General features: G+C 69.5%; 52 protein-coding genes, 1 tRNA gene and 1 riboswitch (2 of these 54 running past the window's edge). Of the genes, 32 read left to right on the top strand and 21 right to left on the bottom strand.

From position 1 onward, the window contains the following. Together sucC and sucD are read left to right on the top strand one after the other, a co-directional pair. Positions 1-13 carry the 3' end of an ADP-forming succinate--CoA ligase subunit beta gene (sucC, locus tag RF646_RS08345; RefSeq protein ID WP_085107038.1) on the top strand. Its footprint begins 1,157 nt before the window's first position, so the window shows 13 of its 1,170 coding nt (coding positions 1,158-1,170); the start codon falls outside the window, past its left edge; its stop codon occupies positions 11-13. A gap of 32 nt (positions 14-45) precedes the next feature. Then, on the top strand, positions 46-963 hold the full coding sequence (sucD, locus tag RF646_RS08350) for a succinate--CoA ligase subunit alpha (RefSeq protein WP_368835707.1): 918 nt from the start codon (positions 46-48) through the stop codon (positions 961-963). Positions 964-1,155: 192 nt separating this feature from the next. Here sucD and purU read toward each other — a convergent pair whose 3' ends face one another. The 5 genes from purU to RF646_RS08375 form a co-directional block, all read right to left on the bottom strand. Then, the gene (gene purU, locus RF646_RS08355) at positions 1,156-2,028 is read right to left on the bottom strand and encodes a formyltetrahydrofolate deformylase (protein WP_368835708.1); all 873 of its coding nucleotides are present in this window, start codon (positions 2,026-2,028) and stop codon (positions 1,156-1,158) included. Positions 2,029-2,715: 687 nt separating this feature from the next. After that, positions 2,716-3,876, bottom strand: a complete 1,161-nt coding sequence (locus RF646_RS08360; RefSeq protein WP_368835709.1) for a VIT1/CCC1 transporter family protein — start codon at positions 3,874-3,876, stop codon at positions 2,716-2,718. Between the two features lie 213 nt (positions 3,877-4,089). Further along, positions 4,090-4,248 carry a benzoate/H(+) symporter BenE family transporter gene (locus tag RF646_RS08365; RefSeq protein ID WP_368835710.1) on the bottom strand — a complete coding sequence of 53 codons (159 nt, stop codon included), beginning with the start codon at positions 4,246-4,248 and terminating at the stop codon, positions 4,090-4,092. Continuing rightward, positions 4,218-4,826, bottom strand: coding sequence for a hypothetical protein (locus RF646_RS08370; RefSeq protein WP_241247206.1), 609 nt, complete (start codon positions 4,824-4,826; stop codon positions 4,218-4,220). The genes RF646_RS08365 and RF646_RS08370 overlap by 31 nt, the downstream gene beginning before the upstream one ends. A gap of 252 nt (positions 4,827-5,078) precedes the next feature. Then, entirely contained in the window at positions 5,079-8,072 is a 2,994-nt protein-coding gene (locus RF646_RS08375) for a DEAD/DEAH box helicase (RefSeq protein WP_368835711.1), read from the bottom strand. Between the two features lie 224 nt (positions 8,073-8,296). Here RF646_RS08375 and RF646_RS08380 point away from each other — a divergent pair, with 224 nt between their 5' ends. From RF646_RS08380 to RF646_RS08390, 3 genes are all read left to right on the top strand, one after another. After that, a complete protein-coding gene (locus tag RF646_RS08380) occupies positions 8,297-11,377 on the top strand; it encodes a hypothetical protein (protein ID WP_368835712.1) in 3,081 nt (1,026 codons plus the stop codon). Positions 11,378-11,667: 290 nt separating this feature from the next. Beyond that, positions 11,668-11,982, top strand: coding sequence for a BCCT family transporter (locus tag RF646_RS08385; protein ID WP_167543738.1), 315 nt, complete (start codon positions 11,668-11,670; stop codon positions 11,980-11,982). A gap of 35 nt (positions 11,983-12,017) precedes the next feature. Beyond that, a complete protein-coding gene (locus RF646_RS08390) occupies positions 12,018-12,446 on the top strand; it encodes a BCCT family transporter (RefSeq protein WP_240918941.1) in 429 nt (142 codons plus the stop codon). A gap of 114 nt (positions 12,447-12,560) precedes the next feature. Here the strand turns inward: RF646_RS08390 and RF646_RS08395 are convergent, their stop codons facing one another. Together RF646_RS08395 and RF646_RS08400 are read right to left on the bottom strand one after the other, a co-directional pair. Then, entirely contained in the window at positions 12,561-12,839 is a 279-nt protein-coding gene (locus RF646_RS08395; RefSeq protein ID WP_035963768.1) for a hypothetical protein, read from the bottom strand. A gap of 20 nt (positions 12,840-12,859) precedes the next feature. Next, positions 12,860-13,002, bottom strand: a riboswitch (SAM riboswitch). Between the two features lie 111 nt (positions 13,003-13,113). Next, the gene (locus RF646_RS08400) at positions 13,114-14,277 is read right to left on the bottom strand and encodes a glycosyltransferase family 4 protein (RefSeq protein ID WP_368835713.1); all 1,164 of its coding nucleotides are present in this window, start codon (positions 14,275-14,277) and stop codon (positions 13,114-13,116) included. Between the two features lie 118 nt (positions 14,278-14,395). Between RF646_RS08400 and RF646_RS08405 the strand changes: the two genes are divergently transcribed. Then, positions 14,396-16,192: a DUF6350 family protein gene (locus RF646_RS08405; RefSeq protein ID WP_368835714.1), complete on the top strand. Its 1,797-nt coding sequence runs from the start codon at positions 14,396-14,398 to the stop codon at positions 16,190-16,192. A gap of 110 nt (positions 16,193-16,302) precedes the next feature. On the opposite strand, the gene RF646_RS08410 is transcribed toward RF646_RS08405, so the two are convergent. Continuing rightward, positions 16,303-17,022 (bottom strand): DUF308 domain-containing protein, encoded by a 720-nt coding sequence (locus tag RF646_RS08410; RefSeq protein WP_368835715.1) that lies wholly within the window; start codon positions 17,020-17,022, stop codon positions 16,303-16,305. A gap of 96 nt (positions 17,023-17,118) precedes the next feature. On the opposite strand from RF646_RS08410, the gene purN reads away from it, so the two are divergent. Next, positions 17,119-17,712, top strand: coding sequence for a phosphoribosylglycinamide formyltransferase (gene purN, locus RF646_RS08415; protein WP_085107030.1), 594 nt, complete (start codon positions 17,119-17,121; stop codon positions 17,710-17,712). A 57-nt stretch (positions 17,713-17,769) separates the two neighbouring features. After that, entirely contained in the window at positions 17,770-19,380 is a 1,611-nt protein-coding gene (gene purH, locus RF646_RS08420; protein WP_144931204.1) for a bifunctional phosphoribosylaminoimidazolecarboxamide formyltransferase/IMP cyclohydrolase, read from the top strand. 146 nt (positions 19,381-19,526) lie between these two features. Here purH and RF646_RS08425 read toward each other — a convergent pair whose 3' ends face one another. Together RF646_RS08425 and RF646_RS08430 are read right to left on the bottom strand one after the other, a co-directional pair. Then, positions 19,527-20,087, bottom strand: a complete 561-nt coding sequence (locus RF646_RS08425) for a gamma carbonic anhydrase family protein (RefSeq protein ID WP_052160784.1) — start codon at positions 20,085-20,087, stop codon at positions 19,527-19,529. A 155-nt stretch (positions 20,088-20,242) separates the two neighbouring features. Further along, positions 20,243-23,599 carry a beta-phosphoglucomutase family hydrolase gene (locus tag RF646_RS08430; RefSeq protein WP_144998687.1) on the bottom strand — a complete coding sequence of 1,119 codons (3,357 nt, stop codon included), beginning with the start codon at positions 23,597-23,599 and terminating at the stop codon, positions 20,243-20,245. Between the two features lie 306 nt (positions 23,600-23,905). Between RF646_RS08430 and glyA the strand changes: the two genes are divergently transcribed. Continuing rightward, positions 23,906-25,192 (top strand): serine hydroxymethyltransferase, encoded by a 1,287-nt coding sequence (gene glyA, locus RF646_RS08435; RefSeq protein WP_064847189.1) that lies wholly within the window; start codon positions 23,906-23,908, stop codon positions 25,190-25,192. A 1-nt stretch (position 25,193) separates the two neighbouring features. After that, entirely contained in the window at positions 25,194-26,081 is an 888-nt protein-coding gene (locus RF646_RS08440; RefSeq protein WP_368835716.1) for a bifunctional methylenetetrahydrofolate dehydrogenase/methenyltetrahydrofolate cyclohydrolase, read from the top strand. A gap of 156 nt (positions 26,082-26,237) precedes the next feature. Here RF646_RS08440 and RF646_RS08445 read toward each other — a convergent pair whose 3' ends face one another. Further along, positions 26,238-26,420 (bottom strand): hypothetical protein, encoded by a 183-nt coding sequence (locus RF646_RS08445; RefSeq protein ID WP_206069147.1) that lies wholly within the window; start codon positions 26,418-26,420, stop codon positions 26,238-26,240. Beyond that, positions 26,393-26,779: an MFS transporter gene (locus RF646_RS08450; RefSeq protein WP_368835717.1), complete on the bottom strand. Its 387-nt coding sequence runs from the start codon at positions 26,777-26,779 to the stop codon at positions 26,393-26,395. The genes RF646_RS08445 and RF646_RS08450 overlap by 28 nt, the downstream gene beginning before the upstream one ends. 227 nt (positions 26,780-27,006) lie before the next feature. On the opposite strand from RF646_RS08450, the gene RF646_RS08455 reads away from it, so the two are divergent. The 5 genes from RF646_RS08455 to RF646_RS08475 all read left to right on the top strand — a co-directional run bounded on the left by RF646_RS08455 (position 27,007) and on the right by RF646_RS08475 (position 31,371). Continuing rightward, entirely contained in the window at positions 27,007-27,540 is a 534-nt protein-coding gene (locus tag RF646_RS08455; protein WP_064847185.1) for a hypothetical protein, read from the top strand. A gap of 35 nt (positions 27,541-27,575) precedes the next feature. Then, positions 27,576-28,415 carry an exodeoxyribonuclease III gene (locus tag RF646_RS08460; RefSeq protein ID WP_064847184.1) on the top strand — a complete coding sequence of 280 codons (840 nt, stop codon included), beginning with the start codon at positions 27,576-27,578 and terminating at the stop codon, positions 28,413-28,415. A gap of 58 nt (positions 28,416-28,473) precedes the next feature. Next, positions 28,474-29,532, top strand: coding sequence for a tryptophan--tRNA ligase (trpS, locus tag RF646_RS08465; RefSeq protein WP_144931209.1), 1,059 nt, complete (start codon positions 28,474-28,476; stop codon positions 29,530-29,532). Between the two features lie 86 nt (positions 29,533-29,618). After that, positions 29,619-30,191 (top strand): 2'-5' RNA ligase family protein, encoded by a 573-nt coding sequence (locus RF646_RS08470; protein WP_240918937.1) that lies wholly within the window; start codon positions 29,619-29,621, stop codon positions 30,189-30,191. Continuing rightward, positions 30,178-31,371 carry a YihY/virulence factor BrkB family protein gene (locus tag RF646_RS08475; RefSeq protein WP_144931211.1) on the top strand — a complete coding sequence of 398 codons (1,194 nt, stop codon included), beginning with the start codon at positions 30,178-30,180 and terminating at the stop codon, positions 31,369-31,371. Before RF646_RS08470 ends, RF646_RS08475 begins: the two co-directional genes overlap by 14 nt. 68 nt (positions 31,372-31,439) lie before the next feature. On the opposite strand, the gene RF646_RS08480 is transcribed toward RF646_RS08475, so the two are convergent. The 4 genes from RF646_RS08480 to sdhC all read right to left on the bottom strand — a co-directional run bounded on the left by RF646_RS08480 (position 31,440) and on the right by sdhC (position 34,947). Next, the gene (locus tag RF646_RS08480) at positions 31,440-32,222 is read right to left on the bottom strand and encodes a succinate dehydrogenase iron-sulfur subunit (RefSeq protein ID WP_064847181.1); all 783 of its coding nucleotides are present in this window, start codon (positions 32,220-32,222) and stop codon (positions 31,440-31,442) included. After that, entirely contained in the window at positions 32,222-33,973 is a 1,752-nt protein-coding gene (sdhA, locus tag RF646_RS08485; protein ID WP_064847180.1) for a succinate dehydrogenase flavoprotein subunit, read from the bottom strand. The genes RF646_RS08480 and sdhA overlap by 1 nt, the downstream gene beginning before the upstream one ends. 106 nt (positions 33,974-34,079) lie before the next feature. After that, the gene (locus RF646_RS08490) at positions 34,080-34,565 is read right to left on the bottom strand and encodes a succinate dehydrogenase hydrophobic membrane anchor subunit (protein ID WP_368835718.1); all 486 of its coding nucleotides are present in this window, start codon (positions 34,563-34,565) and stop codon (positions 34,080-34,082) included. A gap of 4 nt (positions 34,566-34,569) precedes the next feature. Beyond that, positions 34,570-34,947, bottom strand: a complete 378-nt coding sequence (gene sdhC, locus RF646_RS08495; RefSeq protein ID WP_082943437.1) for a succinate dehydrogenase, cytochrome b556 subunit — start codon at positions 34,945-34,947, stop codon at positions 34,570-34,572. A gap of 540 nt (positions 34,948-35,487) precedes the next feature. On the opposite strand from sdhC, the gene RF646_RS08500 reads away from it, so the two are divergent. The 13 genes from RF646_RS08500 to RF646_RS08560 all read left to right on the top strand — a co-directional run bounded on the left by RF646_RS08500 (position 35,488) and on the right by RF646_RS08560 (position 50,628). Beyond that, positions 35,488-36,603, top strand: coding sequence for a mannose-1-phosphate guanylyltransferase (locus RF646_RS08500; RefSeq protein WP_085107023.1), 1,116 nt, complete (start codon positions 35,488-35,490; stop codon positions 36,601-36,603). Positions 36,604-36,661: 58 nt separating this feature from the next. Next, complete coding sequence (locus tag RF646_RS08505; RefSeq protein ID WP_052160783.1) at positions 36,662-37,921, top strand: amidohydrolase; 1,260 nt, start codon at positions 36,662-36,664, stop codon at positions 37,919-37,921. A 165-nt stretch (positions 37,922-38,086) separates the two neighbouring features. Then, positions 38,087-39,178 carry a BMP family protein gene (locus RF646_RS08510; RefSeq protein ID WP_035963736.1) on the top strand — a complete coding sequence of 364 codons (1,092 nt, stop codon included), beginning with the start codon at positions 38,087-38,089 and terminating at the stop codon, positions 39,176-39,178. A gap of 27 nt (positions 39,179-39,205) precedes the next feature. Continuing rightward, a complete protein-coding gene (locus RF646_RS08515) occupies positions 39,206-40,915 on the top strand; it encodes an ABC transporter ATP-binding protein (RefSeq protein ID WP_368835719.1) in 1,710 nt (569 codons plus the stop codon). Then, positions 40,912-42,123 (top strand): ABC transporter permease, encoded by a 1,212-nt coding sequence (locus RF646_RS08520; protein ID WP_035963734.1) that lies wholly within the window; start codon positions 40,912-40,914, stop codon positions 42,121-42,123. The genes RF646_RS08515 and RF646_RS08520 overlap by 4 nt, the downstream gene beginning before the upstream one ends. A gap of 68 nt (positions 42,124-42,191) precedes the next feature. Then, a complete protein-coding gene (locus RF646_RS08525) occupies positions 42,192-43,451 on the top strand; it encodes an ABC transporter permease (RefSeq protein WP_052160803.1) in 1,260 nt (419 codons plus the stop codon). A 142-nt stretch (positions 43,452-43,593) separates the two neighbouring features. After that, entirely contained in the window at positions 43,594-44,001 is a 408-nt protein-coding gene (locus RF646_RS08530) for a cytidine deaminase (RefSeq protein WP_368835720.1), read from the top strand. Between the two features lie 125 nt (positions 44,002-44,126). Further along, a complete protein-coding gene (locus tag RF646_RS08535) occupies positions 44,127-45,812 on the top strand; it encodes a hypothetical protein (protein ID WP_368835721.1) in 1,686 nt (561 codons plus the stop codon). 3 nt (positions 45,813-45,815) lie between these two features. Beyond that, positions 45,816-46,991 (top strand): adenosine deaminase, encoded by a 1,176-nt coding sequence (locus tag RF646_RS08540; protein WP_368835722.1) that lies wholly within the window; start codon positions 45,816-45,818, stop codon positions 46,989-46,991. An 86-nt stretch (positions 46,992-47,077) separates the two neighbouring features. Further along, positions 47,078-47,977: a MazG nucleotide pyrophosphohydrolase domain-containing protein gene (locus RF646_RS08545; protein ID WP_035963726.1), complete on the top strand. Its 900-nt coding sequence runs from the start codon at positions 47,078-47,080 to the stop codon at positions 47,975-47,977. A gap of 52 nt (positions 47,978-48,029) precedes the next feature. Next, on the top strand, positions 48,030-49,313 hold the full coding sequence (eno, locus tag RF646_RS08550; RefSeq protein WP_368835723.1) for a phosphopyruvate hydratase: 1,284 nt from the start codon (positions 48,030-48,032) through the stop codon (positions 49,311-49,313). Positions 49,314-49,447: 134 nt separating this feature from the next. Continuing rightward, positions 49,448-50,077, top strand: a complete 630-nt coding sequence (locus RF646_RS08555) for a septum formation initiator family protein (protein ID WP_064847171.1) — start codon at positions 49,448-49,450, stop codon at positions 50,075-50,077. Next, positions 50,074-50,628 (top strand): DUF501 domain-containing protein, encoded by a 555-nt coding sequence (locus RF646_RS08560; RefSeq protein WP_085107017.1) that lies wholly within the window; start codon positions 50,074-50,076, stop codon positions 50,626-50,628. The genes RF646_RS08555 and RF646_RS08560 overlap by 4 nt, the downstream gene beginning before the upstream one ends. Before the next feature lie 67 nt (positions 50,629-50,695). On the opposite strand, the gene RF646_RS08565 is transcribed toward RF646_RS08560, so the two are convergent. The 5 genes from RF646_RS08565 to RF646_RS08585 are packed head-to-tail and all read right to left on the bottom strand — an operon-like array spanning position 50,696 to position 53,461. Then, the gene (locus RF646_RS08565) at positions 50,696-51,205 is read right to left on the bottom strand and encodes a hypothetical protein (RefSeq protein WP_368835724.1); all 510 of its coding nucleotides are present in this window, start codon (positions 51,203-51,205) and stop codon (positions 50,696-50,698) included. 48 nt (positions 51,206-51,253) lie between these two features. Then, positions 51,254-51,538 carry a hypothetical protein gene (locus tag RF646_RS08570; protein WP_144998707.1) on the bottom strand — a complete coding sequence of 95 codons (285 nt, stop codon included), beginning with the start codon at positions 51,536-51,538 and terminating at the stop codon, positions 51,254-51,256. Further along, positions 51,538-52,722, bottom strand: a complete 1,185-nt coding sequence (locus tag RF646_RS08575) for a proton-conducting transporter membrane subunit (protein ID WP_368835725.1) — start codon at positions 52,720-52,722, stop codon at positions 51,538-51,540. Before RF646_RS08575 ends, RF646_RS08570 begins: the two co-directional genes overlap by 1 nt. Then, positions 52,719-53,141, bottom strand: a complete 423-nt coding sequence (locus tag RF646_RS08580) for a cation:proton antiporter (RefSeq protein WP_368835726.1) — start codon at positions 53,139-53,141, stop codon at positions 52,719-52,721. The genes RF646_RS08575 and RF646_RS08580 overlap by 4 nt, the downstream gene beginning before the upstream one ends. Beyond that, positions 53,138-53,461 (bottom strand): hypothetical protein, encoded by a 324-nt coding sequence (locus RF646_RS08585; protein ID WP_368835727.1) that lies wholly within the window; start codon positions 53,459-53,461, stop codon positions 53,138-53,140. Before RF646_RS08585 ends, RF646_RS08580 begins: the two co-directional genes overlap by 4 nt. Before the next feature lie 137 nt (positions 53,462-53,598). Between RF646_RS08585 and RF646_RS08590 the strand changes: the two genes are divergently transcribed. The 4 genes from RF646_RS08590 to RF646_RS08605 form a co-directional block, all read left to right on the top strand. Further along, a complete protein-coding gene (locus RF646_RS08590; RefSeq protein ID WP_368835728.1) occupies positions 53,599-54,549 on the top strand; it encodes an exopolyphosphatase in 951 nt (316 codons plus the stop codon). A gap of 220 nt (positions 54,550-54,769) precedes the next feature. Continuing rightward, complete coding sequence (locus RF646_RS08595) at positions 54,770-56,113, top strand: S8 family serine peptidase (protein ID WP_144998713.1); 1,344 nt, start codon at positions 54,770-54,772, stop codon at positions 56,111-56,113. A 72-nt stretch (positions 56,114-56,185) separates the two neighbouring features. Beyond that, positions 56,186-57,571, top strand: coding sequence for an NAD(P)/FAD-dependent oxidoreductase (locus tag RF646_RS08600; RefSeq protein WP_368835729.1), 1,386 nt, complete (start codon positions 56,186-56,188; stop codon positions 57,569-57,571). 60 nt (positions 57,572-57,631) lie between these two features. Beyond that, positions 57,632-57,671: transfer RNA gene (locus tag RF646_RS08605), tRNA-Leu, on the top strand (it continues 34 nt past the right edge of the window).

A 57,671-nucleotide genomic window follows, 5' to 3' on the forward strand; every position in this document is an offset into this window, starting at 1 on the left:
CTCCGCCAAGTAATCGCCCACGCGAACAGCTATCAGGAAGAAGACATGTCGATCTTTTTGAACAAGGACTCCAAGGTCATCGTTCAGGGCATCACCGGCGGCGAGGGCACCAAGCACACCGCGCGCATGCTCGCTGCCGGCACGAACGTGCTCGGCGGTGTCAACGCCCGTAAGGCGGGCACCACGGTGAACCACCAGGACAAGGACGGCAACGCCGTCGAACTGCCCGTGTTCGCCAGCGTGAGCGAGGCCGTGCAGGAGACCGGGGCGAACGCGTCGATCGTGTTCGTACCGCCGGCCTTCTGTAAGGACGCCGTGATCGAGGCCATCGACGCCGAGATCCCGCTCGTGGTGGTCATCACAGAGGGTATCCCCGTGCAGGACTCCGCCGAGTTCTGGGCGCACGCCAAGGCGAACACCGGCGCGGACGGCAAGCCAAAGACCCGGATCATCGGCCCTAATTGCCCGGGCATCATCTCCCCCGAGGAGTCGCTGCTGGGGATCACCCCCGCGAACATCACGGGCAAGGGCAAGCTGGGCCTGGTCTCCAAGTCCGGCACGCTGACCTACCAGATGATGTACGAACTGCGGGACCTGGGCTTCACCACGGCCATCGGCATCGGCGGTGACCCGGTCATCGGCACCACGCACATCGACGCCCTCGAGGCCTTCGAGGCGGACCCCGAGACCGAGGCCATCGTGATGATCGGTGAGATCGGCGGCGACGCCGAGGAGCGCGCCGCGGAGTTCATCAAGGCGAACGTAACCAAGCCCGTGGTGGGCTACGTCGCGGGCTTCACCGCTCCCGAGGGCAAGACCATGGGCCACGCCGGCGCCATCGTCTCTGGTTCCTCGGGCACGGCCCAAGCCAAGAAGGAGGCCCTCGAGGCCGCCGGTGTGAAGGTGGGCAAGACCCCGTCGGAGACCGCGCAGCTCATGCGGGAGATCTTCGAGGGCAAGTAAGCCCCTCCCGGCGCTTCGCCGCCGGTGCATCCACGACGACGCCGCTCGCCCACCTCGGTGGAGGAGCGGCGTCGTTCGTCGTGGCGCCGTTCGGACGCGAGTGTCAGCCGGTGAGGGACAGCGGCGCGGTTCGTCGTGGTGCGAGTCGAGCGCCGGCCGGACGGGATGCGGGCGCGCGATGCGGACCGTGACTCAGGCCAGGACGATGGTCCGATTGCCGGAGATCACCACGCGACCCTCCGCGTGCCACTTCACGGCGCGGGACAGGGCCTGGGTCTCCGCCTCGGAACCCACCGCCACGAGGTCCTCCGGGGTGTGCGCGTGATCCACCGGGATCACGCGCTGCGCGATGATCGGACCCTCGTCCAGGTCCGGGGTGACATAGTGGGCGGTGGCCCCGACCATCTTGACCCCGCGCTCGTAGGCCTGGTGGTACGGCTTGGCGCCCTTGAAGGAGGGCAGGAACGAGTGGTGGATGTTGATGCACCGACCCGCGAGCTGTTGCGTGAGCTCGTCCGAGAGGATCTGCATGTAGCGGGCCAGCACCACGAGTTCGGTGTCGTAGGACGCGGCGATCTCGAGCAGTTGCGCCTCGGCCTGCGGCTTGGTGTGCCGGGTGACGGGCACGTGGTGGAACGGCACACCGTAGAAATCCACGAGGGGTTGCAGGTCCGTGTGATTGGACACCACACCCACGATCTCGATGGGCAGCGAGCCCACGCGCGCTCGGTGGAGCAGGTTCACGAGGCAGTGCGAGATCTTGGAGACCATGACGAGCACACGGGTTTTGTGCCGGGCGTCCACCAGACGGAAACGTATGTCGTGCTTCTCGGCCACCGGGCGGAACCCCTCGATCAGGGACTCAGTGGTCACGGTGCCCGGTTCGCTCATGGTGTGGCAGCGGATGAAGAATTCGTCGTTGTGCCGGTCCGAGAAATGCTTGACGTCGAAGATGTCGCAACCCTGCTCCGTGAGGTTCGACGCCACGGCGCTGACGAGACCGTAGGCCTCGGGGCAGTGGACGGTCAGGACGTGTTCATCGGACGTGGGCTGCTGGGCCGACATGAGGGGATACTCCTGGGATCGCGGAACGGGGAACGGAGCGGCCCCGGAGCACGGGATGTCATCCGTCCGGGGACCGCAGACGATCTTATCGCCCCGGGCTACACAGCGCGCGGGACGGTCCGGATCTCGGAAGGGGCGTTAACGACCGGTGGCCGCGGGAGCGGACGGTAGGAGCCCGTCCGGCGCGGGGAGAGGTGCGCCTCTGCGAGAGAACCCGCAGCCACCGGCAGGCGATAACGCCTCAACGGGATCAAGCCGTGGGCTGAGCGGCTACCGACGCACAGCATCAGCCACAGAGCACCCCCCAGTGCATGTGTGGCGATTTCCCTGTGCGAAGTCTCCCGTTGCGGTGGTTCGTAGAACCACGCCCCCAGAATATCGGAATTTCTCAGATGACTCGGAGCTGGTGAAGTTTCATGGAGTGTGGTTCGCACCAATCGACCCACTGATTTATGCGTGTAAATCAGCCGGAAACTGATCCCTTAAAGCCGCTCTGGCCTGCAATAACAGGGTTTTTCGCCTAGTGAGCGAAGGTTAACAAATGCTAATGAGCGAATATCTCAACAATACTCACTGCACTTGTGGGCGATAGAGGGGACAAGAAATGCCTCCTGATTGTGAACACGCACCACTTTTATGTCGTACAAATCACACTTCTGCCTACGGAGAATATTCGCCGTTCGGTACTCACGAGACCGTCGTGTTAAATGCAAACCCCAGAAGGTAGGTGGCGATCGCGGCCCCGTACCCGATCCCGAGCTGCCGCAGTCCCCGCCTGAACGGGGAGGCGCCGGAGAGCAGCCCCACGAAACCGCCCGTGATCAACAATGCGATGCCCACGAGCGCCATTCCCACGGCCATGGCCACTCCGCCGCCCAGGCCGAAGAGGTAGGGCAGGATCGGGATGATCGCCCCGGACGCGAAGAAGCAGAAGCTCGACGCCGCCGCCCCCAGATCGGTGCCCAGGGCCTGGTTGTCGTCCGTGGCGGGAAGCTCCTCGCCCGGTTCCGTGTTGAGCACACGACGCGCCTTCTCGTCTTGGAACGACAGCGATGGATCGCAGTCGCAGTCGAAGTGTCCGAGTCGCTCGGCCGCCCGGTGCTCTGCAGCCTTCTCGCTCATGCCCCGGGCCCGGTAGATCAATGTGAGCTCGTTGGCGTTCAGGTCCAACGCCGGCGCCACGCGCAGGGTCACCTGGGTGGGTTGGGAGGCGTCCAGCAGTTCCCGCTGGGATCGCACGGAGACGTATTCGCCCGCTCCCATGGACAGGGCACCCGCGAGCAGTCCGGCGATGCCCGAGAACAGCACCAGGGAGCTGGACGTGCCCGTGGCGCCCACGCCCATCACCAGGGCCAGGTTGGACACCAGGCCGTCGTTGGCGCCGAACACGGCGGCCCGGAAGTTGCCGGACAACCGCGTGCGGCCATCGGTTGCGAGTGCGCGGATGATCTCCTCGTGGACGGCCTCGTCCGCCGCCATGGCGGCCGTGGCATCCGGGTCCTCGCGGTACGGGGAGCGGGACTCGGCGCGCTGCAGCAGCGCCAGGACGAAGACGGATCCCACGTGCTTGGCCAAGAACATGAGCAGTTGCGCTTGCAGGGCGGGTCTCGCCGGACGATCGGCGTGGGGTCCGAGCAGACGACGCCAGTGTTCGGCGTGGCGGCCCTCCGCCTCGGCCACGCTCTGCAAGATCTCGGCATGGCGGCCCGAGCTGTGGCGGGCCAGGTGTTCGTACGTGGCGGCCTCGGCGAGTTCGTCCGCGAGGTAGTGACGCCACCTGCGGATCTGGGCGGCAGTGGGTTCCGGTGACTCGGGAACGGTGGAGGAAGCGCTGTGGTGCTCGGGCATGTACCCGTACTTTACGCGCGGGTCACCGGCGGTGGTTTCGGGGTTCCGAAGCACCCCGCGCGCCGTCGGCCGTGGATCCCGCCTCGCGCCTGGCTCGCACCTGAACCCGCGCCGAACGCTGTCTGCGCCGCAATACGCTCTGCCGCCATCGACCGCGGAGCCAGTCAGCCCGCGGAACCATCCAGCCCGTGGGCCGCTCAGCGTGCCGGGACGCTAGGCGACGGCCGGTGCCACCCGCATCGCGAACGGCAACAGGACCCCCGCGAGCACCCCCGCGGTGATGGGTTGGGGTACGGCGGCCAGGAGTTTGCCGAACAGCCCGGTCGCGCCCAGCACGAGACTCACGAGGGCGGCGACCACGTAGGCGCCCACGGCGTCGGAGAACTCGTAGTTGCCGAGGGTAGCGCGAGCAGGCGGCTCGCGGTGATCTCCGGGGCGGGGAGCGACCCCACGCCCCAGTGGAACTCGTACGGGTCCCCGCACGCCCGGTGACTGCGCATGCCGGCGAGGACGCTGCGCGCGGCCGCCCGCGGCAGGCACGGTCCGCACGTCCACGGCCGTCCGGGGGCGGTGGGATCGTCCCACCCCCACGACCTCAGCCGCTCCGCGGGACACCACGGCCCGGTGAACTCGGCGGGTCCGTGGGTGGCGGCCGCGGAACGGCCCGCAACGCGCTGCAGGGCGCACTGCACCCCGCGGGGTCCCGTGCGCACCCACGCGGCGGGAACGTCCGGGGTGCCCTCCGGTGGGTCGTACTCGACCATGAGGAAGTCGTTCCAGAGCATCCCGGCGATGGCCCCGGTGAGGACGGACTCCAGCCGGGACCATGGACAGACCGGCGGATCGGGGACGGCGGAGGCAACCCGGGCCAGCACAACACCGATCCCGGCGCGCCGCAGTGCCACCTCGGTACTCGGACCGTGGCCGTGCGGCGTCCTGCTGTGTGACATGCTCGAGTGCCTCCCAACACCGTGATCACGCAACACCCACGGATCGGGTCAGGGGTCCGCGCACGCGGTGCGGGTGCGCCGGGGCCGGCGTGATCTGTGCTCACGCTAACCCGCTGACCGTGCCGGGTCGACAGGTCGGGGGGAGTGTGACTTCCACGGAAAGGACCCCGCGCGGTGTTCCCGCGTGCGCCCGAGCTCGACCGTCGGCGTGATCGGGACCGTGCAGGGCACTCAACGGACCCCGGGGTTCGCTCAGACACCAACCAGCGCGCGGATGTCCTCGGCGTCGAGCGTGGCGGAGAAGAACCGTTCATCGTCGAGCACGGCCCCGAACAGGTCCGCCTTGCGGGCCTTGAGGTCCATGACCTTCTCCTCGATCGTGCCCTGCGCGACCATGCGGTAGACCATGACCTTCTTGGTCTGCCCGATCCGGTGGGTGCGGTCCACGGCCTGGTTCTCCGCCGCAGGATTCCACCACGGGTCCAGGAGGTAGCAGTAGTCGGCCTCGGTGAGGTTGATGCCGAAACCGCCGGCCTTGAGGCTCACCAGGAACACGGGAGCGCGGCCGCTGCGGAACTTCTCGAGCGCCCCCGCGCGGTCCCGCGTGCTGCCGTCGAGGTAGCTGTAGGCGATCCCGGCGTCGTCGAGGCGCTGGGCCACGATCTTGAGGAAACTCGTGAACTGGCTGAACACGAGCGGGCGGTGGCCTTCCTGGACGAGCTGGGGCAGCTGGTCGAAGAGGACGTCCAGTTTTGAGGATGGCGCCTTGGACTCCGGGTCCACCAGGACGGGGTCCAGCGCCAACATCCGCAGGGTGGTCAGCGACTGGAAGATCGTGAACCGGTTCTTGTCGAAGTTGCGCAGCAGGCCCAGGATCTTGGCGCGCTCACGCTGCAGCCGGCGGTCGTACGCACTGCGGTGTTCGGGGTTCAAGCCCACGGGCAGGACGTGCTCGAGCTTGGGTGGCAGCTGCAGGTCCACGTCCGCCTTGGTGCGGCGCAGCATGAACGGGCGCATCCGGGCCCGCAGCCGGGCCAGGGCGTCCGAGTCCATGGCGCGTTCGATGGGACGCTGGTAGTGCTCGGTGAAACGTTTCTTGGACGGGAACAGCCCGGGGGCGGTGAGCGAGAGCAACGACCACAGTTCGGAAAGACTGTTCTCCATGGGGGTGCCGGTGATCGCGAGACGCGTGCGTGCCCGCAGGTTCTTCACGGCGCGGTAGGCCTTGGTCCGGGGGTTCTTGACGAACTGGGCCTCGTCCATGATCACCCCGGTCCACCCGACCGAGCGGTAGGCCTCCGCGTCCAGACGCAGCAGGGCATAGGACGTGAGCACCACATGGGAATGCGCGGCGGCGTCGGCCACGGAGTCTTTGGTGTGGTTGAGCACGGTGATGTCCAAGGAGGGCGCGAAGCGGCGCAGCTCGGCGGACCAGTTGGCCACCACGGAGGTGGGTGCGATCACCAGGTGGGGTGGCAGCTGCGGATCCCGGTCCGTGGCGCGCAGGATCGCGGCAATGGCTTGCACAGTCTTGCCCAGGCCCATGTCGTCCGCGAGGATCCCGCCCAGTCCGTGGTCCCACAGGAAGCTCAGCCACCGGAAGCCCTCGTACTGGTAGGGGCGCAGGTTGGCCTGTAGGGCCTCGGGGACCGGGGGAGAGGGGACCTCGTGCAGGTGGGTCAGTGCGCGCACGCCCTCGCGCCACTGCTCGGCCTGGCGGGTGTCCGTGGCGAGGTCCTCAAACTGCTCCCACAGGCTCGCCTGGTAGCGGTTCAACGCGAGCGGCGCGTCCTTGTCCTCCTGCAGGGTGCGGGCCTCGGCGATGAGCGTGCGCAGCCGCGTGAACTCGGGGCGGTCCAGGGAGAAGTAGGAACCGTCCGGCAGCAGCATCACGTCCTGACCGCGGTCGAGCGCTTGAAAGATCTGGGAGAACGGGAGGTAGTGCTCACCGACCCTGATGGTGACACCCAGGCCGAACCAGTCGTGGTGTTCGGTGGGCGCGGTGGACACCGTGATCTCGGTGGGTTCGGTGACCTCGCGGTAGGCGGGACTCCCGCCGGTCTCCACGATGCGCAGGTCGGGGATCTTGCGCAGCAGCGGCAACCACACCCGCAACAGGGTCAGGGCGTCCTGCGCCGCGTACGAACTGCGTTTGAAGTCCAACTCGGGGATCCGGCGGTGCACGGCCTGGACCATGGAGGACTCCCACCGGGACTCGCGGGCCACGGGTTCGTCCCCGAGAGGGTCCAGGGGGCGGAAGGGCAGCCGGATCCGTTCGCGACCCTTCTGGTACTCCCACTCCCACTCCACGCGCTCGGTGAGGTCGTCATGGTGGATGGTGAGCACGAACTGCGGATCCGCGACCTGGGGCAGCACCAGGGAGTCCTCGCCCGCGATCACGTGCATGCTCTGGTGCAACCGGGGGAAGTAGGTGTCGAAGAACTCCTCCACACCGTCCTGCGGGACCGTGAGGGATTCGGCGCGGTCCAGGAACGAGCGCTGCTGCTGATTGAGGCGGGTGCCCAGGGCGACCAGGTGCAACGGGAACTGGTTGAGGTCCTCCGCGGTGTCCAGGGCCGCGGGGGTCGCGTCCGGGTAGAACAGGCCGTGACCTGGCTGGCCGATGATCCGGGTCCAGCGCAGGGGGATCTCGTTCTCGCCCACGATGAGCTGGGGGTGCAGGGCGAGCTCGCCGTGCTCGCCGGGATCCACGCGCACCTCGAACCGGCCGTCGCGATCCACGATCACGGGTGCTCCCGTGCCCTTGGAGACGAGCGGGATCCCGAGCCCCCGGGCGCGCCCCAGGATGGGCCACAACAGGGGAGAGGTGTAGCGCTCCATGTGCAGCTGGTGCCGGTCCGCAGCGTAACTGCCGCGGTGCGACTCGGAGAGCGCTCGCAGCTCCTCGAACCAGTCCAATTGCTCCGCGCTCAGGTGCCCGGAGCGGGCGTGGGAGGCCAGGTTGCCCCAGTCGATGCCGGTGTGCACCCACCCGTGGCGCTGTCCGCGCAGCACCGGACGGGCCGTGAGACTCAGCGGGGTCTCCCGGGGTGATTCCTGCCACGCTTTCGGGGTGCGGTTCTGCACCCGGGCCAGGTCCAGTTCGAGGGCCACGGTGGGTCCGGATTCCGGGTCCGCCACGACCCTGTCGGGACTCGTGCCGGGCACGATCCGGGAGAGTTCGCTGCGCCAGTCCGGGGCGGCACCCGGACCGCGGGCGTCCGTGAACTGCGCAGCACCATCCATGGCCCCTACCGTACCGCCCGGTGCGGACACGGCCGGGCGCCGGCGGGCGAGGGCCGGGGCAGCGTCGTCGTCGTGCAAACCGGGGGCGCGGTGGGATCGGGCAGTGAACCGCCGACGGGCGGGAACTTATAATCGACAGGGATTGTCGTGTTTCGAGCGCGCCGCACGGCGCAGACGGAGGATTTGTGGCTGACGCTGCCGGTTTCCACACGGGGGACCACGCAATGGCATCCGGACCCCGGGAAGTCGAGTACCTGCGCTGGAACGACGCCGTGGCGCGGGCATTCTTCGGCCCCAGGAGGGCCGGGGAACTGGTCCACCTGGACCTGGACGAGAAGATGCTCGAACAGATCGGCTCGGAATTCGGCCTGGACGGCCCGGCCACGCTGCGTGCGCTCGCCGACTCCGTGACGCCGCTGCTCGTGACGGACGGCTCCCGCCGGTCCGTGTTCGACGCGTTCAACAAGCTCACCGAGGCGTGGTACCGGACGTCCCGGCGCCAGCTCGAGGACCTCACCAGGATCGGCCCGCCGCCCATCGTGGCGCTGTTGGCCCTGTTCGCCCTGGCCGGGCGGCACATGTCCGCGCTCGCGGCGCGCACGGGCAAGAAATCCGTGTCCACGTTCTACCTGCCGCTCGCGGTGTTGCTGCAAGCGGGCCAGGACAACGTCAAGGCGCTCGAGACCTCGGTGCGCAAGGACTCCGAGACCTACTGGGACGCGCTGCGCTATTGGCTCGAGGCCTTCGACGGCCAACTCGGGTTGCCGTCCGCGTACGCCGTGAACCACCGTCCCGTGGGCCTCGCGCTGTCCCAGACCCTGTTCGGCCCGTCCGAGCTGCGGCATCTGCACCAGATGTTCGAGGACCTCGAGCTGACCACGGCGCAGGGGATGAGCGCGGCGGAGCTTGGGATCTACATCGACTTCTGGCTCGACATCGCGGACACCGATGTGTCCAAGAGCCTGCGCAGCATCTGGACCAACCCCCTCACGCGCGATCCCGCGTTGCAGGTCGCGCTCGCCCAGTTGGACGCGTGGGAGTCCGCCCCGGACGACGACGCCGCGGTCGCCGCCCGCGGCACGCGGCACCTGGGCTCGCGCAGCCCCGGGTTGTCCCTCACGGACGGCACGGACTACGTGGGCAACCCCATCTACGAACTCGGTTTCGTGGTGCCCAAGCGGCTGGTGCCCGGTCGCGAGGTGGATCTCGCGACCACGGTCGGCCCGCGCACCATGTTCCTGTCCTACATCGGGGACGCGTTCCTGGGGATCTCCGCGTACAACGCCCGCATGACGAGTGACACGCTGCTGTCCGGGCAGCTGCAGATCACCGCGGGGGAGCTCACCCTCACGCGTAATCCGCGGCCCGTGGTGGTCTTCGCCAAGGACGCGTACTCGGACACGTTCATCTCCGTGGACCACGTCCCCGCGGCGTGGCCGTGCCGGATCATGGTGCGCAATCAACCTGAATGGGTGGATCAGATCCGCGCGATCCTGGACGACTCGGCCTCTCCCGACTACCGCGTGGTGGGCCCGGGGGAGAACGGGGTCTGCGAGGGCTGGGTGCTGTTCGACGACGTCCAGGTGCTGCGTGCCGGTGACCCCGCGCTGACCGTCAACGACAACTTCTCGGCCCTGGTACCCCGCCTGGTCCCCGCAATCACCCTGTCCGGCGGGCTGCGGATCCCCGGGGACGTGGACCGGTTCTCGGCCCTGCGGCCCCCGCAGTTGACCGTCACGTCCGACAGCGACGACCCCCTGTCCGTGGAGTGCGAGTGGCGCAACCCGCACTCGTTCAAGCTCATGAGCACCAAGCTCACCGCACCCCGGGTGCCACCGTTCCAGGTGAGCCTGGGCGGGACCGATCTGGCCCGCGAGGACGGCCACCTCAAGCCCAACGACTACACGTTAGTGCTGCGTTCCGGGCGCACCGTGAAGCAGCGCCTCGAGTTCCGCGTGCGGGACAGTTCCTACTACATCACTCAACGCTCCCTGGGCTACGACGGTGAGATGGTCCACGTCGCGGAGGAACCGTTGTGGCCCGTCACCGCGGTGACGCGGGACGAGATCCCGGACGAGTACGTCCAGGGGTCGTTCGACAACATGGACCCCCACGAGGCCACCGTGGACGAGGTCCCCGTGCCCGAGGTCGCCGGGTGGGAGTCCGCCGAGGGGCAGATGTTCCCCGAGCGCAGCAACGAGCTGCCCGAGGCCCCGGACGTGTCCTGCATGGTCACGGGCAAGCACAAAGTGATCCTGCCCCCCATGGATCCCAAGGCCAAGGCGCCGTGGGTGTTCGGGCGCTGCAAGTTCTGCGGGCTTACCAAGCGCTACCCCGGCCGGCTCACCAAGCTTTCGGCGGTGGGCCAGACGGGTTCGGTCGAGGCACTGCAGTTCATCGGCCCGGACGAGGGCGAGTACCCGGGGTCCTGGGCGCCGTTCAAGGACATCCTCACGTTCTTGGGTGGCGGCAAGCGGTCGAGCCTGTCCATCGTGGCGCGCCAGCTCGAGGACTCCGAGCGCTTCGAGGAATGGTTCGTGGGTCACCTGCAGGCCCTCGGTTTCCTGGAGGTGATCCGGGACGAGAACTGGACGGTGCGCCGCTGGCAGGTGTGCTCCCCGGCTTTGACCCAGCTCGTGGACGGCTCCATCCTGCTCACGGGCGGGTGGAAGACCGACCAAGAGGACGCCGTGACGCAGGCGGTCGGGGCCCAGGGTGGTGAGGTCGTGGTGCTGTCCCCGGAGGACCATGCGACCACCATGCTCCAGGATGTGGACCTCGACGCGCTGAGCAAGCTGCTGCCCGAGGGGCTGTGCGACGTGGTCTACGACGCCGGGCCCGTCATGCTCGACACCCTGCCCCCGTTGTCCTCGGTCGTCGCCGGGCTGCCCCTGAAGGAGATGCAGTACAACGGGGTCGCGGAACGCTTCGTGCCCGCGGACGCCACGTGGGAGGCCACGGACGACCGCAACCAGGCGGGGCTGTACCGGATCAACCACCACCACAAGACGCGCTACGCCTACCGCACCGCGGAGGACGTGGTCTCGGGTCACGCCCGTCCCGTGTCCTCGGGGCTCGGCAAGCACCTCGCGGCGCGGGACACCGGCACGGCGTTGGTCAGCTACGATCCCGAGCTGCGGTTGCTCTCCGTGCCCATCGGTGCCGCCCTGCCGGGGCTGTACGCGCGCGCCACGGTGCTGTGCTCGGGGCTGCTGCCCACGCTCGTGGACGAGGACTTCTCCCTGAACTACGGGGACGTCTCCGAGGAGTTCGCGAGCGCCCTCGTGGCCAAGCTGCTGGGCTGACAGTGCCGCCCCGGGCGAACGGGGGGTGTGCTCGTGGGGCCGCGCGGCTGCATTCGGCTGCTGCGCGGCCCTCCCCTACAGTGAGGTGGCGTGCCATGACTAACGGCTGGTAGTAAGGCGCCTCAACCCCGGGTCGTCCGACGTCCGACCCGCATCCCCGACGTGACCACACACGATTCCTCGTCCATCCGTCACCCACGCCCGGGCTCGTCGCCCGTCGCGGATCCGCCCGCCCCGTCCGGGCCCCTCGCTCTGCGCCACCCCGGTTGCCCGTCTACTGGCGGGTCTTCGTGGCCGCGGCAACCCTGCTTGTCTCGCTGTCCGCCTGGGCCACGGAGGCACCCGAGCACGCCGACGCCGTGATCGGCGGCGTGGTCGCGTGGGTCGCCTCCCGGCTGGGGTGGTTCTACATCCTCCCGGCCGCTCTCGTGATCCTGGTCGCGGACAGCAGGCACGGCACGATCAAGATGGGCCCGGACCACGCGAAACCCCAGTTCAACCTGTTCACGGGGTGGGCCATGTACGCCCTGATGGGCATGGCCTTCGGCTACTTCGCCTACGGCTTCGGCATGCCGCTGAGCATCCGCTCCGCTCTCTACCCCTGATCGGGTGCCGGATCCACGGTGCCGCCGGCGACGCCGTGGACACCGCGGCGCTGCTGGGGACCATCCTTGGGGTGGCCGCGTCCCTGGGGATCGGGGTGGTCCAGTTGAACTTCGGACTGCGCTACCTGTTCGGCGTCCCCGAAAACCTGGCGGTGCCGTCGGCACTGACCGCCCTGGGGGTCTTCATGGCGGTGGCTTCGTGCGTCTTGGGCGTGGACAAGGGCATCCGGCGGCTTTCCGAGCAGAGCATCATCCTGGCGATCGGGCTCATGCTGTACGTGCTCATCACCGGGCGCACGGCGTTCCTGCTGGATGCGATCGTCAAGGGCGTGAGCGGATTGCGCGTGGCAGACGCCTCGGTGATGTCCGAGCTCGTGACGGTGAACCCGAAGATCACGGTCTTCATGATCGGTGAACGCGCCGCCGAGCTGATCGCCCAGGACCGGGACGCGACCGCCCGGTGAGCACGGCCGCCAAGAACCGAGCAGGCTGAGAACATGGGTGTGGCCCGGGTCCGTCCAGACCCGGGCCACACCCGATCGTGGAGTTCGCGGTCGCGGGGACCGTGCTCGTGAGGACTACGCGGGCAAGGGCTCCAGCTTGTAGAAGGACACCCCGCCGGTCACCCGGGACGCTCCGGGGACCAGGAGTCTGCTGTACTTGGCGCACCACTGGCCGCGCCCCCGTGTGTGCTGTGCGGCGAGTGCGACCTCACGGGCGTCGTCCGCGAAGTACTCGTGCTCGTGACCGTCCGATCCCGTGATGGACACCACGTGCCGGGCGGGGTCCGCCTGAACGGTGACGTCCACCCACTGTTCGCGGGTGTCGGGGTGGGATTTCTGGGTTGTCGTGTTCATGATGTCGGGCCTCTGATTTTTCCGGTCGCTTGCCGGAACCACACGTGTGGCCCCGGCCGCTTCGTCATCCAATCCACCCCTGAACCGAGGGTTGGCGTACGCCGAGTTGGAGCTCTGGGCGCGCGGTGACGTCCTTGTCGTTGCGCGGGCGCATCTCGTGAAGCTGCTTCGAGCCTATCCGTGGATTCGGGGGACCAGCCAGGCGCGGACCGAGAATGTCATCAAAACTTAATCAAGCTTCTGTTGAGTAACATCTGGCACCCGGCGGCGTTTCTCACGGGGTGCGCAGGCCGGCCCCGCGCGTACCGCGCATCCGGGAGGTGACCGTGCGAGCGCGCTCGTAGTGGCCCAGCAACTGCTCGCACACGGCACCCCACGTGCGCTCCTGCACGCACTGGTGGGCGGTGCGCGCGAAGGCGAGGCGTTTGGCGTCGTCGCCCGCGAGGTCTCGGACGCGCTCGCGCAACCCGGCCAGGTCACCCGGGGCGTAGAGCCACCCGTTACGCGAGGAGTCCACGAGGTCCAGGGGGCCGCCGCGGCCCACGGCCACCACTGGGACCCCGGAGGCCATGGCTTCCTGGATGGTCTGGCAGAACGTCTCGTGCTCACCGGGGTGCACGAACACGTCCAGCGACGCCATGGCCGTGGCGAGTTCGGTGCCCGTGAGGAAGCCCTCGAAGTGCGCGTTGGGCAATACCGAGCGCAGCGACTCCTTCCCGGGGCCGGAACCGATGATCACGAGCCGGGTGTCCGGCAGGGCGTCGATCGCGGCGAGGTCCGCGACCTGCTTCTCGGGGGCCAACCGCCCCACGTATCCCACGAGTCGCTTGCCGCCGCCCACGCGCTCGCGCCACGCGTGATCGCGCAGTGCGGGACGGAACCGGCTCGTGTCCACGCCGCGGCGCCACATGTGCACCCGCTGGACGCCGTGCTCGTGGAGTTGGCTGATCGACGCCGTGGAGGGAGCGAGCGTGAGGGTCGCACTGTTGTGCATCGCACGCACGTGGGACCACATGGCGGTCTCCAGCACGGATGCACCGTAGCGTGCGGCGTAACCGGGCACGTCCGTCTGGTACACGGCCACGCACGGCAGACCCAAACCCTTGGCGGCCTGGATGGCCTGCCACCCGAGCACGAACGGGGACGCCACGTGCACCACGTCCGGCGCGAAGCGGGCCAGGATGCGCTGCATGCGACTCACGGTGCAGCTCGCCACGCGGACCTCGGGATAGCCCGCGAGCGGCAGAGACGGGATGCGCTCGATCCGTACGCCGTCCACGTGGTCCACCGAGCCCAGGAACAGGGTCTTCTCGTAGGAGGGGGCGATCACCATGGCCTCGTGTCCGTGATCCCGCAGGTGTTCCAGGACGCGGATCACCGAATGAGTGACACCGTTGACGTGGGGGAGGAACTGTTCGGCCACCAATGCAATTCTCACGGTTCCCACTGTGGGCCCGGCGCCTCACGGGGGAGTCACCCGGGGGTGGCCCGCAGGTGAAGTCCGGGCTAACTTCGCTGCCCGTGGTGCGCGGGTGAACGTGAAAAGATGTTCGGTGATGAAACTTCCCTCACTGCCCGGCGTGGTCTCGGGCGTACGCGACCGCTTCACGTCGCACGGTTCGTCCCCCGTGCGCGCCGCCGACGTGCCCCGCCCCGAACCGGACGACTCCCCGGGACTGCCCATGCCGCTCGCGCTGCAGGGCGTGATCGAGCTGCTCGCGGTGGCCGTGGTGGGCCTGTTGCTGGGCACCGTGCTCCTGGGTGCGGTATGGGCTGCGGGGGGCTTCGCAACCCTGGGCGCGGGCGGGAGCCTGCAGCTCGCCGGTCAGGTCTGGTTGCTCGCGCACTGCGTGCCCCTCACGATCCAAGCCATCCAGGGCCTGTCGCTGGACGGTGGCGGGACGGTCACGCTCGTGCCTCTAGGGCTCACGCTGATCCCGTTCGGCCTCGCGGTGATCGCGGGCCGCCGGATCGCCCGGGCGTGCTGGCGCGGTCAGTTCCTGATCCCGTTCTTCGCCGGGATGCTCGCGTACGCGCTCTTCGGGGCCCTCGTGGGCTGGCTCAGCCGCACCGAACAAGTCTCGGTGGACCTCGTGGCGGCCGCCCTGTTGCCCCTGGTCCCGGCCGGGTTGGGCACCCTCGTGGGCGGGTGGAGCGCTTCGCGCTCGCTCGCCGCGGTGCTCGGGGCCGACGTCGCGTCCTGGTTGCAGCGCACGAGCCAGCACTCACGCTGGGCCGGTTCCTACGTGTGGGCCGTGATCCGCGCCGGTTTCCTCGCCGCGGTCACCGCTGTGGCGGCCGGTGCCCTGTTGTTCGTGGTGGCGCTCGCGTGGAACTGGGACCGCGTGATCACGGTCTACCAGGACCTCGGTACTGGCGCTGCGGGGGACACCGCCCTGACGGCACTGCAGTTCGGGTACCTGCCCAACATGGTCGTGTGGGCGCTCACGTGGGCCACCGGTGCCGGCTTCTCGCTGGGCACCGGGACCCTGGTGTCGCCGTTCCAGAGCACGCTGGGACCGCTGCCGCAGTTCCCGGCGCTTGCCGCGCTGCCCACCGGTGACCCGTGGCTGTACGCCCCTGCGGTCCTGGGGTTGCCCGTGCTCGCGGGTCTGCTCGCGGGGTGGTGGTTCTGCCGCGAGGGTGAGAACCACCTGGACGACTGGATGGCCATCCGCCTGCCTCTGCGCTGGATCACGTTCGTGCTCTCCACCGTGCTCACGGCGGTGTTCATGGCTGCGGTGGGGGCGGGCCTCGTGACCGCGCTCGCGTGGCTCTCCAGCGGTTCGCTGGGCATCGGCAGGCTCACGGACATCGGCCCGCACGCGTGGCACGTGTTCCTGTGGCTCGGTGCCGAACTCGCGGTGGGCGCCACCGTGGGGTGCCTGGCCGGGCCCTGGCTCGAACGCGAGGGCTACCGTTCCCGCTCCCGCGCCGAGGCGGACGAGCTCCCCGTGCCGGATTCCCCGGCCCCGGAGGACGACGCCGCTGTGGCCCACCACCACGCCCTGCCCGCCGCTGGCGCCGTGCACAGTTCCCGCTCGGCTTCCGGCCCCGGCGCCGGGCAGGATGCTCGCACGGCACCCGGTGGCCGTCCTGGATCCGGGGCGGCCGTCCCGGACGGCGAGGTCACGGCTCGGGGTGTCCGGGGTCTGTTCCGGGGCCGCGCGTCGCGCGCTGCCGCCGAGCCCGAGCGGGAGTCCCAGCCCCGCGGCGGGTCCACGGCCGTGGGACGATCGGCAGACGAACCGGGACTGTCCCGCCGTGAGGAGGCCAAGCGTCGTCGTGCGCAGCGCAGGTCCGAGAAGCGCAAGGCCGCGCGGCTGGCCGCCCTCGACGACGAGCGGGACTGAGACGACGATGAACCGCTCCTGGCGCCGACGGGCTCGGGCGTCCCAGGACATGGGACTGGGCCGATGACGAACCGCTCTCGATAGCAATGGACTCGCTGGGAACGGGCGTCTCAGGACCCGGGACCGGCGGAGGTCGGCGAGGTCGCTCCCGGTGTAGCACTCCCCGAAGGGGCAGGGTTCGAGGCGCTCGGCGTGGGCGTGACAAGGGAGGCCTCAGGCGTGGCGGTGGCCGTCGGATCGTCCTGCGGCGCACCCGTCTCGAGGGGCGCACCCGAGAAATGCTTCCACATGTTGTCGTTGAGCTGTTGCTCGCACCGGCTGGTCGAGGACAGCGTGAGGGCCCGATCGGTGCATTCCTGGTAGACCTGGGTGGCCGGCCACACGAGCAATCGGGTGCCACCGCCCAGCGCATTGATCACACCCCACACGATGGCCAACACCGCGAGCACCGTGATCAGGACCCGTGAGGACGAACCGCGGGAACGAGCGAGCGCGATGATGCCCAGCACGATCCCGGCGATGGCGAGCGCGAGCCCCGCCACGGTGGACCACACGTCACCCACCACGAGTGCGGAGGCGAGCACCGCGAGGGCCGCGGCCACCGCGGCGAACCGGAGCCGAGCGCCGTCGCCGTCGGAGGGGTCCCCGGACTGGGGGCCGCGAGGTGAGGGCTTCTCACCGCGCGGGTCGCCGGCGTGCGGGCCTCCCTGCTGCGGGCCGTCGGAGTGCGGTCCCCCTGAGTGGGAACCCCCGGAAGGGGTGCCGCCGGAGGTCGAACCCATCGAGTGCGTGGCGTGGGGCGGCGTGCTCCGGTGGCGGGAATCGTGCATACCCACCACTGTAGGCGAGCCGACGAACCGAGCAGCGCCGCGGGTGCGGCACCGCCGCGGCGCCATCGAGGCAGCCTCGCTGGATAGAGTGGGCCCATGCGTTTAGTGGTTCTGGTCTCGGGCTCCGGTACGAATTTGCAGGCGATGATCGACGCCCTGCACCAGGGGGACGTGGAGGTGGATATCGCCGCCGTGGGTGCGGACCTGGAGTGCGCCGGTCTGGACCGGGCGCGCGCCGCGGGCATCGACACCTTCGTGGTGCCGCTGTCCGAGTACCCGGACCGGGAGCAGTGGAACCGTGCGCTGCAACGACGCGTGGCGTCCTACCACCCCGACCGCGTGGTGTTCGCCGGGTTCATGCGGATCGTGGACGCGGAGTTCGTGTCCGTGTTCCCGCGCCGGATCATCAACACGCACCCGTCCTTGTTGCCGTCCTTCCCCGGTGCCCATGCCGTGCGGGACGCCCTGGCCTACGGCGTGAAGGTCACGGGCGCCACGGTGCACGAGGTTGTCGCGGACGTGGACGCCGGACCCATCCTGGCCCAGGTCGCGGTCCCCGTGGCCGAGGACGATACCGAGGCCGTGCTGCACGAGCGGATCAAATCCGCCGAGCGCACCCTGCTCGTCAACGCGCTGGCGAAACTGAGCTGGGACGTCACGAGCACCGACCCCGATCTGCCCCGGTCGTAGACTGAACCGGGCTCCGGCCCGCCTACCGTCCGTACCCTCGTCCCCACTGGAGAGCTCGTGAACACTGCCGACCTGAACCGTGTGCCGCTCAAGCGCGCACTGATCTCCGTGTACGACAAGACCGGTCTGGAGGAGCTCGCGCGAGGGCTCCACGACGCCGGCGTGAGCATCGTCTCGACCGGTTCCACCGCCGGGACCATCCGCGGCGCGGGGGTCCCCGTGACCGAGGTCTCCGAGGTCACCGGGTTCCAGGAGTGCCTGGACGGGCGGGTCAAGACCCTGCACCCGCGCGTGCACTCGGGAATCCTCGCGGACCGGCGCAAGCAGGAACACATGGATCAGCTCACCGAGCTCGAGATCGAGCCGTTCGACCTGGTGATCGTGAACCTCTACCCGTTCCAGGACACCGTGCGCTCGGGTGCGGAGCAGGACGCCGTGGTGGAGCAGATCGACATCGGTGGTCCGTCCATGGTGCGCGCGGCCGCCAAGAACCACGCCGCGGTCTCCGTGGTCGTGGATCCTGCCGGTTACCCAGACGTGGTGCGCGCGGCCCAGGAGGGCGGTTACGACCTCGCGGCCCGGCAGAAGCTCGCGGCGGCGGCGTTCGCCCACACCGCGGCCTACGACACCGCCGTGGCCACGTGGACCGCCCAGCAGTTCGACCACGACCCCGAGGCGAACTTCTGGCCCCCGTACGCGGGTCTCGCGCTGCAGCGCGCGGAGTCCCTGCGCTACGGCGAGAACCCGCACCAGAAGGCCGCGCTCTACACGAACGACGCCGCGGCGCCCGGGATCGCGCAGGCCGAGCAGTTGCACGGCAAGGCGATGTCCTACAACAACTACGTGGATGCGGACGCCGCCGTCCGCGCCGCATTCGACTACGACGAGCCCGCCGTGGCCGTGGTCAAGCACAACAACCCGTGCGGCGTGGCCGTGGCCACCCCCGGCGCGCAGGACCCCATTGCGGACGCCCACCTCAAGGCCCACGCGTGCGACCCGCTCTCCGCGTACGGCGGTGTCGTGGCGGCCAACCGCACGGTCACGGCGGACATGGCCCGCAACCTCAAGCCCATCTTCACTGAGGTGGTCGTGGCCCCCGAGTTCGAGCCGGAGGCGCTCGAGATCCTCGGGGCCAAGAAGAACATCCGCCTGCTCGCGCTGCCCGAGGGCTTCGGCCGCGATCCCTTGGAGTACCGCGGGATCTCCGGCGGCGCACTGTTCCAGCAGGCCGACCGCCTCGACGCCGAGGGCGACGACCCTGCCGACTGGACCCTGGTCTCGGGTGACGCCGCGGACGAGAAGACCCTGGCGGACCTCGAGTTCGCATGGCGTTCCCTGCGAGCCGTGAAGTCCAACGCGATCCTGCTCGCGAACGACGGCGCCTCGGTGGGCATCGGCATGGGCCAGGTCAACCGCGTGGACTCGTGCCGCCTGTCCGTGGAGCGGGCGAACACGCTCGCCGAGGATCACGCCGAACGTGCCCGCGGTGCGGTCGCGGCGTCGGACGCGTTCTTCCCGTTCGCGGACGGGTTGCAGGTGCTCCTGGACGCGGGCGTGCGCGCCGTGGTGCAGCCGGGCGGTTCCATCCGTGACGAGGAGGTCATCGAGGCGGCCCAGGCCGCGGGCGTGACCATGTACCTCACGGGGGCGCGGCACTTCTTCCACTGAGCGGCATCCACCGAGCCGCATCCACTGGGCGACACTCACTGAGCCGCTCCCGCCGGGCTACCGCGTTTTCACCCGGCGTACGACGACGCGCGGCCCCAGGCTTCCGGGGCCGCGCGTCGTCGTGTGTTGCGGTTGTCCAGGCGGGCTCAGGAGAACATGGCGCGGTGTTCCCGGGAGAGCTCGATGTAGTTTTGGGCGTTGCGACTCACGGCATGCTGCTCGTCCACGGACAGCTCCCGCCGGACCTTGCCCGGGACCCCGGCCACGAGGGAACCGGGCGGGATGCGTTCGCCCTCGAGTACCACGGTCCCGGCGGCGATCAGGCTCCCGCGGCCCACCACGGCGCCGTTGAGCACGGTGGCGTTCATCCCCACGAGGACGTCGTCCTCCAGGACGCACCCGTGGATGACCGCGTTGTGGCCCACGCTCACGCGCTCGCCGATGGTCGTGGGGTGGTCCGGGTCCGAGTGCACCGTGACGTTGTCTTGCAGGTTGGAGTTCGTCCCGATCCGCAGGGGGGAGCGGTCACCGCGCACCACGGCGCCGTAGAAGATGCCCGCCCCGGCACCCACCACCACGTCACCCACGATCGTGGCGTTGGGTGCCACGAAAGCGGAGCGGGCCACGGAGGGCCGGTGCTGGCCGTAGGGCAGGATCAGGGGTTCGCGGGCGGCGTCGGCGCCCGCGGGCTCGGAGAACTGTGTCATGAGCCATAGCATAGTGCGCGCTCGCGCTCGTCACGACGCCGCCGGTAGCCGCCACGCGCCCGCCGCGTGGCCGGGGCTCGGCCCGGTGTGCGCGCGGTACGCAGGCGCGCCCGAGCCGCGCGGCGTTGTCGTACGGCCACGGTTCGGGGCGGGGCTCAGCCTTCGCCGGCGTCGGAGATGAACCGGCGCCGCAAGGCAGCCATGGCCTTCTCGGGACGCCGGGACTCGCGGTGGCGCAGTGACACCGAGATCTTCTGCCCGCCCTTGAGCACGTACTCGGCGCCGTTGACGTGCACCGTGACCGGATCCGCCTTGACCGAGCTCGCCTCGAGCTCCAGGATGTCGTGGTCCAGCGAGACCTCGATGACCTGACCGCAGTACAGGACCGTGAAGTCCACGGCGTCCAACTCGCGGGGCAGGGCGGGCTGGAACTCGAGCCACTGGCCCCGCACGCGCAGCCCGGCGTACGCGCGGGTGATCACGTCCACCGAACCGGCCATGGCACCCAGGTGGATGCCCTCACCCGTTGTGCCGCCCTGGGTGTCGTCCATGTCGATCATGAGCGCGTCTTGGAACGAACCCCACGAGCGGTCCGGGTCGAGCCACGCGAGCACCGCGGCATTGACCACGCGGGACAGGGACGAACCGTTGGAGGAGCGTGTGATGTAGTGGTCCACGGTGCGCTGGATGGCGTCCAGGTCCGTGGTGTAGCCCATGCGCGCGAGTTCCTCGATCAAACCCTCGGGACCCAGCAGGTACACGAGCATGATCGTGTCCGCCTGCTTGGAGAGCTTGTAGTTGTTGGTCAGGTCGCCCTCGTTCTCGAGCAACAGGTCCAGGCGGCCGATGTTGCGGTACTTGGTGCGGTAGAAGTCCCAGTCCAGTTCGGCGAGTTCGTCGTAGCCCTCGAACTGCGCGATCGTGCCGTCCGCGTTGAACGGGACGTACATGTTCTCGGCCATCTTGAGCCACTTCTGGACCTCCTGCGGGGAGATCTCGAAGCGGGACTCCAGGTCCTCGCGCTGGTGCTCGACCATGTCGTGGAAGATGTGGGCCGAGTGACGGAACAGCCAGGACGTGAGCACGTTGGTGTAGGCGTTGTCCTTGAGCCCGCCACCGTGCTGGCCCGCGGGGCCGTCGTGGTACTCGTCGGGGCCCATGACACCGGAGATGTGGTACTTGCCGTCGTGCGAGTCGTACTCCGCGAGGGACGCGAACAGTCGGGTGATTCCCACGATCAGCTCGGTCCCGTGGCTGGAGAGCCAGTCGATGTCCCCGGTGGACTCGTAGTACACCCACGCGTTGTACGCGATCGCCAGGCCCACGTGGAACTGGCGCCACGAGTTGTCCGGTAGCCAGCGCCGGGAGTGGTGGTTGTACAGCTCGGGCGGGGTCTCCTCGCGCCCGTCGGAACCGGACTGCCACGGGAAGGCCGCGCCGTAGAGACCGAAGTCCCGGGCGTGCTGTTGGGCCATAGCCAGGCGCCGCCACCGGTAGGAGAGCAGGGACCGGGTCACGTGCGGCTGACGCATGTTGATCACGGGCAGGATGAACAGCTCGTCCCAGAAGATGTGGCCGCGGTAGCCCTCACCGTGCAGACCGCGGGCGGGGATGCCGGCGTCCCGCAGGGACAGGTGGGGGGCCAGGGTCTGGGCCGCGTGGAACAGGTGGGTGCGCACCGCGAGCTGGGTGGCCACGTGCTCGGGGGTGTCCTCCGCGGCCTCCAGGGTGACCTCGTAGCGGTCCCACAACCGGGCCCACTCGATCTCGTGAGAGGCCAGCAGCTTACGCACCCCGAACGGCGTGCGGTTCAGCTCGGCGAGTGCTCCCTCGCGGGGGGAACCGATCGCGGCGTCGCGGCTCGTGACCACCGCGGTCGTGCTGTCCACGAGCACGGGGTTGTGCGGGTCGATCTGCACCGTGTAGCGGCGGAACTCGATCCCGCCGGGGCGCACCTCGCGGCGCTCGCGCACGGGGGTTTCGGACTCGATGCGCGTGCGCTGGGCCATCGCGATCTCGATTTTGGACTGGGAGGTGCGCACGAGGGACAGCAGGGTCTCGTGCTCGTCCGGCAGGGTCGTGGACTCGAGTAGCGCGAGGTGGTGGGCGTTGAGTTCCCGGTACTCGGCCACGCCGCTGTTGGTCACGGCGGGGTCCACACCGGTGCGCACGTGCAACCGCCCGCTGAATCCACGCGAGACGATCCGGGTCTCCTGGGCGCCCAGGTGGCGGTAGCGCAGGGACACCAGGCGGCGCTGGGTGATCTCCAGGCTGCGCGGGGGTTGGTCCGCGCCGGGGTCCTCGTCCGCTTCCGTGAGCACGAGCGTGCGGGTCAGCAGACCGCGGCGCAGGTCCAGTTCCACGCGTTCCTCGGAGGGCTTCATTCCGCCCTCGGACCACCACTGGCCCTCCGCGAAACGCAGGTCCAGGTGCAGCCAGTTGGGCACGTTGACCATGGACTCATGTTCCACGTCCCGGCCGTTGATGTGGCTGAGCACCCGGTTGAACACGCCAGCCAGGTAGGTTCCGGGGTAGTGGACGGTGTTCGCGGCGAACTCACAGGCCGCGCCGCGCACGCCCATGTAGCCGTTGGCCAGGGTCAGCAGGGCCTCGCGGCGGGGCTCGGTGGCGGGGTCGAAACCGTCGAACACGAGCGCCCACGGGTCGTCCCGGCGCGCGCCCAGGTCCAGCTCGGCGACGTCGTTGAGCACCACGTGGGCGCCCGCGCGGTAGAGCCGTTCCCGGGCACCGTCCCGGTTGATCCCCACGACCAGGCCGAAGTCGCCGGCGGCACCGGCCTGGACGCCGGCCACGGCGTCCTCCACGACGACGCTCTCGCCGGGGGCCACGCCCAGCAGGCGTGCGCACTCGAGGAAGGTGTCCGGGGCGGGCTTGCCCGGCAGGTCGTGCGAGGCGGCCCAATTGCCGTCCACGATGCGGTCGAACAAGTGCTGCAACCCGGCGGCCTCGAGGACCACGGCGCTGTTGCGGCTCGCGGTCACCAGCCCCACGGGCACACCGCCCTCGCGCAGCCGCTCGATCAGGGCCACGGTGCCCGTGAACACGCGCACACCGTGCTCGCGCAGCTCCTCGTGGAAGAAGCCGTCCTTCGCGGCGGCCTGGCCCTGCACGGTCCAGTCACCCGGCTGCGGGTCCTCGTGGCTCTGGGCCTCGGGGAGCATGGTCCCGCGGGCGGCGAGCAACGCGCGGACGCCGTCCTCGCGACGTCGTCCGTCCACGTACGTGCGGTAGTCACCGCCCATGTCGAACGGGCGCCGGTCCACCTCGGTGGCCGGAGCTACGGGCTCGAGGCGGGGATCGGTCAGCAACCGGTCGAAGAGCTTCTGCCACGCGCGGGCGTGCACCCCGGCGGTGTCGGTCACCACACCGTCCATGTCGAAGATCACGGCGGCGTACGGGGTGCGCACCACGTCCACGGGTTCCGGCGGCGACTGGCCGTCGGTGATGCGCGGCATGGAAGCGGTGAACGGGGCGGTGGGAAGAACGTTCACGGCGCGAGATCTCCTAACACGAAGGATCAGGACGTGGGGCGGGACGATGCGAATGCTCGCGCTCGCTGAGCGAGAGCGGCAGCCCGGCTGCGCTGTGACGGCTGCCGCGCGCAGGGGGTACGCACGCGGTACGGGTACACATGCTACCCGCATTCGCTCCCCGGGCGGGACCCGCCCGCCGAGGGCCCGGACGATCCAGAAACTCTACGAGCATCGCCGCGCTCGTGCCCCCGCCGTGCTGAGGCGCAACACCGCGACGCGCGGATATGCTGGAGCGGACCCTCCCGCGCACAAAGAAGGTGGAGCATGACGGAATCCCTGGGACACCCTGTGACCAATCAACCGCTGTCGGAGGTGGACCCGGACGTCGCACGGGCCATCGAGGACGAACTGGGGCGCCAGCGCTCCACGCTCGAGATGATCGCGTCGGAGAACTTCGCGCCGCGTGCCGTGCTCGAGGCGCAGGGCTCGGTGCTCACGAACAAGTACGCGGAGGGCTACCCCGGCCGTCGCTACTACGGCGGTTGCGAGTACGTGGACGTCGTGGAGAACCTCGCTCGTGACCGCGCGTGCGAACTGTTCGGGGCGGATCACGCGAACGTGCAGCCGCACTCGGGCGCCCAGGCGAACACCGCCGTGATGGCCGCGCTCATGCAGCCCGGTGACACCCTCATGGGGTTGTCCCTGGCCCACGGTGGGCACTTGACCCACGGCATGAAGATCAATGTCTCGGGCAAGCTCTACAACATCGCCGCGTACGAGGTGGACCCGGACACCTACCGCATTGACATGGACAAGGTGCGCGAGCAGGCACTGCAGGCCCGGCCGAACGTGATCGTGGCCGGCTGGTCCGCCTACTCGCGCCAGCTGGACTTCGAGGCGTTCCGCTCGATCGCGGACGAGGTGGATGCCAAGCTGTGGGTGGACATGGCCCACTTCGCGGGTCTCGTGGCCGCGGGGCTGCACCCCAACCCGGTGCCCCACGCGCACGTGACCACCTCCACGGTGCACAAGACCCTCGCGGGCCCGCGCTCCGGTGTGATCCTCGCGGAAGCGGACCTCAAGAAGAAGGTCGATTCCGCAGTGTTCCCCGGCCAGCAGGGCGGGCCCCTCATGCACGCGATCGCGGCCAAGGCCGTGGCGTTCAAGATCGCGGCCACCGAGGAGTTCCGCGAGCGCCAGCAGCGCACGATCGAGGGCGCGCAGATCCTCTCCGAGCGGTTGAACTCCCCGGATCTCGCGGAGCACGGTGTGTCCGTGCTGACCGGCGGCACGGACGTGCACCTGGTCCTCGTGGACCTGCGCCACTCCGAGCTGGACGGCAAGCAGGCCGAGGACCTGCTGCACCAGGCGGGGATCACGGTCAACCGCAACGCGGTGCCGTGGGACCCCCGCCCGCCCATGACCACGTCCGGGCTGCGTATCGGGACCCCGGCGCTCGCGACCCGCGGTTTCGGCGCGGGCGAGTTCGAGGAGGTCGCGGACGTGATCGCCGAGGCCCTCAAGCCCGGTGCGGACGTCTCCGCCCTGCGCTCGCGCGTGGACGCCCTGACCGAGCAGTTCCCGCTGTACCCCGGCCTCGAGGAGTGGTGAGATGACGGCCCAGGTCCTCGACGGCAAGGCGACCGCGGCCCGGATCAAGGAAGAACTGACCGAGCGCGTGGCCGCACTGCGCGAGCGGGACGTGGTGCCCGGTCTCGGGACCGTGATCGTGGGCGACGATCCCGCCTCGCACTCGTACGTGGCGGGCAAGCACCGCGACTGCGAGCAGGTGGGGATCGCCTCGATCCGTAAGGAACTGCCCGCGGACGCGTCCCAGGAGGAGCTCGAGCGCGTCATCGACGAGCTCAACGACGATCCCCGGTGCACGGGGTACATCGTGCAGTTGCCCCTGCCGCCGCACATGGACACCAACGCCGTGCTCGAGCGCATCGATCCCGCCAAGGACGCCGACGGGTTGCACCCCACGAACCTGGGGCGGCTGGTGCTCAACGTCAACGAGCCCATCACGTCCCCGCTGCCGTGCACGCCGCACGGGATCGTGGAGCTGCTCATGCGTCACGGGGTGGACCTCGCGGGGCGCCACGTGCTGGTGATCGGCCGCGGTGTGACCGTGGGTCGGCCCATCGGTCTGTTGCTGACCCGCCGGGAGATCAACGCGACCGTGACCCTGGCCCACACGGGCACCCGCAACCTGCCCGAGCTGCTCGCGCAAGCGGACGTCGTGGTGGCCGCGGCGGGGCGCCCGCACATGATCGGGGCGGACCAGATCAAGCAGGGTGCCGTCCTGCTCGACGTGGGTGTCTCCCGGGTCGAGGACACGGAGACGGGCAAGAAGAAGCTCACGGGGGACATCGACCCGGCCGCCGCCGAGCGCGCCTCGTGGCTGTCGCCCAACCCCGGGGGCGTGGGTCCCATGACCCGGGCCATGTTGCTCGTCAACGTGGTGGAGTCCTGCGAACGGGCCGTCGAGTCGGCCTGATCCCGTAGCCTTCCGGTCACGACGCCGCGCGGCCGTCTCGTTCGTTCGAGCCGGCCGCGCGGCGTCGTCGTCCCCGGGGTCTGTGCGGCACGCGGGCGGCCGTAAAACCCGGGAGTCCTCGGTCCGAACACGTGCCGGGAACGAGGTGCGCGGGGCTCAGCCCCGGGATGGCTCCTCGGGGGTGCGTCGGCGCATGTCCGCGATCCCGATCCCCATGGCGATCAGCACGATCACAGTGATCACCGCGAAGCTCGCCGTGAACGCGGCATCCCAGTCGGCGCGGGCGAGCACACCGAAGGTCACCGCCGTGATCAGGGCGGTGCCGATCGCGGTGCCCAACCGAACAGCCCGAACGCCTTGGCGCGCTCCCGACCCTGGAAGTACTCCTGGATCATGCCCACCGCCTGGGGGTTGAGCATCCCGGATCCGAGGCCCTGGATCACCCGGCCGATGTTGAGCACCGTGGTGTTGGGCGCGAGACCGCACAACAGCGAGGCCCCCGCGAAGACCGCGATCCCCGCGATGAACAGCTTCCGGCGGCCGAACACGTCCCCCGCGCGGCCGCTGGCCACGAGCAGCACCCCGAACGCGAGCGCGTACCCGGTGAGCACCCACTGGAGTGCCGAGGAACTCGCCCCCAGCTCCTGCTGGATGGAACTCAGGGCCACGTTCACGATCGAGACGCTGATGAGGGACATGAACAGGGGAACGAGCAGGACCCACAGGATGCGGCGTCGTTCGGCGGGGTCCAGGGCGGGGGAGTCGTCCCCGGGGGAGCGCGGAGAGTCCCGGAAGATGTGCTCACCCTCTCTTGATACCCCCTCGGGGCCCGGTTGTGCCGAGGGGCTCGGGCGACGCCGGTGGGTCGGGTCCCCGGGGACCCGCCCGATTCGGTGCGCCCCGCGCGGTTTGAGACAATGGGTTCATGCAGTCGATCGGATCAGCACACACCCGCGCCACCGACTCCCCGGACGCTCCCCGCACCGGACGCACCGCCCTGTGGGGGACGGTGATCGGGCTGGCCGTCCTGGCCGTGATCTTCGCGGTGGCCCTGATCCAGGCCGCCAACTCCAACTCCCTGCTCGGCTGGATCCTCGCGGGGATCGCCCTGGGCTGGCTCATGCTCGCGGTGTGGGCGCTGAGCATGGTGCGCAAGGCCGCGGCGTACGGCCGTGAGCAGGTGCGCCAGGCACAGGAGCAGTTCCAGGCCCAGCACGGCCGCGCTCCCGCCGCCTCGGCGTCCGCCGGTGCGGGTCAGTCCCTGCGGGACGAGAAGCTCGCCCACGGCATGCAGGTGATCCTGGTGCAGTCCAAGGTCGTGAAGGAACAGCTCTCCGGCGCCGAGCCCGATCCTGAGCAGATCCAGCGGGCCCTGGAGACCATCGACATGACCGCGGCCAACGGGCTGCGCAGCCTCAAGGACTCCTCGAAGCCCGTGAGCGGTACGGTGGTGGACTGAGAACCACCCCGTAACGAGCGAGGAGACACAGGCACATGGCGGATTCCCAGCAGACGGTGCGCATTGCCACGGTGAACGTGAACGGCATCCGAGCGGCGTACCGGCGCGGGATGGCGGACTGGCTCGCCCCGCGCGGCGTCGACCTGTTGTGCCTGCAGGAGGTGCGCGCGCCGGACAAGATCACGCGCGAGCTGCTCGACGAGGACGTGTGGGACGTGCGGCACACCGAGGCCGCCGCCAAGGGCCGCGCGGGCGTCGCGATCGCTACGCGCCGCGACGCGTTCGACGGCGCCCTGCTCCCCACCGAGTCCCGCGTGGGCATCGGGGACGAGTACTTCGACGACTCCGGGCGCTGGATCGAGAACGACGTCCGCCTGCCGGACGGCACCACACTGACCCTGGTCTCCGCGTACGTCCACTCCGGCGAGGTGGACACACCCCGCCAGGACGACAAATACCGCTTCCTGGACGCGATGCTCACCCGCATGCCGCAACTGGCCGAGCGCGGCGATCATGCCCTCGTGGTGGGTGACCTCAACGTGGGCCACACCGAGCGGGACATCAAGAACTGGAAGGGCAACGTCAAGAACGCGGGCTTCCTGCCGCAGGAACGGGCGTACTTCGACAAGTTCTTCGGGGACGTGGGCTACGTGGACGTGGCCCGCAGCCTCGCCGGGGACGTCCCCGGGCCCTACACGTGGTGGTCCTACCGCGGCAAGGCGTTCGACACGGACGCCGGGTGGCGCATCGACTACCACATGGCCACCCCCGGGCTCGCCGCGGCCGCCCGGAGTGCCGTCGTGGACCGGGCCGCCGCGTACGACACGCGCTTCTCCGACCACGCCCCGCTCGTGGTGGACTACCGCCTCTCGTGAGGTCCCGCGCGCCGTCGGACGACGACGCCGCTGCCCGCACCGCACCTCCCCGCCTCCCATGACCGAGAACCGAAAGAAGATGTCGACCGTGACCGAACAGAACACCGCCCCGAACCCCACACCCCGCGTGGTGTCGGGCGTGCAGCCCTCCGCGGACTCCCTGCACCTGGGCAACTACGTGGGAGCGCTGCGCAACTGGGTGGACATGCAGGACGACAACGAGTGCGTGTTCTTCGTGGCGGACCTGCACTCGATCACCGCGGGCCAGAACCCGGCCACGATGTCCGAGCGCACCCGGGTCACGGCCGCGCAGTACATCGCCGCGGGCATCGACCCCGAGCGCTCCACGCTGCTCATCCAGTCCCAGGTGCCGGAGCACACGCAGTTGTCATGGGTGCTCAACTGCATCACCGGTTACGGGGAGGCCGCGCGGATGACCCAGTTCAAGGACAAGTCCCTCAAGCAGGGGGCGGAGAACACCACGGTGGGGTTGTTCACCTACCCCGTGCTGATGGCCGCGGATATCCTGGTGTACCAGGCGAACCAGGTCCCGGTGGGGGAGGATCAGCGCCAGCACCTCGAGCTGACCCGCAACCTCGCGCAGCGGTTCAACTCCCGGTTCGGTGAGACGTTCGTGGTCCCGGACGCCAAGATTCTCGAGAACTCCGCGAAGGTCTACGACCTCGCGAACCCCACGGCCAAGATGTCCAAGTCCGCGCCGTCGGATGCCGGGCTCATCCGCCTGCTGGATCCCGCGAAATCCAACGCCAAGAAGATCAAGTCCGCCGTGACGGACGACGGCACCGAAGTGCGCTTCGACCGCCAGGCCAAGCCGGGGATCTCCAACCTGCTGACCATCTACTCGTCCCTCACGGGCACCCCGGTGGACACCCTCGTGGCCGAGTACGAGGGCAAGATGTACGGCCACCTCAAGGTGGACCTGGCCGAGGTGGTCACCCAGACCCTGGACCCCATCCAGAAGCGCGCCCAGGAACTGCTCGACGATCCCGCCGAGCTGGACCGGCTGCTGGCCCGGGGCGCGCACAAGGCCCGGGAGATCGCGGCCCGCACGGTCACGGACGTCTACGAGCGGATGGGCTTCCTCCTCGGCGCGTGAGTCGCCGGGCGGGGCCCCGTGCGGCACGCCGTGTGGCGCCAGACGCCGTGGGATAGTCTGGACGGGGCCGACCTGAGGAGGATCGTGTGAGCGAGGGACATCCTTCCCCCACCGTGCGCCCGGGCCGGGTGTACGCGGGTGTGGTCATCCGGCTGCCCGAACCCATGGGCCAGGAGTTGCAGGACTGGCGTTCGTCCTTCGGGGACGCGCAAGCGGGCTCGGTCCCCGCGCACATCACACTCATGATCGCCGAGCGCGGGGAGGACTGGGCGGACCTCGTGTCCCACATCCGGGAGGTTGCCGACCGCTGGCAACCGTTCCACGTGGAGATCCGCGGCACGGGGACGTTCCGACCCGTGACCCCGGTGGTCTACCTGCGCATCGAGGGCGGTCACGACCAATGCGTGCAGTTGCACTGCGATCTGAGCGAGCACCACCTGGAGTCCGCGTCCCCCTTCGACTTCCACCCCCACGTGACGCTGGCCCACGGCACCACGGAGGAGGGGCTGGACCGCGCCCAGCACGTGCTGCGCACGTACCACGCGTCCTTCCTGGTGGACCACATCGACCTCTACGAGGGGGACGAACACGGTGCGTGGCACGTGCGGGACCGCATCCCCTTCGGCGGGGCCGGCACGGACGACCGTGACGCACACTGACCCGCCCCCGGTGGTCCCCGCCCTCACGGACCGCACTGGACTGCACGCGGAACACCGGCGCCTGCGCGAAGTACGCCGACAGCTCGCCGCCGAGGGGGCACCCCTGGGCAGGCGGGCCGGCGCCCTGGGTGCGTGGTTCTTCGCGCGGTTCATGTCGGTGTTCCCCGTGCGCGTGGTGGCGCACTACATGTTCCACGGCGGGCCGCTCATGTCCGCCGGGCTCGCGTACCAATTGCTCTTCGCGTCCTCGTCCCTGCTGGTGATCTGCTTCGCAGCACTCGCCACGTTCCTGGGAACCGACTCGCCGCTGCAGCAGACGCTCGTGGCGGGTCTGGTGCAGAACATCCCCGGACTCCTGGACGTGGGGGACGGTAACGGGGGAGTCATCCCGCTGAGCCTGCTCGAGAACACGGGGCCCTTCACCGTGGCCTCCACCGTGGCGCTCGCGGTGTTGTTGTTCACCGCGTGGCGCTGGGTGGCCGGTATCCGGCTGGCCACGCGGCGGATGTTCGAACTGCCGCCCGCCCCCGGGGTGCCCGTGGCGGCCGTACCGCGCGATCTCGCGTGGCTCGTGGTGATCGGGATCCTGCTGCTCGCCTCCGCGACCGTGAGCGTCTTCGCGTCCGGCGCCGTGGACGGGGTGCTGGGGTGGCTCGGTCAGCTCGGTCTCACGCGCCTGCAGCCGTGGTTGGACGGCGGGGCCAAGTCCGCGGTCACGCTCGGCGTGGGTCTGCTCGTGGACATCCTGATGAGCCTGGCCCTGGTGAGCGGGGTCGCCCAGCTCAAACTGCATCGCAAGGCCCTGCTGGCCACCATCGTCACGGGTGCCCTGGGCTCGCAGGTGCTGCGCTACGGCGGCAGCGAAATCATCGCCCGCAGCGCGGACAACCCCTATCTGCTCTCGTTCGCGGTGCTCGTGGGTGTACTGCTGTGGTTCAACCTCTACGGGCAGGTTCTGTTGCTCGCGGCCGCCGTGGGCGCGCTCGTGCAGGCGGACATCCGAGGGGCCCGCGCCCAGCCGGAGCGCGAGGACCGGGCCGTCACGGTCGTGGCGGCGACCTCCCTGCCCGATGCCGCTCGGGGCCTCGGACACGCAACTCCCGTCCGCTTCGACAGGCCGGCGGCGGGCAGCAGCCCCGCGGTAGGTAGTGGCCCCGCGGCGTCGTCGTCGGAGAGCTGAAAGCCCGGGAAAGACCGCGGCCCCGGGATCCACGAGGGATCCCGGGGCCGCGGTCGTGCGACGAGGGGTCACAAGGCGGAGGCGAAGACCGCCTTCTTGACCTCGGCGATGGCCTTGGTCACCTGGATGCCGCGGGGGCACGCCTCGGTGCAGTTGAAGGTGGTGCGGCAGCGCCACACGCCTTCCTTATCGTTGAGGATCTCCAGGCGCATGTCACCGGCCTGGTCACGCGAGTCGAAGATGAACCGGTGCGCGTTGACGATCGCGGCCGGGCCGAAGTACTGCCCGTCCGTCCAGAACACCGGGCACGAGGACGTGCACGCGGCGCAGAGGATGCACTTGGTGGTGTCGTCGAAGCGCGCGCGGTCCTCCTGGGACTGGAAGCGTTCTCCGGTAGGGGTGTGGTCCTCGTTCACCAGGAACGGCATGATCTCGCGGTAGGACTGGAAGAACGGTTCCATGTCCACGATCAGGTCCTTCTCGCACGGGAGGCCCTTGATGGGCTCCACGAGGATGGGCTTGGACAGGTCCAGGTCTTTGAGAAGGGTCTTGCACGCGAGCCGGTTGCGGCCGTTGATGCGCATGGCGTCCGAACCGCATACGCCGTGCGCGCACGAGCGGCGGAAGGACAGGGAACCGTCCAGCTCCCACTTGACCTTGTGCAGGGCGTCCAGCACGCGGTCGGTGCCGTACATGGTCAGGTTCCATTCGTCCCAGTGCGCCTCGGAGCTGAACTCGGGATCATAGCGGCGGACCTTGAGCACCACGTCGTACGTGGGGATCGACTCCTCGCCCTTGTCGCCGGGCTTCTGGGCGTCCTGGGTCTGGTTCTCGGTGGCTGCAGTGGACATCAGTACTTACGCTCCATCGGCTCGTAGCGGGTCATGATCACCGGCTTGGTCTCCTGCCGGATTCCCGCGGTGGGGGACGACGGGTCCTCGTACACCATGGAGTGGACCATGAAGTTCTCATCGTCTCGGTTCGGGAAGTCCTCGCGGAAGTGACCACCGCGGGACTCCTCGCGGTGAAGGGCGGCCACGGACATCACCTTGGCCAGCTGCAGCAGGAAACCCAGCTCCACGGCCTCCAGCAGGTCCAGGTTGAACCGCTTGCCCTGGTCCTGGATGGAGATGTGGGAGTAGCGCTCCTCCAGAGCGGCGATGTCGTCCAGGGCTGTCTGGATGGTCTCGGCCGTGCGGAACACCTGCATGTTGGCGTCCATGGTGTCCTGCAGGTCCTTGCGGATGGCCGCGACCTTCTCGTCACCGTGCGGGCTGCGCGCGTTGTTGAGCAGCGCCTCGGTGCGCTCGGTGGCGTTGTCGGGGATCGGCAGGAACTCGGCGTCCCGCGCGTATTCCGCGGCGTAGATTCCGGAGCGCTTGCCGAACACGTTGATATCGAGCAGCGAGTTGGTGCCCAGACGGTTGGAGCCGTGCACGGACACGCACGCGACCTCACCAGCGGCGTAGAGACCGGGAACCGTGTTCTCGGAGTCCTGGAAGACCTCGCCCTTGATGTCGGTGGGGATGCCACCCATGCAGTAGTGCGCGGTGGGGAACACGGGCACCGGCTCAGTGTAGGGCTCCACACCCAGGTAGGTGCGGGCGAACTCGGTGATGTCCGGGAGCTTGGCGTCGATGTGCGCCGGCTCCAGGTGGGTCAGGTCCAGCAGGACGTAGTCCTTGTTGGGGCCGCAACCGCGGCCCTCACGGACCTCGTTGGCCATGGAACGGGCCACGATGTCACGGGGGGCCAGGTCTTTGATGGTGGGGGCGTAGCGCTCCATGAAACGCTCACCCTCGGAGTTACGCAGGATGCCACCCTCACCACGGGCGGCCTCCGAGACCAGGATGCCCAGGCCCGCCAGGCCCGTGGGGTGGAACTGCACGAACTCCATGTCCTCGAGGGGCAGGCCGTTGCGGAACGCGATCGCCATGCCGTCGCCCGTGAGGGTGTGGGCATTGGACGTGGTCTTGAAGACCTTGCCCGCGCCACCGGAGGCGAAGATCACGGACTTGCACTGGAACACGTGCAGCTCGCCGGTCGCGAGATCGTAGGAGACCACACCGGCGGGGCGGCGGCCCTCCGGGGTGTCCACCATGATCAGGTCCAGGACGTAGTACTCGTTGTAGAACTCCACGTTGTGCTTGATGCACGTCTGGTAGAGGGTCTGCAGGATCATGTGACCGGTACGGTCCGCGGCATAGCACGCGCGGCGGACGGGGTTCTTACCGTGGTCGCGGGTGTGCCCACCGAAGCGACGCTGGTCGATCTTGCCCTCGGGGGTGCGGTTGAAGGGCAGTCCCATGTGCTCCAGGTCCAGCACCGCGTCGATGGCTTCCTTGGCCATGACCTCCGCGGCGTCCTGGTCCACCAGGTAGTCGCCACCCTTGACGGTGTCGAACGTGTGCCACTCCCAGTTGTCCTCCTCGACGTTGGCGAGGGCGGCGCACATGCCGCCCTGGGCCGCACCGGTGTGGGAGCGCGTGGGGTAGAGCTTGGTCAGTACGGCAGTGCGGGCGCGCTGGCCGGATTCAATGGCGGCACGCATGCCGGCGCCGCCGGCGCCGACGATTACCACATCGTACTTGTGAACCTGCATACCAGATGTTCTTTCTATGTGGGTGAGTGGGAGAAGTATCGGGTCCCGGCCGCTCGGGCCGGGACGACGCACGACGGCGGAGCCGGGGGCTCTGCCGTGGCCGCGATCACGCTCCGGGGCAGAAGGACGCCAGCAGCGCGGGGTCCGCACCGGCGGGGCACGGCTCGAAGGTGAAGATCACCATGGTGCCCAGCAGGATCACGAAGCCCGAGGCCACGAAGAGCAGCACCTTGAGCCAGAAGCGGGTGGTGTTGCGATCGGCGTAGTCGTCGATGATGGTGCGGATACCGTTGGTGCCGTGGAGCATGGCCAGCCACAGCATGACCAGGTCCCAGACCTGCCAGAACGGGTTGGCCCACTTGCCGCCCACGAATCCGAAGTCGATCGCGTGCACGCCGTCCCCCACCATGAGGTTGACGTAGAGGTGACCGAACACGAGCACGAGCAGCACCATGCCCGACATGCGCATGAACAGCCACGCGATCATCTCGAAGCTGCTGCGGGACGAACCGGCGCGGTTGTACTTCACGCCGTCCACCTGAAGGTCCCGGCTGCGGGGGACGCTGATCTTGGTCTTAAGAGGAGTGCTCACGGAATTAACCCCCGAAAACGACTGAGAGGTGACGGATGAGGAACGGGATCATCACGATGACCCAGAGGGCGATGACGCCCCAGAGCAGACCCTTCTGGTTCTTGGTCCCACCCTTCCAGAAGTCGATCAGGATGATGCGCAGGCCGTTGAAGGCGTGGTAGACGATCGCGGCCACGAGGCCGGCCTCGCCGAGACCCATCACGGGGTTCTTGTAGGTCGCCATCACTGCGTTATACGCCTCGGGGGATACACGCACGAGAGCGGTGTCGAGGACGTGGACCAGCAAGAAGAAGAAGATGGCCACGCCGGTAATACGGTGGGCGACCCAAGACCACATGCCGTACTGGCCGCGGTAAAGGGTGCCCCTGGTTGAGTTCGCCACGGAATGTCCTCCCTGTGTCGCTCGTCGTCGTGCGCACCGAAGAATGGTCGAAGAAGAAGGCAGCGTTCTCGCGCGAGTGCACGGCGATGGCGGAGCCCTGGCTGGCTCTGTCATGGATGATGCGGTAGTTCTCGTCAAAGATACCAGCCCCCCGCACATTTCCTGACAACGTGTCTGCAAGTGTGCCCCCCGGAATAGCGCGGAATTAGCGCATTGTTCTGTGTCTGAATCGGCTCCGGCCGCGCGCCGTCCGAACGCCCCGCGAGCGGCCGTCAAGCGGCCCCCAAGCGGCCCGTGATACGCGCCCGAGCGGCCCCACGACCCCCGTGCGTAAGGTCCGCCGGCGACGTCTCACGGGGCCTTCGCGGGACTCTCTCGCCCGGGCGCGGGGTCGGGTCCGCGAAGGCTCACGGGAAGTCCCCGTGGGCCGGCCGGCCGCGTCGTGGGTGGGCACACCCGGCCCGTGTGCGGCCCGTACCCCGGGATGTCACGGGTGACGCATCCAGGGCCGCCGGGGGAGGGGGCCGTACACTGACCGTCGTGACTTCGCCATTGCAACGTTTCCATCCGTTCATCCCCGCGGGCGGGGTGGGTTCACGGCTGTGGCCGCTGTCCCGTGCGGATGCCCCCAAGTTCCTGCTGGACCTCACGGGCTCCGGCTCGTCCCTGCTGCGGGCCACCTTTGACCGGCTCGCGGGTCTGTCCGCCGGTCCGGTCATGGTCGTGACCGGGCGCTCCCACGCCGGGGCGGTGCAGGAACAGCTGCCCGAGCTCACGGCGGACGACCTCGTGCTCGAGCCGTCCCCCAAGGACTCCGCGGCGGCGATCGGCCTCGCGTGCACGCTCATCGAGCGCCGCGACCCCACCGCGATCATCGGTTCGTTCGCGGCGGACCACGTGGTGGAGCCCGCCTCGGCGTTCCAGGAGGTCGTCAAGGAAGCGGTGCGCGCGGCGGACACCGGACGCATCGTCACGATCGGGATCACGCCGTCGTCGCCCGCCACGGGCTTCGGCTACATCAAGGCGGGGCAGTCCCTGGGACTCGATCAGGCACCCCACGCGCTCGCCGTGGAGCAGTTCGTGGAGAAGCCGGACGAGGAGACCGCGCGCGCTTACGTGGCCAGCGGGAAGTACACGTGGAACGCGGGCATGTTCGTGGCGCCCGTGGGTCTCATGCTCTCCTACCTGCGCCGCAGCGAACCCGAGCTCGCGCGGGGCCTGGACCGAATCGCGGACGCGTGGGAGACCCCCGAGCGGGACGCCGTCGTGGACAAGGTGTGGCCCACCCTGACCAAGACCGCGATCGACTACGCCGTGGCCGAACCCGCCGCCGCGGCCGGGGACGTGGCCATGGTCCCCGGGGACTTCACGTGGGAGGACGTGGGGGACTTCGCGGCGATCAACCGGCTCAACAAGGTGGACCCGCGCACGGACGCGCCAGTGTCCATCCTGGGCCAGAACAACCGTGTGCTCACGGACGAGTCCTCCGGGATCGTCGTGTCCGACACGGGGCGGTTGATCGCGCTGATCGGCGTGGCGGACATCGTGGTCGTGGACACCCCGGATGCCCTGCTGGTCACCACGGCCGAGCACGCGCAACGGGTCAAGAACGCGGTGGACTCCCTCAAGCGCAACGGCGACACGGACGTCCTGTGAGCCCCGCCGCCGCCCGCGCTGAATCACCGCGCGGGGTCCCGGCGGTACTGTGACACACATGTTGGATCTACCTCTGCCGTCCGCCGACGACATCGGACTGCCCCCGGCCATCGGCCCCCTGCTCTCGCACTACCTCCCGGACCTCGTGCGCTTCCGCCGGGACATCCACAAGCACCCGGAACTGTCCTACGAGGAGTACCGCACCACGGACCGGATCGTGCACGCCCTCGAGGCCGCCGGGTTGCACCCCGTGCGCTTCGAACGCACCGGGTGCTACGTGGACGTGGGTCGCGGGCCCGTGATGGTGGGCCTGCGCGCGGACATCGACGCCCTGCCCATCCTCGAGGACACTGGCCTGGACTACGCGTCCGTCAACGAGGGCGTGATGCATGCGTGCGGTCACGACATCCACACCACGGTCATGCTCGGGGTGGCCCGCGTGCTCGCCGACGTGCACCGTTCGTCCCCGTTCGCGGGCACCGTGCGCGTGGTCTTCCAGCCGGCCGAGGAGAAACTGCCCGGCGGCGCCCTGACCATCATCAAGGAGGACGTGCTGGCCGGCGTGCCGCGGATGTTCGCCCTGCACTGCGAACCCAAGGTGGACGTGGGCCAGGTAGGCACGCGCATCGGGGCGATCACCTCGGCGTCGGACACCATCCGGATCGAGCTGTCCGGACGCGGCGGGCACACGTCCCGCCCGCACCTGACCGAGGACCTGGTCTACGCGATGAGCCAGATCGCGATCAACGTGCCCGCGGTGCTCTCCCGGCGCGTGGACGTGCGCTCCGGGGTGGCCGTGGTGTGGGGTCAGATCCACGCAGGTGTGGCACCCAACGCGATCCCCATGTCCGGTTTCATGTCCGGGACCATGCGCTGCCTGGACGCGGACGCGTGGTCGCGCGCCGGGGACATGCTGGACGAGGTCGTGGAGCAGGTGGCCGCACCGTACGGCGTGAACGTGGACCTCGAGCACATCCGGGGTGTGCCGCCGGTGGTCAACGGCGAGACCGAGACCACCCTGCTGGAGATCGCCGCGCGAGCGGAGCTGGGGGAGGAGAGCATCCTGCTGGTGGAGCAGTCCATGGGCGGGGAGGACTTCGCGTGGTTCCTGCAGCACGTCCCCGGCGCCATGATGCGCCTGGGGACCCGGGCTCCCGGCGGCCGAACCTACGACCTGCACCAGTCCGACTACGCCCCTCAGGAGGAGGCGATCGGCTGCGGCGTGCAGGTCATGGCCTCCACGGCGTTGCGCGCCATCCGCTTGCGCGTGCGCGAGCTCGCGGACGCGACGACGACGCCGGACGCCCCGCAGTCCTGACACGCCCGCGGTGAGCGTACTGCTGGGTACTTCCGGGGCTACACTGAGCTGACCTATGACCCGGCTCACTGCACGGGTCACCGCCCGGGGGCACGGGCCGGTGACCCGTGCACTGTGTTCCCGGGTCACGACCCACATCTGATCCCAGTCCGACCGGAGGACCTCATGACCACTCGACGTTTGCGCACCCTGGGGACGCTTGGCCTGGCCGGGGTCACCGGCCTGGTCCTGGCGGGTTGCGGTGCCGCCCCGGACAACGCCGGCGACAGCAGCGCCCAGGCCTCCGACTTCAAGGGCTGCATTGTCTCCGACGACGGCGGTTTCCAGGACCGTTCCTTCAACCAGAGCTCCTATGAGGGCCTCAAGGCCGCCGAGGAGCACAAGGGCATCCAGATCAGCCAGGCCGAGTCCCAGTCCGAGACGGAGTTCGAGCCCAACCTGACCTCCATGGCGCAGCAGGGCTGCAACCTCACGGTCTCCGTGGGCTTCCTGCTCGCGGACACCACCAAGAAGGTGGCCGCGGCCAACCCGGACAAGCACTTCGCGATCGTGGACGACAACTCGATCAAGGCGGACAACGTCAAGCCCATCGTCTACAACACCGCCCAGGCGGCGTTCCTGGCCGGGTACCTCGCGGCGGGCACGTCCGAGACGGGCAAGGTCGCCACGTACGGCGGCATGGACATTCCCACCGTGACCGTGTTCATGGACGGTTTCGCGGACGGGGTGAAGTACTACAACGAGAAGAACAAGGCGGACGTGCAGGTCCTCGGGTGGAACAAGGACTCCCAGAACGGCACGTTCCTGAGCTCGTTCCAGGATTCTTCCAAGGCCAAGACCGTCACGCAGAACCTCATCGGCGAGGGCGCGGACGTGGTCCTGCCCGTCGCCGGCCAGGCGGCCCAGGGCACCGTGGACGCCGTGACTGAGGCCAACCGCAGCGGCAAGGACGTCCGGCTGATCTGGCCGGACACCGACGGCTACGAGACCCTGGACGCCGGCAAGGAGTTCCTGCTCACGTCCGTGCTCAAGGAGATGTCCACCTCGGTCGAGGACGTCGTGACGCAGGCCGCGGACGGCAACTTCGACAACACCCAGTACGTGGGCACGCTCGAGAACGGTGGTGTGGGCCTGGCCCCCTACCACGACCAGCAGGACGAGGTCAGCGAGGACCTCGACAAGCAGGTCCAGCAGCTCAAGCAGGACATCATCGACGGCAAGGTCACGGTGCAGTCCAAGAACGCCCCCACCGCCTGAGCGGGCGGGCCCGGCAGGAGCAGAACAGTGCAGTTGAAACTGACGGACGTCACCAAGAAGTTCGGTGACTTCACCGCCAACAACCGTGTGAACCTCACGGTGGAACCACATCAGATCCACTGTTTGCTCGGTGAGAACGGTGCGGGCAAGTCCACGCTCATGAACGTGCTGTACGGGCTGTACGAGCCCACGTCCGGCACGATCGAGATCGACGGCGCGCCCGTCAGTTTCTCCGGCCCCGGCGATGCCATGGCGGCCGGGATCGGCATGGTGCACCAGCACTTCATGCTGATCCCGGTCTTCACGGTCGCCGAGAACGTGGCCCTGGGTCACGAGAACACGCGCGGGATGTCCCTGGACCTGGAGACCACCCGGGCCCGGATCCGGGAGATCTCCGAACGCTACGGCTTCGCGGTGGACCCGGACGCCGTGGTCGAGGACCTGCCCGTGGGCGTCCAACAGCGGGTCGAGATTATTAAGGCCCTCGTGCGGGACGCCAAGGTGCTGATCCTCGACGAGCCCACGGCCGTGCTGACCCCGCGGGAGACGGACGAGCTGCTCGAGATCATGCGGCAACTGCGGGACAACGGCACGTCCATCGTGTTCATCTCCCACAAGCTACGCGAGGTCCGGGCCGTGTCGGACGTGATCACCGTGATCCGCCGCGGGGAAGTGGTCGGACAGGTGGGCCCTGAGACGTCCACGGATGAGCTCGCGGCGCTCATGGTGGGCCGTGACGTCTCCCTGACCGTGGCCAAGGACACCGCCCACACCACCGGTACCGCGCTCGAGGTGCGCGGGCTCACCGTGGTGGGGGACAACGGCGTCGTCCTGTTGGACGACGTGGAATTCGACGTCGCGCCCGGCGAGATCCTGGCCGTGGCCGGTGTGCAGGGCAACGGACAGACCGAGCTCACCCAGGCCCTCGTGGGACTCGAGGAGCAGGTGAGCGGTTCCGCGCGCCTGGACGGGCAGGAACTCGTGGGGCTGCGCACCCGGGAGATCCTGGCCAGCGGTGTGGGTTTCGTGCCCGAGGACCGTTCCACGGACGGACTCGTGGGCACCTTCACCGTGGCCGAGAACCTCGTGCTGGACCGCTACCGGGAACGGCAGTTCGCGGCGGGACCGTCCCTGCGCCTCGGTGCGATCAGTGGGCACGCCGGCTCTGAGGTGAACGAGTACGACATCCGCACCGGATCCGTGGACTCTCCGGTGGCCACGCTCTCCGGCGGCAATCAGCAGAAGGTCGTGATCGCCCGCGAGCTCGGGCGGCCCCTCAAACTGTTCGTGGCGTCCCAGCCCACGCGCGGCGTGGACGTGGGATCCATCGAGTTCATCCACAGGCGCATCGTGGCCGAGCGGGACAAGGGCACCGCGGTGCTCATCGTGTCCACCGAACTGGACGAGATCTACGCACTCGCGGACCGCATCGCGGTGTTCTTCCACGGTCGCCTCATGGGTATCGTGGGCCCGGACACCCCGCGCGAGGCCCTTGGGCGCATGATGGCCGGTGAGCCCGCGGACAGCGTGCTGCCGCCCGCGCCGTGGGATCACTCGCACGACGACGGCGGGTCCCCGGCGGGTGCCCCCGCGGGCGGCTCGACGGCCGCACCCGCGACCGCTCCCGCTCACGCGGGCGATGCCGCTGCCGTCACCCTGGATGGGGACGGCCTCGATCCCGGCGCCCACCCCGCCGACCGAACCACCGACCGATCCGAGGGGAACCGCACGGCATGAGCGCGTCCACCGCACCGGCCACCTCCGATCAGGTCTCGGCCCCGCCACCCACCGAACTCTCCGCTGAGGACCCGCGCCGCACCCTGCTGGGCTCCACCCTGCAGTCGGTGCTCGCGGTCGTCGTGGCGCTGATCCTGGGCGGGCTGCTGATCGCAGTCACGGACGAGCGCGTCCGCCAGGCCGCCGGTTACTTCTTCGCCCGCCCCGGGGACACGCTCTCCGCGATGTGGCGAGCGGCCTCGAGCGCGTACATCGCCATGTTCTACGGCGCGGTGTATAACCCCAACGGCAGCACGCTCGCGGACCGGTTGTACCCGCTGACCGAGACCCTGACCGTGGCGACCCCCCTGATCCTCGCGGGTCTGGGCGTGGCCCTTGCGTTCCGGGCCGGGCTGTTCAACATCGGCGCCCAGGGACAGATCCTGATCGGTGCCACGCTCGCGGCGTGGGTTGGTTTCGCGTGGCAGTTGCCCGTGGGACTGCACCTGCTCGCCGTCGTCGTCGCCGGCGCCGCGGGCGGTGCCGTGTGGGGCGGGATCGTGGGACTGATCAAGGCGCGCACGGGCGCGCACGAGGTCATCCTCACGATCATGCTCAACTACGTGGCCCTGAACCTCGTGGCGTGGTTGCTCACGCTGCCGGGGTTTCAGCGCGAGGGCTCGTCCAACCCCATCAGCCCGCCCGTCGCGGACACCGCGATGTTCCCCAAGCTGCTGGGTGACCACTTCCGGTTGCACTGGGGCTTCGTGGTCGCCGTGCTGGCCACCGTGGCCGTGGCGTGGCTGCTCAACCGTTCCACCGTGGGCTTCGAGCTGCGCGCCGTGGGAGCGAACCCCCGCGCCGCGCGTACCGCGGGCATTTCCGTGACCCGCGGGTTCGTCGTCGTCATGCTCCTCGCCGGCCTGCTGGCCGGGCTCGCGGGTACCGCGCAGATCGCCGGTACGGAACACTCGCTGACCTCGGGCGTGGCCGCGTCCTTCGGCTTCGACGCGATCACCGTAGCCCTGCTCGGCCGCTCGCGTCCGTGGGGGACGTTCTTCGCGGGCATCCTCTACGGGGCCTTCCGCGCCGGTGGCGTGACCATGCAGTCCATGACGGGGACCAACATCGACATCGTGCTGGTCGTGCAGTCCCTGATCGTGCTGTTCGTGGCGCTGCCCCCGCTATTCAAGTTCGCTACCCGTCGCTCGCAGGAGGCCGCCGCGTGAGTACCGCTATCACTTCGCAGTCCTCCGGTCCTTCGTCCGGATCTCCGGAGCACGCGCCCGAAGCCGCTCTGGCCACCTCCGCCGCGAACCGCGCCGTGGGTGTGCGGACCCTGCGGCCCGCAATCGGCCTGGGTGTCCTGGCGCTCGTGTCCCTGATCGTCTTCGCGCTGAACGCCTCCGGGCAGAGGGTGGACTTCCGGTTCTCGAATGACGGCGGTGCCATCCGCCTGCCCGACGTCTCCGTGCCCTCCGCCCCCTACGGTTGGGTAGTCACGATCGTGCTCGCCGCCCTCGCGGTGTACGCGGCCGTGCAGGCGCGCAAGCTGCCGCGCTGGGCGGTGATCGTGGCCGGTTTCTTCTTCGTGACCGGGTTCCTGGTGTGGATCGTGGGCACCGCCCAGACGCCCAGCATCTCCATCACGGCGTTGCTCGCCGGGTCCGTGGCACTCGCCACGCCGCTCGTTTTCGGTTCCTTGGGCGGTCTGCTGTGTGAGCGCTCGGGCGTGGTGAACATCGCGATCGAGGCCCAGCTGCTCTTCGGTGCGTTCTCCGCCGCGGTCGCCGGGACCGTGGCCGGCAACCCCTGGGTGGGTCTGCTCGCGGCGATGCTGGGAGCGGTGCTGGTCGCCGCCGTGCTCGCGCTGTTCGCGATCCGCTACCGCGTGAACCAGGTGATCGTGGGCGTGGTGCTCAACGTGCTCGTCTCCGGCCTGACCGGGTTCCTCTTCGCGACCGTGCTCGAGCCCAACGCCGCGTCCTTCAACGCACCGGACCGCTTGCCGCACGTGCGCATCCCGGTCCTCGCCGAGATCCCCGTGGTGGGTCCCGTGCTGTTCGACCAGTCGGTGATCGGCTACATCATGTACCTCGCGGTGATCGTGGTGTGGTTCGCGCTGTACCGGACCCGATGGGGTCTGCGTACCCGCGCGGTGGGGGAGCACCCCAAGGCCGCGGACACCCTGGGTGTCTCGGTGAATGCGCTGCGCGTGCGCAACGTGTTGTTGGGCGGTGCCGTGGCCGGTCTGGGCGGGGCGTTCTACACGCTCGTCTCGGTCTCCGCGTTCACGCGCGATATGACCGCGGGCGCCGGGTACATCGCCCTGGCCGCGCTGATCTTCGGCCGCTGGAACCCCGTGGGTGCGCTGCTCGCGTCCCTGCTGTTCGGTTTCGCATCCAACCTGGAATCCATCCTGTCCTTCCTGGGCACCCCTGTGCCCAGCCAGTTCCTGGCCATGCTGCCGTACGTGGTCACGATCCTCGCGGTGGCGGGTCTCGTGGGCCGTTCCCGCGGCCCGGCCGCCTCGGGCGAGCCGTACACCAAGGAATGACGCGCACCACGGTACGACGACGCCGGCGCATGCGCCGCTCGCATGGCCACGCGGCGTCGTCGACCGGTGGTGCAAACGCGAGACCGAGCAGTTCCAGAACCGAGCAATCCTGACGTTCGAGCGACGAGGAGAGGCAACGATCATGAGTGGCACCCGCAACCCGGTGGACGAGGCCACGTGGCGCGAACTGCAGCGTGCCGCCACGGACGCCCTGGCCCACTCCTACTCGCCGTACTCCCGATACCCGGTGGGGGCGGCCGCACTCGTGGATGACGGCCGCGTGGTCACGGGCGCGAACATCGAGAACGCGTCCTACGGGGTGACCCTGTGCGCCGAGTGCTCCATGGTGAGCGCGCTGTTCATGTCCGGCGGGGGCAAGCTCCTGGCGTTCGTGTGCGTGGACGGTCACGGAGAGGTGCTCATGCCGTGCGGGCGCTGCCGGCAGCTGCTCTACGAACACCGGGCCCCGGGGATGGAACTGCTCACGGTCAGCGGGGTCCGCACCATGGACCAGGTGCTCCCGGACGCGTTCGGGCCGGAGAACCTGTAACCGGGGCGGAGCGACGTCGAGCCCGTCACGGACCGGCGCACGGGCCCGGTCCCCGGTATCGGCGGAGCCCGCGCCACCTATACTTTGCAGGAAACCAAGCCCGGCTCTGAAAGGGAAACGAACACGTGGGTCTGAGAGATCTGTTCCGCAGCAAGAAGAACGACACCCCGACACCCCAGCCGGCTCCCGGCGCCCGCCCCGTCGACCCTGCGGCCGCTCCCCAGAGCGCGCAGGGCGCTCCCGAGGCACCGCAGCAGGCGCAGGAGAACGCGCCGCGTCGTCATGATCCGAACGCAGTCGCCCTGCCGGAGTCCGGTGCGCTGCGCAACCTCGTGGAGCTGTTGCTGTCCCGCGGCGCGGACCGTGCGCGGCTGACCCTCGTGCAGTCGGGCAACATCATGACGCACCAGACCCGCCAGGCCGTCGGGGACGCCCAGGACGAGGTCGAGAACGGCACCGTGGACCAGGGCTCGCCGCTGTTCGAGGACGTCGCGGATCTCTACACCCAGGCCATGAACACCCCCGTGGGGCCGTGGCGTCAGCTGGACCTGATCGCCGCCAACCCGCACGACGGGCAGCGCGAGATCACCGTGACCTACGACTTCCCCAACGGAGAGTCCCGCACGGAGCAGTACGTGCACGGCGCCCCGGCGGAGGCGTCGCAGCATGACCCGGTGGCCGGGGCCCCCGTCGTCGACGGCGCGCTCGCCGAGGACTCCCGGCCCGCCGCCGGGACAGTCCCGGCCGACACCGCCCAGGTCGGCGACGACGCCGTGCGGGTGGTGCCCGAGCATGGGCCGAGCGAACCCGCCGAGGACGGCGAGGTGCTCACGGCCGGTCACGCGGCCCCCGTGGTCGCCGAGGACACCGACCCCGCGCCCGTTGTGGAGCACGAGCAGTCCGAGCCCGCGGCCCCGGTCGTGCAGGACGAGTCCCTCGAAACGCCCGCGGTGGCCGATCGGGATGCCGCCGAGCTCACGGCGCAGCAGGAAGAGGCCGAGCAGCTCCAGCGGTCGGAGCCGCTCGACGAGCGGGGACAGTTCGAGCAGCGGGAGTCGGCCCTCGACGCCGAGCCCGTCGCGCAGACCACCGAGGATCGTCCCGAGGTGATCGACGCGACCGAGGAACGGGCCACCGAGAACGAGGAGTCCACCCCCGAGGACCTCCCGGCCCACGTGGACGAGTCCGAGTTCGGCATGGAACCCGCCGAGAACCTCGTGCCCGCCGCCTCTGCGCAGGACACCGAGGACGACCCCGCGAGCGCACCGCAGGTCGCGCTCGCCACGGACGTGGCGCCGTCGTACCGCGGGGCCGAGCCGGAGCAGGGACTCGACCCGGACGCGTTGGCCCCGGGCAACCTCGCGCTGACCACGGGTGACGTGGTCTCCCGCTTGGCGGACGCGCAGCGGCACCTGTTCGACTCCGAGGGCACCGCGCGGGACGTCTCCACCGTGTTGATCCGCGTGCGCGCCCTGGGCACGTACTACGACGCGCTGACCCACGTGCGCCTCAACGGGTTCTGGGATCAGCGTCCGACCTTCGAGCTGGTTCCGGAGGAACTGCTCAAGGTCCAGGAGCTCAAGGACGATTCCTACGTGGAGGGCTCCGGCGCACCGCTGGCCATGATGTTCCGCTTCCGCCCGGGCGTCCCGCCCGAGGTCACGTTCGACTACTCGGACGAGGAGGCCTTCGTTCGTTACGAGCAGCGCCTGCCAGGGCAGAACTATCTCGAGGAGCTGCGGATGTACCCGCGCACCGGCTCCAACATCCCGGAGCACGTGAACGAGGCACTGCAGGACTGGAACTACTGATCCATGACCACGAGAACCACTCCCGAGGCCCCCGACCGCACCACGGACGGGGGCCTCGGGCCACACCGCCGGATCTGCCTGCACGATCACCTGGACGGCGCGCTGCGACCGGCCACGATCATCGACCTCGCCGCAGGTTTCGGCCATGAGCTGCCCGCCACGGACCCCGCCGCGCTCGGTCGGTGGTTCCGGGACAGCGCCAACTCGGGCAGCCTGGAGCGATACCTCGAGACCTTCACGCACACCGTGGCCGTGACCCAGACCGCGGACGCGCTGCGCCGGGTGGCCCGCGAGTACGTCGCGGACTGCGCGGCGGACGGGATCGTGCACGCGGAAGTGCGCTGGGCCCCGGAACAGCACGTGGCCGGTGGGCTCACGCTCGACGCCGCCGTGGATGCCGTGCAGGCCGGTCTCGCCGAGGGCGTGGCCGAGGTCAAGGCCGCGGGCGGTCACCTCTCAGTCGTGCAGATCCTGTGCGCCATGCGCCACCTGGACCGCTCTCTCGAGATCGCCGAGCTCGTGGTGCGCCGCGTGCGTGCCGCGGCGTCCGATCACGCGGGCTCCGACCACGCGGCGTCTGACACCACGACGTCGCACGGGGGCGTCCCCGGCGAACCCGCACCCGGGTCCGTGGTCGCGTTCGACCTCGCCGGACCCGAGCGCGGTTTCCCGGCGTCGGGCCACCAATCGGCCCTCGACCTACTCGCGGAGAACTTCATCCCCGTGACGCTGCATGCGGGTGAAGCGGACGGTGCGGAGTCCATGGCGGATGCGCTCACCGCCGGACGCGCCCTGCGCCTGGGTCACGGCGTGCGGTTGCTCAACGAGGACCCCGATGCGCGGTCGCCGCTGTCCCGGTGGATCCGCGACCGCAGGATCGCGCTGGAGGTCTGCCCTTGCTCCAACCTGCAGACCGGTGCGAGCGCGGTGTGGGGGGACGACATCGCCCATCACCCGGCCACCCGGTTTCTGCGGCACGGCTTCGCGGTCACGATCTCCCCGGATAACCGGCTCATGAGCGACACCTCCGTGGGCAACGAGCTCGAGCTGTTGCGTGAGCAGGCGGGGTGGGACGAGGCCGATCTGGTCGCGGTGCAGCGCAACGCGGCCCGCGCGGCGTTCGTGCCGCGGGCCTATCAGGAATGGCTCGAACGCCACGTGACGGGTGAGGACGCATGACGGCGCCCGAGGAACCGACACGAGAGGCGCCCGCGGGGTCTGTGACCCCGCACGATGAGTCGGCGCAGAAAGCCAGGACGGGAAACATGACCGCCCATGACCCGGCGGCGCCGGACCGAGGCTCCGCACCGGGCGCGGAGTTCGAGCGGCTGCTCGCCGTCATGGACCGCTTGCGTTCGCCGGGCGGGTGCCCGTGGGATGCCGCCCAGACCCACGAGTCGCTGCTGCGCTACCTCGTGGAGGAGAGTTACGAGGTCGTGGAGGCGGTCGAGGCGCTCGAGCCGTCCGAGCGGCGTCGTACCGAGCTCGTGGAGGAACTCGGGGACGTACTGCTGCAGGTCGTCTTCCACTCGCGCATCGGCCAGGAACACCCCGACGGGCAGCGCTTCGACATCTCGGACGTGCTGGCCGCGGTCACGGACAAGCTCGTGCGGCGCCACCCCGCGGTGTTCTCACCGGGCGACGACGCCGCGGCGCGCCAGGCCGCGGGGACGACCGCTGCGACTGCGGGCGCTGTGAAGGCGACCGCTGCGGACAGCACCGTTGTCGAGGGCACCACCCTGGACAGTGCCAGCCCAGGCGGCACTGGCTCGGATGTCACGGGCGCGAGCGGCGTCGTCGGCAACGGGACACCGAGCGATGCGGAACTCGCCGCGCGCTGGGACGCCGTGAAACGCCGCGAGAAACCCCAGCGCACGCGGATCTTCGACGGCATCCCGCCGGCGCTGCCCGCGCTCGCGTACGCCGAGAAGGCCCTGTCCAAGGCGCGCCGGCACGGCGTGGCCGGGCTCCCGGAACCGCGCCCCGAGTCGGACGAGCAGGACCGGCAGGCGGAGGAGGACGCGCTGGGGGAGGAGTTGTTCCGCCGCGTGCAGGACAGCTCCGCGCGCGGCCTCGACGCCGAGCGCGCATTGCGGACGGCGGTGCGACGGTTCGTGCGTGACCACGACGCACCTTTATCGCCCGCACCCAGCGATGCTCGGTAGGCTAAAGACCGGGGGACCGCCCCACGGGTCGACGACCGACAAGGAGATTTTCATGGCAATGATCATTGCGCTGCAAGCCCGCCAGATTCTGGACTCCCGTGGCAACCCCACGGTCGAGGTTGAGGCACTGCTCGAGGACGGCAGCTTCGGGCGCGCGGCCGTGCCCTCCGGCGCGTCCACCGGTGAGTTCGAGGCCGTGGAGCGCCGCGACGGCGACAAGAAGGTCTTCCTGGGCAAGGGCGTGCTGGACGCCGTCCACGCCGTGGACGAGGAGATCGAGCAGGCCGTGGTGGGCCTGGACGCCTCCGACCAGCGCGCCGTGGATCAGGCCATGTTGGAACTGGACGGTACCGACAACAAGGCCAAGCTGGGCGCCAACGCGATTTTGGGCGCCTCCATGGCGATCGCCCGTGCGGCTGCGAGCTCCGCAGACCTGGAACTGTACAAGTACCTGGGCGGGCCCAACGCGCACGTGCTGCCGGTGCCCATGATGAACATCCTCAACGGCGGTTCCCACGCGGACTCCAACGTGGACATCCAGGAGTTCATGATCGCCCCGATCGGTGCTCCCACGTTCTCCGAGGCCCTGCGCTGGGGCGTGGAGGTCTACCACAGCCTCAAGTCCGTGCTCAAGGACCGCGGGCTGTCCACCGGTCTGGGTGACGAGGGCGGATTCGCCCCGAACCTGGAGTCCAACGCCGCCGCGCTGGACCTGATCCTCGAGGCCATCGAGAAGGCCGGGTACAAGCCCGGTCAGGAGATCGCGCTGGCCCTGGACGTGGCGTCCTCCGAGTTCCACGAGAAGGGTTCCTACACCTTCGAGGGCCAGAAGCGTTCGGCCGAAGACATGTCCCGGTACTACGCCGAGCTGGTCGAGAAGTACCCGCTCGTGTCCATCGAGGACCCCCTGGACGAGAACGACTGGGAGGGCTGGGCAGCGCTCACCGAGCACATCGGGGACAAGGTCCAGCTCGTGGGTGACGACCTCTTCGTGACCAACCCGGAGCGCCTGGGTCGCGGCATCGACGAGCACGTGGCCAACGCCCTGCTCGTGAAGGTCAACCAGATCGGCTCCCTCACCGAGACCTTCGACGCGATCGAGCTCGCCCAGCGCGACGGCTACCGCTGCATGATCTCCCACCGTTCCGGCGAGACCGAGGACACAACGATCGCGGACATCTCCGTGGCCGTGAACGCGGGTCAGATCAAGACCGGTGCCCCGGCGCGTTCCGAGCGCGTGGCGAAGTACAACCAGCTGCTGCGCATCGAGGAGGAGCTCGGCGATTCCGCGACCTACGCCGGCGCTTCCGCGTTCCCCCGCTTCACCGGCAAGTGAGCTGTGCGGCGGCCCCCGTGCCGCCGTGGGTTCCCTGATGACGACGCCGCTCGCCCCGTTCCCGGGGCCGGGCGGCGTCGTGCTGCGGGTAGACTGACCGAGCACGAACCACCCACGTCACCCGGGAGGCACCCATGGTCGGACCCCGCCCGCGGATCCCCCGTATGGGCCCCGAACCCGCTGACGACACCCCGCGCGAACCGCGCGGCGGGCGCTCGCGGGACGCTCGGCGCAACCCTCCGCGGGATACGCAACGGTCCGCGAAACGGGACTCGCTGAGGGACACCCCCTCCCAGGACAGCGCTGGCGGCTCGTCGACGCTCGCGGCCCCCACACCCGCCCACTCGTTCAACGGGCGCCTCGTGGCCCTGATCGTGGTGGCCACGCTCATCGTGTTCCTGGCCGCGCCCACCACCAAGATCTTCTTCGACCAGCGCGCGCAGATCTCCGCGCTGCAGCAGAGCATCGCCCACGAACAAGAGCGACAACAGCAGCTCAAGCACGAGGAACAACTGTGGGGGGACGACTCCTACGTGGAGCAACAAGCGCGTGAGCGGATGTCCTACGTGATGCCGGGGGAGAACGCCTACCTGGTGCTCGGCGCGCAACCGGGCGTGCGCCAGAGCGTCGAATCCTCCGCCGAGCAGGTCGAGGCTAGCAAGCCGGCGTGGGCGGACGGGCTGTGGCAGTCCGTGGTGGACTCCGCGTACCCGCCCGAACAGATCACCCTTGAACCGCAGACCCGAGGAAGTGGCAATCAGTGACCGCAGCGGCCCATGAACACCGCCCGTCCGTGACCGATCAGGACCGCACCGTGGTGGGACACCAGCTGGGTCGGCCCCCGCGGGACGTCGTGGAGATCGCGGCGCGCTGCGTGTGCGGGAACCCGCTGGTCGTGGCCACGGCCCCCCGGTTGAGCAACGGTTCCCCGTTCCCCACGGTCTTCTACCTCACGCACCCCGTGATCACGTCCGCGGTGTCCCGGCTCGAGGCCGAGGGCACCATGTACGGCATGTCCGACCGGATCACTGAGGACCCGGAACTCGCCGAGCGGTACCGGGCCGCGCACGAGCACTACCTGGAGCAGCGGCGCCGGATCGGGGAGGAAACGGGGATCGGCGAGGTTCCCGAGATCGAGGGGATCTCCGCGGGCGGCATGCCCACGCGCGTGAAGTGCCTGCACGTGCTCGTGGGGCACAGCCTCGCGGCCGGTCCGGGGGTGAACCCCCTGGGGGACGAGACCCTCGAGCTGATCTCCGACACCTGGTCCCGGGACCACTGCGCATGCGATCCCGCGTGGCGCAGCGCGGACTGACCCTCGTACGGCGTTCGCCCCGGTGGGGTGACGTTCCCGAGGGGCGGTCCGATCATGACTGCCCCGATCACTCATGCGCGATCATGCGTGTGCCGTGACCACCGCGGGCATGGGCGGTGGCGCGTTCGCTGGTCAGAGTCCCGGGTCGGGGTCCACGGCGCGCAGCGCCACGTCCACACCGCCGCGCGCGGACTGCCACAAGAACCACCCGAGCAACGTCAGCGTCCCCGCCGCGCGTCGGAGCCACGTGCGCGCGGCCGCGGTTCAGAACGACCCCAGCCCCGTGCCACGGCACCACGATGCCCGCCGCGGCCACGAGCAACCACGAGACCAATTCGCCGTCGGGCCTGCGGCGCGGATCGCGCTCCGCCGTCCATACCAGCCATGTGAACCGCATGAGCAGCAGGGTGGAACCGGTGGCCACGAGCGGCAGGATCGAGTCCAGGCCCACTCCCAGTACGGAGATGGGCGATACGGCTTCCTTGGACACGTGCGTGTTGAACGCGTCCGGGGTCAGCGGGGCGCCAGCGACGGCGGCCAGGTACGTGCCGATGTTGCCCACGAAGGACAAGAGCATGAAGGCGGTGAGCGCACCGTGGTGCCGTTCGGTGTGGCGCAGTTTGAGCTACGTCAGGGCCAGCAGGGGCCCGCCGTACAGCAGGGCGGCGATCGACAACAGGGGCCGGGCCACGGCGTCCACTGAGAAGCGGGTGCCGAACAACAACCACGGGACGTCCACGGACTCGCCGCCACCGAACACCGCCAGCAGCCCGGCCGGCACCGCGGCCAGTGCGGCACAGAGGGCGGCGCCGCGGCGCGCGGGGGCCGCGCGCTGTGCCGGGAGCACTCCCGCGAGCACCACGACGGCGACCACCGCGATCGGGACCAGGAACGTGAGGGCGAAGAGCATCAGCCGAGCACCCCCTCTGCGACCTGGAGGGCGATCTGCAGCGGAGCGAACTCGATCGATGCCGCCAGACCCACGAACACGGACGCGGCCGCGGTGATCACGGTGGGCACCAGCAGGCTGGCCGGTTCCCGCATCACGACGGTCGCACCGGGCTGCGCGGCCGTGCTGCCGCCGGACGTCGCACCGGGCTGCGCGGCCGTGCTGCCGCCGGACGTCGCAGGGGAAGCATCCTGGTCAGCGGGGTCGCGGAACCACATGCGGTAGACCGCCGGCAGGAAATACATGGCGTTGAGCAGAGACGAGGCGATCAGCACGCCCACGACCCAGGGGTGTTCCGACTCCAGGGCACCCAGGCCCAGCATCCACTTGGACACGAAACCGGCGGTCACGGGCAGACCGATCATGCCGAACGCGCCCACGGTGAAGGCCGCGGAGGTCCACGGCATGCGCTGACCCAGACCGTGCATCTGCGAGAGCTTGGTGATGCCCAGGGCCTCGGCGAACAGTCCCGCGCAGAAGAACAGGGCGATCTTCATGAGTCCCTGGTGCACCAGGTGCACCACACCGCGCGTGGTCCCCGCGAGCGTGACCAGGGAGATCCCGACCACCACGTAGCTGACGTGCGAGACCGTGGAGTACGCGAGCCGCTTCTTGAGGTCCTCCTGGCGCCGGGCCTGGTAGCAGCCGTACAGGATGGTTAAGCACGCAACGATCAGCAACGGGGTGAGCACGCCAAGTTCCGAGGCCACGTAGATCCCGTACACGTCGTCCACCACGCGCACGATCCCGGCGGTCAGCGCGATCTCCACGGTGAGCATGGCCGCGAAGGACCATTCCGGGGACCACCCCAGCCGCGCGTTACCGAGCGAGACAATCAGCGCCCCGGTCAGGATGAAACCGATCATGCCCACGATCAGCAGGGGCCGTAGCCACCGGCCGGTCAGCCGGTCCAGGGGCACCCCGGCGCTGCGCAGCAGGATGAGCGCGCCTGCCAGCACAGCCCCGGACTGAAACGCACCGCCGGAGTCCGAGCTGCCCAGCCGCAGCCACACGAGGGTCATGAGCACTCCCAGGCCCAGGAATGACATGGCCTGCACGCTGCGCGCGCGGGGGAGCACGGTGGCCGCGGTGGTCGCGAGCACGGCGACGCCGAGGGCCAGGTCGAGGGCGGTGAGTTCGGTCACGGGGCGGGCCGCCTCGGTTCCGAGGTGCCGGGCGCGCGGGGCTCGCCCGCCGTACGGGCAGTACCGGGCTTGCTCACCGTGCGCGCGGAACCCCATTTCGCCCACCGCGGGGGAGGCGCCGGGGCCGTCAAGGGTGCGAGCGACGTCGTGCTCCGTGGCCCCAGTGCGGTCAGGGCGTGCGCCGAGACGGAGGCCTGGCCGAGGATGAGCACCCACGCGATCGCGAGCAACGCCGCGCTGGACCAGCTCCCCAGGTACACGGCGGCGCCGACCATGATGAGTCCCGGGCCCAGGTTGTCCGCCTTGGTGAGCACGTGCACTTGACTGCGTATGTCCGGGAACCGGATGAGCGCTGCCGTGCCCGCGGTGAAGAACAACACTCCGCACACGATCAGGACGGCGCTGAGGCCGGTGATCATGCGCCGTCACCGCCTCCAAGCGGCGCGGGGCTCGTCCTCGCGCCCCGAGCGGCACCGGAGGTGCGCGCCGCGGTCATTCGGACGACGGCCGTGAGCGAGGCCAGCCCGATCAGCACCACGGCCACGTCCGGGAATCGCGACGACGCCGCGGGCCCAGCAGCACGGTCAGCAGCGCCACGAGCGCGGCGCCGGTGGTACCGCTCAGCAGCAGCGACAACAGCCAGCGGTCGGTGACGGGGGGGGCGGGCCGTGACCACGAACGCGACCACGACATTGACCAGGAGCACCACGAAGACCGCGGTGAGCAGGATCTCGAACACATCGGCTCCTCGGATCGCGGGTCACGGGCTGCGCAGGTGATTTACGGGGGAGGGGGCGGAAGCGCCCCGCGACGCGGGTAAATTGGTGCCGGGCCGGTCAACCGGCACGCTCCCACCGAACCGAGGATCCATCACCCATGCGCGTTGCGGCCATCGACTGCGGTACGAACTCCATCCGTCTGCTCATCGCGGACGTGAAGGACAAGGACGGTCACCTCGAGCTCGAGGACAGGGTGCGCGAGATGCGCATCGTGCGCCTGGGCCAGGGTGTGGACGCCACCGGCTGGCTCGCCGAGGCCGCCCTGGAGCGGACCTTCGCCGCCGCCGAGGAGTACGCCCGGCTCATCACCACGCACAAGGTGGACGCCGTCCGGTTCGTGGCCACGTCCGCCACGCGCGACGCCGGCAACCGGCAGGTTTTCGTGGACGGGATCAGGTCCCGCCTGGGGGTGACCCCGGAGGTCGTGAGCGGTGACGAGGAAGCGGCGTTGTCATTCCGCGGCGCGCTCAATGCGGCCGCGGGCCTGACCCCGGATGACCGCGTGCTCGTGGTGGACCTGGGCGGTGGTTCCACCGAGTGCGTCCTGGGCTCCCCGGATCACGTGATCGCCGCCCGTAGTGTGGACGTGGGGTGCGTGCGCATGACCGAACGCCACCTGGGGTCCAACCCGCCCACCGAGGAACAGCAACGTCTCGTGCTGCGGGACGTGGACGAGGCCATGGACACCGTGGCCCGCACCGTACCGCTCGAACTGACCACCCGGCTCGTTGGTGTCGCCGGGACGGTCACCACGGTCAGTGCCATGGCCATGGGTCTGAGCCGCTACGACGAGGACCGGATCAACGGCGGCGTCCTGGGCAGCGACGTCGTTATCCGGGCGTGCCGGGACCTGACCGGGATGACGCGGGAGGAACGCGCCGAGCTCGGGTTCATGCACGAGGGCCGCGTGGACGTCATCGGGGCGGGTGCGCTCGTGTGGCGCCGGATCATCGAACGTGTCTCGGACGCGACCAACGGGCGCGTCAGCACCGTGACCGCGAGCGAACACGATATTTTGGACGGAATCGCCCTGTCCCTCGCGGCCTGAGATCACGGGCCGGTCGCCGGCGCACCCCGGCACACCGCCTGCGGGCGAGCGGGGGAGCGAACGCCCGCGCCGGCACCCGGTGTGGACGGGCCCGGAGCGGAAGCGAGCCGGAGTGGACGGGTCAGCGGGCGACGTCGTCGTGACGCCGGGCGGGGGCCCGGTACGTCGGCCGCCGGGAGCGGTCGAAGACGCGCGTGCAGCGCGGGAAAGCAGAGGGATCATGGGACGGCTGAGAACACGCGGCGCGCTGTCACTCGCCGCGGTGGGCCTGCTGCTCGGCGGGACCGGTGTCGCCCCGGCGCTCGCGGTGGAACCCATGCCTGCGCCGTCGGTGCCCGTGGAGACCCCCGTGGCACCGCCCCCGAACGGCAAGGTCCCTGTGGAGCCGGTGGACGTGCGCAAGGAGGAGTACTGGCTGGACGACTACGGCGTGCGGGACGCGTGGAAGTCCGCGACCGGCAAGGGCGTGAAGATCGCCGTGATCGACACCGGCGTAGACGGCTCCCACCAGGATCTGCGGGGCGCGGTCGGTGAGGGGACGGATGTCTCGAGCGTGGGCCGCGGGAACGGTCAGGAGGGCCTGGGCGCGGAACCCGAACACGGGACCCTGGTGGCCTCGCTCGCCGCGGGACGCGGTCACGGATCCGAGAACCCGGACGGTCCGGGTGGCACGCGGGGCATCATCGGCGTGGCCCCGGAGGCGGAGATCCTGCCCGTGTCCCTGTGGGTGGGCAGCGAACACCCCGGCGCCCGCGACATCGACGAACAGATCCCGGACGCCGTGCGTTGGGCCGTGGACCACGGCGCGAACGTGATCAACATGTCCCTGGGCTCGAACGCCACGGGCTGGCCCCCCGCATGGGACTCGGCGTTCGCGTACGCGGAGGAGAAGGGTGTTCTCGTGGTCGCAGCGGCGGGCAACCGGGGATCGGGGCTCAACCAGGTGGGGGCGCCCGCCACGATTCCGGGGGTGCTGTCCGTGGGCGGCGTGGACCGGTCGCGCACGGCAAGTTGGGACTCGTCCTCCCAGGGCATCTCGATCGCGGTGGCCGGGCCCAGCGAGGAGATGGTGGGTGCGATCCCGGGGGACGGCTACGCCCGGTGGTCCGGGACCTCCGCCACCGTGCCCCTCGTGGCCGGGACAGCGGCGCTGATCAAGCAGAAGCACCCCGACCTCACGGCCGCTGGGATCGCCCAGCGGATCGTGGACACCGCGCACGACGCGGGAGCGCAGGGCAAGGACCCGCTCTACGGGTATGGGATCCTGGATGTGCGCGCGGCCGTAGAGGACGACGTCCGGATCTCCGACACCAATCCCCTGGGCAGCGTGCGGCAATGGATTGCGCAGAACCGCCCGCCCTCGCAGACACCCACCCCGAGCAGCTCCCCGACCCCGCCCGCGCCGGACACGCGGCAGGTGACCGGGGAGGCCACCCCACCCGTGGCGCAGGCACCCCTCAACGAGACCGGCGCGCTACCCGTGGTGGTCCTCGTCAGCTTCGGGGTGATCGTCGCGGGCCTCACCGTAGCCGCGGTCCTGCACATCCGCAGGCTCTCGCGCTGATTTCACGATCAGCTCACCGGGCCGCTGACACCGCGTCGGCAAAACCGTGCCACGGTGAGTAAACTTTCGGGTATGGCTTTCAATCAACTTGCTAAGGACCGTCCGCGCCTTCTCATCGTGGGTGGCGGTTACGTCGGTTTCACACTGGCGCAGAAGCTGCAGACCCGCATTAAGGAGTCCGGCGGCGTGGTCACGGTGGTGGACCCCAACCCGTACATGACCTACCTCCCGTTCCTGCCCGAGGTCTCGGCCGGCAACATCGAGGCGCGCTCCGCCGTGATCCCGCACCGTCAGCACCTGGCCGACTGCGAGTTGATCACCGGCCGCGTGGAGAGCATCGACCATGCCAACCGTACGGTCACCGTCCACGGCATCGACGAGGGCCCCGAGTTCGAGCTCACGTACGACGAGATCGTGCTCGCCGGCGGTTCCAACACCCGCACGTTCCCCATCCCGGGGCTCGCGGAGAAGGCCATCGGCATGAAGACCATCGAAGAGGCCGTGTCCGTGCGCAACTGGGTGCTCGAGCGCATCGAGGTGGCTTCCCTCACCAACGACGAGGACGAGAAGCGCAAGGCGCTGACCTTCATCGTGGTGGGCGGCGGCTACGCCGGTTCCGAGACCATCGCCGAGCTTGAGGACATGGCGCGTTCGGCCGTGCAGCGCAACGACCTCCTGAAGGTCTCGGACCTGCGCTTCGTGCTGGTCGAGGCCATGGGCCGGATCATGCCCGAGGTCTCCGAGGACCGTGCCGAGAAGGTCGTGGCCGAGATGCGCGCCCGCGGCATCGAGGTGCTGCTGAACACGTCCCTGTCCGAGGTGGACGGTGACCTGGTCAAGCTCATCAACATGCAGGACAAGTCCCCGGCCGGCGAGATGGCCACGGACACCCTGATCTGGACGGCCGGCGTGCAGGCTGCGTCCTTCGCCAAGAACAGCGACCTGCCCATCGACGACCGCGGACGCGTGCGCGTGGGCGCGGACCTGCGCGTGACCGGCGACGACGGGCCCTTCGAGGGTGCCTGGGCCGCCGGTGATATCGCCGCCGTCCCGGATCTCACGGGCGCCGGCCCCGGCGGGTTCTGCGTCCCCAACGCGCAGCACGCCGTGCGTCAGGCCGCGACCATGGCCAAGAACATCATGGCCGCGCACAAGGGCGAGCCGCTCGAGGACTACTATCACGAGAACCTCGGGTCCGTGGCGGGTCTGGGTCTGTACAAGGGTGCCGCCACCATCCGCGGCATCGACCTCGGCGGTCTGCCAGCGTGGGCCATGCACCGCCTCTACCACGGGTACGCGATCCCCACGGTGGAGCGCAAGGTGCGGGTGTTCACGGAGTGGGGAGTGAACCTGCTCTTCGGCCGTGACACCACCCCGCTGCGTCACCTGCGGGACCCCCGCCGCGCCTTCCAGAAGGCCGCGGGCGCGGACGTCCCGGCCGAGAAGGCGAGCCTGTAACACCGCATCGCATCGAGCCGGTGGGCCCGCGCACCCGCGCGGACCCACCGGCTCGATTACGCCCCCATAGCCCAATCGGCAGAGGCAGCGGACTTAAAAT

This window comes from Kocuria sp. CPCC 205261 (genome assembly GCF_040981025.1).
GTDB classification, from domain to species: domain Bacteria; phylum Actinomycetota; class Actinomycetes; order Actinomycetales; family Micrococcaceae; genus Kocuria; species Kocuria marina.

Bases quoted from the DNA above. Each gene is read 5' to 3' on its own strand.
- RF646_RS08545 (WP_035963726.1), top strand. From the start codon at position 47,078: ATGACCGCCCATGACCCGGCGGCGCCGGACCGAGGCTCCGCACCGGGC.
- sdhA (WP_064847180.1), bottom strand. From the start codon at position 33,973: ATGCAGGTTCACAAGTACGATGTGGTAATCGTCGGCGCCGGCGGCGCC.
- RF646_RS08520 (WP_035963734.1), top strand. From the start codon at position 40,912: ATGAGCGCGTCCACCGCACCGGCCACCTCCGATCAGGTCTCGGCCCCG.
- RF646_RS08440 (WP_368835716.1), top strand. From the start codon at position 25,194: ATGACGGCCCAGGTCCTCGACGGCAAGGCGACCGCGGCCCGGATCAAG.
- RF646_RS08510 (WP_035963736.1), top strand. From the start codon at position 38,087: ATGACCACTCGACGTTTGCGCACCCTGGGGACGCTTGGCCTGGCCGGG.
- RF646_RS08530 (WP_368835720.1), top strand. From the start codon at position 43,594: ATGAGTGGCACCCGCAACCCGGTGGACGAGGCCACGTGGCGCGAACTG.
- RF646_RS08410 (WP_368835715.1), bottom strand. From the start codon at position 17,022: ATGCACGATTCCCGCCACCGGAGCACGCCGCCCCACGCCACGCACTCG.
- RF646_RS08450 (WP_368835717.1), bottom strand. From the start codon at position 26,779: ATGTCCCTCATCAGCGTCTCGATCGTGAACGTGGCCCTGAGTTCCATC.
- RF646_RS08590 (WP_368835728.1), top strand. From the start codon at position 53,599: ATGCGCGTTGCGGCCATCGACTGCGGTACGAACTCCATCCGTCTGCTC.
- RF646_RS08505 (WP_052160783.1), top strand. From the start codon at position 36,662: ATGTTGGATCTACCTCTGCCGTCCGCCGACGACATCGGACTGCCCCCG.
- RF646_RS08540 (WP_368835722.1), top strand. From the start codon at position 45,816: ATGACCACGAGAACCACTCCCGAGGCCCCCGACCGCACCACGGACGGG.
- RF646_RS08555 (WP_064847171.1), top strand. From the start codon at position 49,448: ATGGTCGGACCCCGCCCGCGGATCCCCCGTATGGGCCCCGAACCCGCT.
- RF646_RS08395 (WP_035963768.1), bottom strand. From the start codon at position 12,839: ATGAACACGACAACCCAGAAATCCCACCCCGACACCCGCGAACAGTGG.
- RF646_RS08460 (WP_064847184.1), top strand. From the start codon at position 27,576: ATGGCGGATTCCCAGCAGACGGTGCGCATTGCCACGGTGAACGTGAAC.
- RF646_RS08595 (WP_144998713.1), top strand. From the start codon at position 54,770: ATGGGACGGCTGAGAACACGCGGCGCGCTGTCACTCGCCGCGGTGGGC.
- purU (WP_368835708.1), bottom strand. From the start codon at position 2,028: ATGTCGGCCCAGCAGCCCACGTCCGATGAACACGTCCTGACCGTCCAC.
- RF646_RS08405 (WP_368835714.1), top strand. From the start codon at position 14,396: ATGAAACTTCCCTCACTGCCCGGCGTGGTCTCGGGCGTACGCGACCGC.
- RF646_RS08380 (WP_368835712.1), top strand. From the start codon at position 8,297: ATGGCATCCGGACCCCGGGAAGTCGAGTACCTGCGCTGGAACGACGCC.
- RF646_RS08455 (WP_064847185.1), top strand. From the start codon at position 27,007: ATGCAGTCGATCGGATCAGCACACACCCGCGCCACCGACTCCCCGGAC.
- RF646_RS08425 (WP_052160784.1), bottom strand. From the start codon at position 20,087: ATGACACAGTTCTCCGAGCCCGCGGGCGCCGACGCCGCCCGCGAACCC.
- purN (WP_085107030.1), top strand. From the start codon at position 17,119: ATGCGTTTAGTGGTTCTGGTCTCGGGCTCCGGTACGAATTTGCAGGCG.
- RF646_RS08375 (WP_368835711.1), bottom strand. From the start codon at position 8,072: ATGGATGGTGCTGCGCAGTTCACGGACGCCCGCGGTCCGGGTGCCGCC.
- RF646_RS08565 (WP_368835724.1), bottom strand. From the start codon at position 51,205: ATGCTCTTGTCCTTCGTGGGCAACATCGGCACGTACCTGGCCGCCGTC.
- sucD (WP_368835707.1), top strand. From the start codon at position 46: ATGTCGATCTTTTTGAACAAGGACTCCAAGGTCATCGTTCAGGGCATC.
- RF646_RS08600 (WP_368835729.1), top strand. From the start codon at position 56,186: ATGGCTTTCAATCAACTTGCTAAGGACCGTCCGCGCCTTCTCATCGTG.
- RF646_RS08370 (WP_241247206.1), bottom strand. From the start codon at position 4,826: ATGTCACACAGCAGGACGCCGCACGGCCACGGTCCGAGTACCGAGGTG.
- trpS (WP_144931209.1), top strand. From the start codon at position 28,474: ATGACCGAGAACCGAAAGAAGATGTCGACCGTGACCGAACAGAACACC.
- glyA (WP_064847189.1), top strand. From the start codon at position 23,906: ATGACGGAATCCCTGGGACACCCTGTGACCAATCAACCGCTGTCGGAG.
- RF646_RS08360 (WP_368835709.1), bottom strand. From the start codon at position 3,876: ATGCCCGAGCACCACAGCGCTTCCTCCACCGTTCCCGAGTCACCGGAA.
- eno (WP_368835723.1), top strand. From the start codon at position 48,030: ATGGCAATGATCATTGCGCTGCAAGCCCGCCAGATTCTGGACTCCCGT.
- RF646_RS08580 (WP_368835726.1), bottom strand. From the start codon at position 53,141: ATGATCACCGGCCTCAGCGCCGTCCTGATCGTGTGCGGAGTGTTGTTC.
- RF646_RS08570 (WP_144998707.1), bottom strand. From the start codon at position 51,538: ATGCTCTTCGCCCTCACGTTCCTGGTCCCGATCGCGGTGGTCGCCGTC.
- RF646_RS08480 (WP_064847181.1), bottom strand. From the start codon at position 32,222: ATGTCCACTGCAGCCACCGAGAACCAGACCCAGGACGCCCAGAAGCCC.